49 protein-coding genes, 4 tRNA genes and 1 pseudogene (1 of these 54 cut by a window edge) are annotated in these 50157 nt (G+C 73.1%); 22 read left to right on the top strand and 32 right to left on the bottom strand.

All coding sequences use genetic code 11. The features are described from left to right. Positions 1-398 (bottom strand): annotated as a pseudogene (locus AWH51_RS14620) (ribonuclease E/G); the annotation flags it as partial. Between the two features lie 306 nt (positions 399-704). On the opposite strand from AWH51_RS14620, the gene AWH51_RS14615 reads away from it, so the two are divergent. Continuing rightward, positions 705-1313, top strand: a complete 609-nt coding sequence (locus AWH51_RS14615; RefSeq protein WP_063072778.1) for a vitamin K epoxide reductase family protein — start codon at positions 705-707, stop codon at positions 1311-1313. 63 nt (positions 1314-1376) lie between these two features. On the opposite strand, the gene ndk is transcribed toward AWH51_RS14615, so the two are convergent. The 7 genes from ndk to AWH51_RS14580 form a co-directional block, all read right to left on the bottom strand. Continuing rightward, positions 1377-1796, bottom strand: a complete 420-nt coding sequence (gene ndk / locus AWH51_RS14610) for a nucleoside-diphosphate kinase (protein ID WP_063072777.1) — start codon at positions 1794-1796, stop codon at positions 1377-1379. Between the two features lie 9 nt (positions 1797-1805). Next, a complete protein-coding gene (locus AWH51_RS14605) occupies positions 1806-2306 on the bottom strand; it encodes a DUF4233 domain-containing protein (RefSeq protein WP_063072776.1) in 501 nt (166 codons plus the stop codon). Then, on the bottom strand, positions 2303-3877 hold the full coding sequence (locus AWH51_RS14600) for a bifunctional folylpolyglutamate synthase/dihydrofolate synthase (RefSeq protein WP_063072775.1): 1575 nt from the start codon (positions 3875-3877) through the stop codon (positions 2303-2305). The genes AWH51_RS14605 and AWH51_RS14600 overlap by 4 nt, the downstream gene beginning before the upstream one ends. Beyond that, positions 3874-7194, bottom strand: a complete 3321-nt coding sequence (ileS, locus tag AWH51_RS14595; RefSeq protein ID WP_063072774.1) for an isoleucine--tRNA ligase — start codon at positions 7192-7194, stop codon at positions 3874-3876. The genes AWH51_RS14600 and ileS overlap by 4 nt, the downstream gene beginning before the upstream one ends. Before the next feature lie 249 nt (positions 7195-7443). Then, entirely contained in the window at positions 7444-8205 is a 762-nt protein-coding gene (locus AWH51_RS14590; RefSeq protein WP_063072773.1) for a class I SAM-dependent methyltransferase, read from the bottom strand. A gap of 68 nt (positions 8206-8273) precedes the next feature. Next, positions 8274-9035: an expansin EXLX1 family cellulose-binding protein gene (locus AWH51_RS14585; protein ID WP_063072772.1), complete on the bottom strand. Its 762-nt coding sequence runs from the start codon at positions 9033-9035 to the stop codon at positions 8274-8276. 127 nt (positions 9036-9162) lie between these two features. After that, positions 9163-9828 carry a TetR/AcrR family transcriptional regulator gene (locus tag AWH51_RS14580; RefSeq protein ID WP_063072771.1) on the bottom strand — a complete coding sequence of 222 codons (666 nt, stop codon included), beginning with the start codon at positions 9826-9828 and terminating at the stop codon, positions 9163-9165. A gap of 103 nt (positions 9829-9931) precedes the next feature. Here AWH51_RS14580 and AWH51_RS14575 point away from each other — a divergent pair, with 103 nt between their 5' ends. The 4 genes from AWH51_RS14575 (at position 9932) to AWH51_RS14560 (ending at position 15232) form a co-directional block, all read left to right on the top strand. Continuing rightward, positions 9932-11578 (top strand): ABC transporter substrate-binding protein, encoded by a 1647-nt coding sequence (locus tag AWH51_RS14575; RefSeq protein WP_063072770.1) that lies wholly within the window; start codon positions 9932-9934, stop codon positions 11576-11578. Continuing rightward, positions 11575-12639 carry an ABC transporter permease gene (locus AWH51_RS14570; protein WP_063072769.1) on the top strand — a complete coding sequence of 355 codons (1065 nt, stop codon included), beginning with the start codon at positions 11575-11577 and terminating at the stop codon, positions 12637-12639. Before AWH51_RS14575 ends, AWH51_RS14570 begins: the two co-directional genes overlap by 4 nt. Continuing rightward, positions 12636-13496 carry an ABC transporter permease gene (locus AWH51_RS14565; RefSeq protein ID WP_063072768.1) on the top strand — a complete coding sequence of 287 codons (861 nt, stop codon included), beginning with the start codon at positions 12636-12638 and terminating at the stop codon, positions 13494-13496. The genes AWH51_RS14570 and AWH51_RS14565 overlap by 4 nt, the downstream gene beginning before the upstream one ends. A 113-nt stretch (positions 13497-13609) precedes the next feature. Then, positions 13610-15232: a dipeptide ABC transporter ATP-binding protein gene (locus AWH51_RS14560; RefSeq protein ID WP_414146363.1), complete on the top strand. Its 1623-nt coding sequence runs from the start codon at positions 13610-13612 to the stop codon at positions 15230-15232. A 43-nt stretch (positions 15233-15275) separates the two neighbouring features. Here the strand turns inward: AWH51_RS14560 and AWH51_RS14555 are convergent, their stop codons facing one another. Further along, the gene (locus tag AWH51_RS14555) at positions 15276-16703 is read right to left on the bottom strand and encodes a helix-turn-helix domain-containing protein (RefSeq protein ID WP_063072767.1); all 1428 of its coding nucleotides are present in this window, start codon (positions 16701-16703) and stop codon (positions 15276-15278) included. A 111-nt stretch (positions 16704-16814) separates the two neighbouring features. Between AWH51_RS14555 and AWH51_RS14550 the strand changes: the two genes are divergently transcribed. The 4 genes from AWH51_RS14550 to AWH51_RS14535 all read left to right on the top strand — a co-directional run bounded on the left by AWH51_RS14550 (position 16815) and on the right by AWH51_RS14535 (position 22275). Further along, the gene (locus AWH51_RS14550; RefSeq protein WP_175345534.1) at positions 16815-18782 is read left to right on the top strand and encodes a phosphoenolpyruvate carboxykinase (GTP); all 1968 of its coding nucleotides are present in this window, start codon (positions 16815-16817) and stop codon (positions 18780-18782) included. Between the two features lie 135 nt (positions 18783-18917). Further along, positions 18918-21563 (top strand): valine--tRNA ligase, encoded by a 2646-nt coding sequence (valS, locus tag AWH51_RS14545; RefSeq protein WP_063072766.1) that lies wholly within the window; start codon positions 18918-18920, stop codon positions 21561-21563. Next, positions 21560-22012, top strand: a complete 453-nt coding sequence (locus AWH51_RS14540) for a GNAT family N-acetyltransferase (protein WP_063072765.1) — start codon at positions 21560-21562, stop codon at positions 22010-22012. Before valS ends, AWH51_RS14540 begins: the two co-directional genes overlap by 4 nt. Then, complete coding sequence (locus AWH51_RS14535) at positions 22012-22275, top strand: hypothetical protein (protein ID WP_063072764.1); 264 nt, start codon at positions 22012-22014, stop codon at positions 22273-22275. The genes AWH51_RS14540 and AWH51_RS14535 overlap by 1 nt, the downstream gene beginning before the upstream one ends. Positions 22276-22435: 160 nt before the next feature. Here the strand turns inward: AWH51_RS14535 and AWH51_RS14530 are convergent, their stop codons facing one another. Further along, the gene (locus tag AWH51_RS14530; protein WP_063072763.1) at positions 22436-23239 is read right to left on the bottom strand and encodes a methyltransferase domain-containing protein; all 804 of its coding nucleotides are present in this window, start codon (positions 23237-23239) and stop codon (positions 22436-22438) included. Positions 23240-23278: 39 nt separating this feature from the next. On the opposite strand from AWH51_RS14530, the gene AWH51_RS14525 reads away from it, so the two are divergent. Further along, on the top strand, positions 23279-25342 hold the full coding sequence (locus AWH51_RS14525) for a M3 family metallopeptidase (RefSeq protein ID WP_063072762.1): 2064 nt from the start codon (positions 23279-23281) through the stop codon (positions 25340-25342). 82 nt (positions 25343-25424) lie between these two features. On the opposite strand, the gene clpX is transcribed toward AWH51_RS14525, so the two are convergent. After that, positions 25425-26705: an ATP-dependent Clp protease ATP-binding subunit ClpX gene (gene clpX, locus AWH51_RS14520; RefSeq protein WP_063072761.1), complete on the bottom strand. Its 1281-nt coding sequence runs from the start codon at positions 26703-26705 to the stop codon at positions 25425-25427. 156 nt (positions 26706-26861) lie between these two features. On the opposite strand from clpX, the gene sfnG reads away from it, so the two are divergent. Next, positions 26862-28004: a dimethylsulfone monooxygenase SfnG gene (gene sfnG, locus AWH51_RS14515; protein ID WP_063072760.1), complete on the top strand. Its 1143-nt coding sequence runs from the start codon at positions 26862-26864 to the stop codon at positions 28002-28004. Positions 28005-28070: 66 nt separating this feature from the next. On the opposite strand, the gene AWH51_RS14510 is transcribed toward sfnG, so the two are convergent. The 4 genes from AWH51_RS14510 to AWH51_RS14495 form a co-directional block, all read right to left on the bottom strand. Then, the gene (locus AWH51_RS14510) at positions 28071-28751 is read right to left on the bottom strand and encodes an ATP-dependent Clp protease proteolytic subunit (RefSeq protein ID WP_012038151.1); all 681 of its coding nucleotides are present in this window, start codon (positions 28749-28751) and stop codon (positions 28071-28073) included. 36 nt (positions 28752-28787) lie between these two features. Continuing rightward, on the bottom strand, positions 28788-29375 hold the full coding sequence (locus AWH51_RS14505) for an ATP-dependent Clp protease proteolytic subunit (protein WP_012038150.1): 588 nt from the start codon (positions 29373-29375) through the stop codon (positions 28788-28790). A gap of 307 nt (positions 29376-29682) precedes the next feature. Next, a complete protein-coding gene (gene tig / locus AWH51_RS14500) occupies positions 29683-31137 on the bottom strand; it encodes a trigger factor (protein ID WP_063072759.1) in 1455 nt (484 codons plus the stop codon). A gap of 65 nt (positions 31138-31202) precedes the next feature. Continuing rightward, positions 31203-31278: transfer RNA gene (locus AWH51_RS14495), tRNA-Pro, on the bottom strand. A 191-nt stretch (positions 31279-31469) separates the two neighbouring features. Between AWH51_RS14495 and AWH51_RS14490 the strand changes: the two genes are divergently transcribed. Both AWH51_RS14490 and AWH51_RS14485 read left to right on the top strand, forming a co-directional pair. Beyond that, a tRNA-Gly gene (locus AWH51_RS14490) sits at positions 31470-31543 on the top strand. Between the two features lie 250 nt (positions 31544-31793). After that, a complete protein-coding gene (locus AWH51_RS14485; RefSeq protein ID WP_063072758.1) occupies positions 31794-32279 on the top strand; it encodes a Dps family protein in 486 nt (161 codons plus the stop codon). Positions 32280-32379: 100 nt separating this feature from the next. On the opposite strand, the gene AWH51_RS14480 is transcribed toward AWH51_RS14485, so the two are convergent. The 3 genes from AWH51_RS14480 to AWH51_RS14470 form a co-directional block, all read right to left on the bottom strand. After that, positions 32380-33369: an Fpg/Nei family DNA glycosylase gene (locus AWH51_RS14480; protein WP_063072757.1), complete on the bottom strand. Its 990-nt coding sequence runs from the start codon at positions 33367-33369 to the stop codon at positions 32380-32382. Between the two features lie 6 nt (positions 33370-33375). Beyond that, positions 33376-33864: a ribose-5-phosphate isomerase gene (locus AWH51_RS14475; protein WP_063072756.1), complete on the bottom strand. Its 489-nt coding sequence runs from the start codon at positions 33862-33864 to the stop codon at positions 33376-33378. Between the two features lie 115 nt (positions 33865-33979). After that, a complete protein-coding gene (locus tag AWH51_RS14470) occupies positions 33980-34606 on the bottom strand; it encodes a DsbA family protein (protein WP_063072755.1) in 627 nt (208 codons plus the stop codon). 154 nt (positions 34607-34760) lie between these two features. Between AWH51_RS14470 and pepN the strand changes: the two genes are divergently transcribed. From pepN to AWH51_RS14455, 3 genes are all read left to right on the top strand, one after another. Further along, positions 34761-37304 (top strand): aminopeptidase N, encoded by a 2544-nt coding sequence (gene pepN, locus AWH51_RS14465; protein ID WP_063072754.1) that lies wholly within the window; start codon positions 34761-34763, stop codon positions 37302-37304. Positions 37305-37472: 168 nt separating this feature from the next. Continuing rightward, positions 37473-38780: a mechanosensitive ion channel family protein gene (locus AWH51_RS14460; protein ID WP_063072753.1), complete on the top strand. Its 1308-nt coding sequence runs from the start codon at positions 37473-37475 to the stop codon at positions 38778-38780. Next, complete coding sequence (locus tag AWH51_RS14455; protein WP_063072752.1) at positions 38780-39175, top strand: globin; 396 nt, start codon at positions 38780-38782, stop codon at positions 39173-39175. The genes AWH51_RS14460 and AWH51_RS14455 overlap by 1 nt, the downstream gene beginning before the upstream one ends. A 46-nt stretch (positions 39176-39221) precedes the next feature. Here AWH51_RS14455 and AWH51_RS14450 read toward each other — a convergent pair whose 3' ends face one another. Further along, positions 39222-39917, bottom strand: coding sequence for a hypothetical protein (locus tag AWH51_RS14450; protein WP_063072751.1), 696 nt, complete (start codon positions 39915-39917; stop codon positions 39222-39224). 83 nt (positions 39918-40000) lie between these two features. Here AWH51_RS14450 and AWH51_RS14445 point away from each other — a divergent pair, with 83 nt between their 5' ends. Beyond that, the gene (locus tag AWH51_RS14445) at positions 40001-40915 is read left to right on the top strand and encodes an acyl-CoA thioesterase (RefSeq protein ID WP_063072750.1); all 915 of its coding nucleotides are present in this window, start codon (positions 40001-40003) and stop codon (positions 40913-40915) included. A 43-nt stretch (positions 40916-40958) separates the two neighbouring features. Here the strand turns inward: AWH51_RS14445 and AWH51_RS14440 are convergent, their stop codons facing one another. The 7 genes from AWH51_RS14440 to msrA all read right to left on the bottom strand — a co-directional run bounded on the left by AWH51_RS14440 (position 40959) and on the right by msrA (position 45595). Continuing rightward, positions 40959-41438 (bottom strand): acyl-CoA thioesterase, encoded by a 480-nt coding sequence (locus tag AWH51_RS14440; RefSeq protein ID WP_063072749.1) that lies wholly within the window; start codon positions 41436-41438, stop codon positions 40959-40961. Positions 41439-41442: 4 nt separating this feature from the next. Beyond that, a complete protein-coding gene (gene ettA / locus AWH51_RS14435) occupies positions 41443-43125 on the bottom strand; it encodes an energy-dependent translational throttle protein EttA (protein ID WP_063072748.1) in 1683 nt (560 codons plus the stop codon). 60 nt (positions 43126-43185) lie between these two features. Next, positions 43186-43668: a DUF6993 domain-containing protein gene (locus AWH51_RS14430; protein WP_063072747.1), complete on the bottom strand. Its 483-nt coding sequence runs from the start codon at positions 43666-43668 to the stop codon at positions 43186-43188. After that, positions 43665-44234, bottom strand: coding sequence for a MarR family winged helix-turn-helix transcriptional regulator (locus AWH51_RS14425; protein WP_063072746.1), 570 nt, complete (start codon positions 44232-44234; stop codon positions 43665-43667). The genes AWH51_RS14430 and AWH51_RS14425 overlap by 4 nt, the downstream gene beginning before the upstream one ends. Next, positions 44231-44593, bottom strand: a complete 363-nt coding sequence (locus AWH51_RS14420) for a hypothetical protein (protein WP_063072745.1) — start codon at positions 44591-44593, stop codon at positions 44231-44233. Before AWH51_RS14420 ends, AWH51_RS14425 begins: the two co-directional genes overlap by 4 nt. 126 nt (positions 44594-44719) lie before the next feature. Next, positions 44720-44962 (bottom strand): hypothetical protein, encoded by a 243-nt coding sequence (locus AWH51_RS14415; protein WP_063072790.1) that lies wholly within the window; start codon positions 44960-44962, stop codon positions 44720-44722. A gap of 105 nt (positions 44963-45067) precedes the next feature. Continuing rightward, positions 45068-45595, bottom strand: coding sequence for a peptide-methionine (S)-S-oxide reductase MsrA (gene msrA / locus AWH51_RS14410; RefSeq protein WP_043587182.1), 528 nt, complete (start codon positions 45593-45595; stop codon positions 45068-45070). 170 nt (positions 45596-45765) lie between these two features. Here msrA and AWH51_RS14405 point away from each other — a divergent pair, with 170 nt between their 5' ends. Together AWH51_RS14405 and AWH51_RS14400 are read left to right on the top strand one after the other, a co-directional pair. Further along, on the top strand, positions 45766-46002 hold the full coding sequence (locus tag AWH51_RS14405) for a hypothetical protein (RefSeq protein WP_063072744.1): 237 nt from the start codon (positions 45766-45768) through the stop codon (positions 46000-46002). Between the two features lie 87 nt (positions 46003-46089). Beyond that, positions 46090-46788 carry a hypothetical protein gene (locus AWH51_RS14400; RefSeq protein WP_063072743.1) on the top strand — a complete coding sequence of 233 codons (699 nt, stop codon included), beginning with the start codon at positions 46090-46092 and terminating at the stop codon, positions 46786-46788. Positions 46789-46861: 73 nt separating this feature from the next. Here the strand turns inward: AWH51_RS14400 and nadE are convergent, their stop codons facing one another. The 4 genes from nadE to AWH51_RS14380 form a co-directional block, all read right to left on the bottom strand. Further along, positions 46862-47683 carry an ammonia-dependent NAD(+) synthetase gene (gene nadE / locus AWH51_RS14395; protein ID WP_063072742.1) on the bottom strand — a complete coding sequence of 274 codons (822 nt, stop codon included), beginning with the start codon at positions 47681-47683 and terminating at the stop codon, positions 46862-46864. A gap of 40 nt (positions 47684-47723) precedes the next feature. After that, positions 47724-47799: transfer RNA gene (locus tag AWH51_RS14390), tRNA-Arg, on the bottom strand. Between the two features lie 14 nt (positions 47800-47813). Further along, positions 47814-48113, bottom strand: a complete 300-nt coding sequence (locus AWH51_RS14385; RefSeq protein WP_063072741.1) for a thioredoxin family protein — start codon at positions 48111-48113, stop codon at positions 47814-47816. 41 nt (positions 48114-48154) lie between these two features. Then, positions 48155-48370 carry an SCO4848 family membrane protein gene (locus tag AWH51_RS14380; RefSeq protein ID WP_063072740.1) on the bottom strand — a complete coding sequence of 72 codons (216 nt, stop codon included), beginning with the start codon at positions 48368-48370 and terminating at the stop codon, positions 48155-48157. A gap of 56 nt (positions 48371-48426) precedes the next feature. Here AWH51_RS14380 and orn point away from each other — a divergent pair, with 56 nt between their 5' ends. The 3 genes from orn to AWH51_RS14365 all read left to right on the top strand — a co-directional run bounded on the left by orn (position 48427) and on the right by AWH51_RS14365 (position 49674). Beyond that, a complete protein-coding gene (gene orn / locus AWH51_RS14375) occupies positions 48427-49047 on the top strand; it encodes an oligoribonuclease (protein WP_063072739.1) in 621 nt (206 codons plus the stop codon). 44 nt (positions 49048-49091) lie between these two features. Beyond that, positions 49092-49167, top strand: a tRNA-His gene (locus AWH51_RS14370). 156 nt (positions 49168-49323) lie between these two features. Further along, a complete protein-coding gene (locus AWH51_RS14365; RefSeq protein WP_063072738.1) occupies positions 49324-49674 on the top strand; it encodes a metallopeptidase family protein in 351 nt (116 codons plus the stop codon). 89 nt (positions 49675-49763) lie between these two features. Here the strand turns inward: AWH51_RS14365 and AWH51_RS14360 are convergent, their stop codons facing one another. Beyond that, positions 49764-50036 carry a hypothetical protein gene (locus AWH51_RS14360; protein ID WP_063072737.1) on the bottom strand — a complete coding sequence of 91 codons (273 nt, stop codon included), beginning with the start codon at positions 50034-50036 and terminating at the stop codon, positions 49764-49766. Between the two features lie 9 nt (positions 50037-50045). Then, positions 50046-50157, bottom strand: the 3' portion of a protein-coding gene (locus tag AWH51_RS14355) for an AAA family ATPase (RefSeq protein WP_063072736.1). It continues 437 nt past the right edge of the window; only the last 112 of its 549 coding nucleotides appear in the window; its start codon lies beyond the right edge, outside the window; the stop codon is at positions 50046-50048.

Below are 50157 nucleotides of genomic sequence, written 5' to 3'. Positions count from 1 at the left end.
GGGGCACGCGCGCGGCTCGCCCGCACGGGCGGCTGCCCCTCGGCCGCATCCGGGGCGGACCCCTCGGACGGCGCGGCGACGGCGGCGGACGCGTCGACGCTGGCGTCGTCCGTCGGGGCGCCCGCGGGTGCGGAGGCGGCGGCGCTCGCGCGGCGGGAGCGTCGGACGACCGGCGCCTCCGTCTCGTCGGGCGTGGACGGGGTGGTCTCGTTCTCGTTCAGGGTTCGGCCCTTCGCTTCGGAGGCGGCGGACGCACCGCTCGCCTCGGGGGTCGCGGCACCGGGGAGGACGGACGCGCCGTCGGTCCCCTCGGTCGCGGTCGGCTCGGCACGGCGGCCCGTGAGCCGCTCGAAGAGGCGCGGGCGCCTCCTGCCGGTGTTCTCGTCTCTCTCCACCATCTCTGGTGCACTCCTCAGCCGGGCGGTACGGCCGCGCCGTACCCCGGTAGCTCTCCGAGTGGATCCCCGCGTTCGCGGTTCTCCGTCGATCCTTGGTCTGCGACGACCGGCCCGAGGCTTCGGTCGTGCGCACTGGTACGGAACTGGCTATCCGCCGCCGGACGTGCCTGGCGGCCCGGGTCTGCCCCGGGAAAGACTCTTCATGGCGGTCGACCCGCGCGGCGGGACGACCTGCCTGCCAGTATCGCACGCCGACGTCCACCCGGCCGTCAGGGTCGGGGCCCGCCGGTCTGCCATGATCACCGCATGACCGCGACCCGGGCCCCCGTGCACACCCGCTCCCTGGCCCTCCTGCTGGTCGTGACGGGAGTCGTCGGGTGGATCGGGGCGTTCGTCCTCGTGCTCGACCGCCTCCACCTGTTGGAGAACCCGGGCGCGTCGCTGTCCTGCGACGTCAACCCGTTCATCTCCTGCGCCACGGTCATCCAGTCGCCGCAGGGGTCGCTGTTCGGCTTCCCGAACCCGCTCATCGGCGTGGCCGCGTTCGTCGTGCCCGTGGTGATCGGCATGGCCCTGCTGGCGGGTGCGCGGTTCGCGAGGTGGTTCTGGACCCTGTTCGCGATGGGCACGTTCGCGGGCTGGGTGTTCGTCACCTGGCTCTTCACGCAGAGCGTCTTCGTCATCGGCGCGCTCTGCCCCTACTGCCTGCTGGTGTGGAGCGCCATGATCCCGCTGTGGTGGGGCACGCTGTCGGCCACCGCCCGCGCCGGGCTGCTGCCGCTGCCCGCGGGGATCCGCCGAGCCGCCGACGCGGTGGCGCCGTACACGTGGGCGATCGTCGTGCTCAACTACGCGATCATCGTCGTCGCGATCATCGCGACGTTCCCCGCGCTGATCCCCACGCTCCTCGGCTGAGGCGCCGGGACGACGAGAGGGGCCGACCGGATCGCCCGTCGGCCCCTCTCGTCGTGTCGGGAGCTAGAACCAGAGGGCGAGCTCGCGCTCGGCCGACTCGGGCGCGTCGCTGCCGTGCACGAGGTTCTGCGCGACGGCGAGGCCCCAGTCGCGGCCGAGGTCGCCGCGGATCGTGCCGGGCGCGGCGCCCGTCGGGTCGGTCGTGCCGGCGAGCGACCGGAAGCCCTCGATGACGCGGTTCCCGGCGACGCGCACGGCGACCACCGGGCCCGACTCCATGAACGCGACGAGCGGCTCGTAGAACGGCTTGCCCTGGTGCTCCTCGTAGTGCTGCTCGAGCAGCGCGCGGTCGGCCCGCACCATGCGCAGGTCGACGATCCGGTAGCCCTTGGCCTCGATGCGGCGGAGGATCTCGCCGGTGAGGCCGCGGGCGACGCCGTCGGGCTTGACGAGGACGAGGGTCTCCTGGTCGGGAGCGGTCATGGGTTCCTCCTACGGGGTGGGAGCCGGCGGCTCGGTGGTGGGTCGGTGGTCGGTGGGGCGGTCGTCGGCATCCGGTACGTCGGCGGATCGCGCGGCCCGCTGCTCGTCGAGCATGGCCTGCTCCCATGCGCCGCGGGCGGCGGCCTTCTCGCGGTCGATGCGGGCGCCCTGCACCATCGCGTAGACCCACAGGAGCAGGAAGAAGCCGCCGACCGCGAACATGGCGGGCAGCACGAAGCCGGTGAGCACGACGAGGACCTGCACGACCCAGCCCGCCCGCACGCCGAGCGCCGTGCGGAGCGAGCCGACCACCGCGAGCATCGCGAGGACGAGCAGCGCGCCGCCGCCGAGCGCGGGCAGCGCGGGCACCGCCTGGAGCCCGAAGGCGACGAGGCTGGCGAGGAAGACGACGATGACCTGGAAGCCCATGACGATGGACCCGAGGATCTCGACCGTCGTCCGGGGCGGGCGGGGTCGCCGGGTGCGGGCCGGTCGGCCGTCGGTGCTCACGCGGTCTTCCAGCCCTCGCCGCGCGCGTGCTCGATGGTCTCGCCCACGAGGAGGATGGAGCCGGTGACGAGCGCCGCGCCCTTCTCGGTCTCGCCCGCGGAGTCGCGCGCGTCGTCGAGGGCGGTCCGGAGGTCGGGCTCGACCGTGACGCGGTCGCGGCCGACGACGCCCACCACGATCCGGGCGAGCTCGTCGGGATCCACCGACCGCTCCGACGCGGAGCGCGTGACGATGAAGTGGTCCACGACGGGCGCGAGCTCCCGCACGATGCCCTCCGCGTCCTTGTCGGCGAGCACGCCGATCACCGCGGTCACGCGGTCGAACGTGAAGTAGACGGGCAGCGCGGCCGCGAGCGACGCGGCGCCCGCCGGGTTGTGCGCGGCGTCGACGAGCACGGTCGGCTCGGTGCCGACGACCTGCAGGCGGCCCGGGCTCGTCACGGTGGCGAGGCCCTCGGCGAGCACGTCCTCGTGGATGGCGTGGTCGCCGCCGCCCAGGAACGACTCGACCGCGGCGATCGCGACCGCGGCGTTCTGCGCCTGGTGCGCGCCGAAGAGCGGCAGGAAGACGTCCCGGTAGGTGCCCGCGAGCCCCTGCACGCTGATGACCTGGCCGCCGACCGCGAGCGTCGTGTCGAGGAGGCGGAACCGCTCCCCCTCCATGGACCAGGTGGACTCGGTGAGCTCGGCCGCGCGCGTGAGCTCGGCGACCACCTCGGGCGCCTGGGCGCTCGAGACGACGTCCGACGCCGGCTTCACGATGCCGGACTTGGTGCGCGCGATCTCCGCGACGGTGGATCCCAGACGCTGCGTGTGGTCGAGCGACACGGGCGTGAAGACCGCGACCTCGCCGTCGGCGACGTTGGTGGAATCCCACTCGCCGCCCATGCCGACCTCGACCACGGCGACGTCCACGGGGGCGTCCGCGAAGGACGCGAACGCGAGCACGGTGAGCGCCTCGAAGAACGTGACGGGCTGCTCCCCCGCGGCCACGAGCTCCCGGTCGACGAGGTCGATGAACGGCTCGACGTCGGCCCAGTTGCGGCTGAGGGCCTCGTCGGTGATCGGCTCGCCGTCTATCACGATGCGCTCGTTGACCCGCACCAGGTGCGGGCTCGTGAACAGGCCCGTGCGGAGGCCGGCGGCGCGCAGGATGCTCTCGGCCATCCGGCTCGTGGACGTCTTCCCGTTGGTGCCCGTGACGTGGACGATCTTGTAGGCGCGGTGCACGTCGCCGAGCAGCTCGACGACGCGGCGGGTGGCGGTGAGGCGCGGCTGCGGCGCCTGTTCGCCGACGCGGGCGAGGAGCGCCTGGTAGACCTGCTCCCCCTCGCGCTCGAAGTAGTTCTCGTCGTCGACCTCGCGGCCGGCGACGATCGAGCGCTCGGCCTCGCGGCGGAGCTCGGCCGCGTCGTCGGCGAAGAGCTGGTCGTCGCTCAGGCCGTCGACGTCGGGGTCGAGGGCGCGCGCGGCCGCGTCGACGCCCTCGTCCGTCTCGGGCTCGAAGTCGTCGTCGCGGCGGACGTCGTCTGCGTCGTCGTCGAAGGGCGTCCCGCCCCGCTGGTCGCTCATGCTCGCTCCACCTCGATGTCCAGGGGCGATCCGCCGCCGACGACGATGCCGGACGCCGTCGCCTCGGCGTCCGCGTCGATCCGCAGCGCCACCGCCAGGGTCTCACGCGCGATGAGGTCGCGGAACCGCTCGGCGGCCTCGGCGCCCGCCGCATCGAGCCGGATCACGAGGGCGATGCGGTCGCTCACGTCGAGCCCCGCGCCCTTCCGCGCGTCCTGCACGTTCCGCACCACGTCGCGCGCGAGACCCTCGGCCTCGAGCTCGGGGGTGAGCGCGGTGTCGAGCAGCAGGAAGCCGCCGCCCGGCAGGAGCGCGAGCGCCTGGTCGGCGCGGTCTCCGGCCACCTCCAGCACGAGCTCGTACTCGCCGGCGACGAGCGGCACGCCGCCCGCGACGACCTCGCCGTCCGCCTCGGTCCAGTCGCCGGAGCGGGCCGCCTGGATCACCTGCTGCACGCCCTTGCCGAGGCGGGGCCCCGCGACGCGCGCGTTCACGGTGAGGCGGCGCGTGATGCCGGCGTCGGCCGCGCTCGTGGGGGTCAGCTCCTCGACGGCGACGGCCTTGACGTTGAGCTCGTCGCGGAGGATGTCCTCGAAGCGGGCGAGCCCGTCCGCGTCGTCGCTCACGACCGTGAGGCGCGCGAGCGGCTGCCGGACGCGGAGGCCCGACTGCTTGCGGAGCGACAGCGCGGTCGACGCGACCTGGCGCACCCGGTCCATCACCTCCACGAGGCGGTCGTCGGCGGGCAGGTCGTCGGGCTCCGGCCAGTCCTCGAGGTGCACGCTGCGGCCGCCCGTGAGGTCCTTCCAGATGCGCTCGGAGACGAGCGGCAGGAGCGGCGCCGCCACGCGCGTCACGGTCTCGAGGACCGTGTGGAGCGTGTCGAACGCCTGCGTGCCGGTGACGGTGCCGTCCGACTGCGACTCGACGCCCGCCCAGAACCGGTCGCGACTGCGGCGCACGTACCAGTTGGTGAGCACGTCGGCGAAGTCGCGGAGGGACGCGGCGGCGAGGGTCGAGTCGAGCGCGGTCATGTGCTCGGTGACCTCGGTGACGAGGCGGCGCGTGCGGGCGAGGATGTAGCGGTCCAGGACGTCGTCGCTCGTCGTGTCGCGCCTGGCCTCGTAGCCGCCGGGCTGCGCGGAGTTCGCGTAGAGCGAGAAGAAGTACCACGTGCTCCAGAGCGGGAGCAGCACCTGGCGGACGCCCTCGCGGATGCCCTCCTCGGTGACCACGAGGTTGCCGCCGCGGAGCACGGGGCTCGCGAGGAGGAACCAGCGCATGGCGTCGGATCCGTCGCGGTCGAACACCTCGTTGACGTCCGGGTAGTTGCGGAGCGACTTCGACATCTTCTGCCCGTCGTTGCCGAGGACGATGCCGTGGCTGACGACGCTGGAGAACGCCGGCCGCTCGAACAGCGCGGTCGACAGCGCGTGCAGGGTGTAGAACCACCCGCGGGTCTGGCCGATGTACTCGACGATGAAGTCCGCCGGACTGTGCTCGTCGAACCACTCGCGGTTCTCGAACGGGTAGTGCACCTGCGCGAAGGGCATGGATCCGGAGTCGAACCAGACGTCGAGCACGTCCTCGATGCGGCGCATGGTGCTCCTCCCCGTCGGGTCGTCGGGGTTCGGGCGGGTGAGCTCGTCGATGAACGGGCGGTGCAGGTCGGTCGGGCGCACGCCGAAGTCGGCCTCGAGCTCGTCGAGGCTGCCGTACACGTCGACGCGCGGGTACGCGGGGTCGTCGCTCTTCCACACCGGGATGGGGCTTCCCCAGAACCGGTTGCGGCTGATCGACCAGTCGCGCGCGTTGCCGATCCACTTGCCGAACTGGCCGTCCTTGACGTTCTCGGGCGTCCACGTGATGTCCTGGTTGAGGCGCACCATGTCGTCGCGGAAGTCGGTGACGCGCACGAACCAGCTGGAGACCGCCTTGTAGATGAGCGGGTTCTTGCAGCGCCAGCAGTGCGGGTAGGAGTGCTCGTAGCTGGCCTGGCGGATGAGGCGGCCCTGCGCCTTGAGCATGCGCGTGAGCGTCTTGCCCGCATCCGACCACAGCTCGCCGGCGACCTCGGGCACGGTGTCGACGAAGCGGCCGCCCTCGTCGAGCGACAGGATCACGGGGATGCCGGCCGCGGCGCAGACCTGCTGGTCCTCCTCGCCGTAGGCCGGGGCCTGGTGGACGATGCCGGTGCCGTCGGTGGTCGTGACGTAGTCGGCGACGAGCACCTGCCAGGCGTTCTCCGTGCCGAAGCGCTCCGTGTCGGCGTAGAAGTCCCAGAGGCGGTCGTAGGCGACGCCCTCGAGCTGGCGGCCGAGCACGGTGCGGGAGACGGCGGCGCGGGCCTCGTCGGCGGATGCGTAGCCGAGGTCCTTGGCGTAGTTCCCCACCAGGTCCTGGGCGATGAGGTACTCGGATCCGAGCACCTCGGCGGCGAGCTGCACCGACGACTCCCGGGGCAGCGCGTCCGGCGCCTCGGCGTCGGGCGTCCCCGCGGGCCCGGCGGGCACGACGGCGTAGGCGATGTCCGGCCCGACCGCGAGCGCCATGTTGGTGGGCAGGGTCCAGGGCGTGGTCGTCCAGGCGAGCGCGCGCACGGCCGTGAGGCCGAGCGACTCCGCCTTGGCGCCCACGAGCGGGAACGTGACGGTGACCGACTGGTCCTGGCGCATGCGGTAGACGTCGTCGTCCATCCGCAGCTCGTGGTTGCTCAGCGGCGTCTGGTCGTGCCAGCAGTACGGCAGCACGCGGAACCCCTCGTAGGCGAGGCCCTTCTCGTGCAGCTGCTTGAAGGCCCAGATGACCGACTCCATGAAGTCGACGTCGAGCGTCTTGTAGTCGTCCTCGAAGTCGACCCAGCGCGCGGAGCGGGTGACGTACTCCTCCCACTCGCCCGTGTACTCGAGCACCGAGCGGCGGGCGACGGCGTTGAACTCCTCGACGCCCATCTGCTCGATCTCGCTCTTCTCGGTGATGCCGAGCTGGCGCATCGCCTCGAGCTCGGCGGGGAGGCCGTGCGTGTCCCAGCCGAAGCGGCGGTGGACCTGCTTGCCGCGCATGGTCTGGAAGCGCGGGAAGGCGTCCTTGGCGTAGCCGGTGAGGAGGTGCCCGTAGTGCGGCAGCCCGTTGGCGAAGGGCGGACCGTCGTAGAAGACCCACTCGTCGCATCCCTCGCGCCGCTCGACGGAGGCGCGGAAGGTGTCGTCGCGCTTCCAGAACGCGAGGATCCCCTTCTCGACGTCGGGGAAGCGCGGACTGGCGGCCACCTGGTCGGGCGCGGTCGGGTCGTCGGGGACGGGACGGGGGTAGGTCATGGCATCTCCTGCGGCGATGGGGATCTCCGCGAGGACGCCCGGATGCCGTGTGCGGATCCCGAGCGCGGTACCACCCCGCTTGCCGCGCATGGCGCGACCGCTCTCCAGAGGCGATGACGGACCCGACCCGTTCGGTTCTACCTTCCCCGCCGACGTGCCCGCGGGGCTCTCTTCCGAAGGCTCCCCGGTGATGGCCGGATCGATGCCTGTGCCCCCATGCTAGCGCGCCCGGGCGGCGGATCCGGCGGCTCAGCCGCCGAGCTGGGACCGGTACGCGTCGGCGCGCCACGGGAGCTCGAGCACGTCGCGCCCCGCCGTGTCCGGGTGGCCGGCCAGGAGCGTCCGGATGTCGTCGAGGAGGCGGGCGCGCGCGTCCTCGGGCAGCGTGCTGACGACGCTGATGGACCCGGCGAACGCCACCGCGTCCTCCGGCGACAGGCGCTGGACGTGCGGGAAGGACGCGTGCTCGACCGGGCCGAAGCCGGGGAACGGGCCGGGCTCGGGGGCGGTGTTGGAGGAACGCGACCCCGCCGGGTGCAGCAGGGCGTCGAACTCGCGGACCCAGTCGACCTCCGTGTCCAGGTTGTTCCACACGATGCCGAGGCGCCCGCCGGGTCGGAGGACGCGGGCGCACTCGCGCGCCGCCTCGCCCGCGTCCATCCAGTGCCACGCCTGCGCGACGAGGACCGCGTCCTCCTCGCCGTCGCCCAGGGGGATCGCCTCGCCGCTGCCCGCGCGGACGTCGACGTCGGGGGCGGATGCGGCGAGCACCCGGCGCATCCCGGCGTCGGGCTCCACCGCGGTGACGGCGAGGCCGCGGGCGGCGAGGAGCCGGGTGAGCTTGCCGGTGCCGGCGCCCAGGTCGACGACGCGGCGGGAGCCCGCGGGGAGCATCCAGTCGACGGCCTCGTCGGGGTACCCGGGCCGCACGCGGTCGTACTGGTCGGCGACCGCGCCGAACGAGGAGGCGAGGTCGGAGCGGGCGGGCGTGCCGGGGGCGTCGGAGGTCATGCGGACATCCTGGCCTCGGCACGGGCACGCGGCGCGGCGGTTCCCACCGCCGCGCCGCGGCGCACGCGTCAGCCGAGCCGCGCCGTGGTGCGCTGGAGCCGCATCGGGTCGAGGGCGATGCCCGGGACCGTCGCCGTGCGCCCGGTGACGTCCGTGACGCGCACCGTGTACGGCCCGGCGCCGAGACCCGACGAGGCGAGCCAGTAGCCGTAGGTCGTCCGCGACAGCGGGACCCAGTTCGTGCCGACCCGGACCTCGACCGAGCGGAGCTCCGTCCCCGCGTCGACGACCTGGATCGCCGCCCAGTACGCCGACGACCCCTCCTTCAGGCGGAACGCGAGCGGCGGGACCGTCGGCGCCGCGACGGGCGCGTAGGAGATGGGGATGATGCCGGCGTCGTAGTCGCCGATGGCGCGGAACGCCTCCTCGCTCAGGTCGAGGTGCCCGTGCTCGCACTCGGGGCACTGGTCCGCGACCTCGACGCGCACCGTCCCCTTCGGGCCGGTGACGTCGAGGTAGGTGCCGCACGCGGCGCTGCCGGCGTAGTCGTCCGGGCCGACCGCGACGTAGAGGCGGTTCGCGGGGATGGCGGGGAGCGAGCAGTTGCCGTTCGTCGGGTTGCCGTCCGGGCCGAGCGAGTAGTGCGTGGCGCGGCCGGATGCGGCGACGACGGCTTCCGCGGATCCCGCGGGCGCGACCGCCGAGAGCCCGGCGATCGCGACGAGCAGGGCGAGCAGGGCGGGGAGGGCCCGGAGGCGGCGGGCACGGCCGGGATGCCACCGGGTGCCCTCCCGTCGCGGGCGGTCGGCGAGGGCGTGGATGAGGTGCATGGCGTCTCTTCTCATCTCGAGGGAGCGGCGCGGTCGCGCCGCGCGGCCAGGGTAGGACCGCACCCTCCCGTCGCGGAAGGGCCGCGGCCGACGCCGTCTGCTCGTTCGCCGGCAGGACGCGCGGCGTTCAGCTGGCGGCGACGGCGACGGAGGCCGCGAGAGCCGGGCGGAGCGGGTCCAGCGCGCGGCGCACCGCGTCCTCCAGCGGACCCCGGCCGACCCCGTCGGCGGCCCAGGCCATGACGGCGGCGGCCGTGGCCGCGGCGACGACGGACGCCGCCACGCGCACGGGGCCGTCCGACGCGCGTCGGCCGGTCGCCCGGGCGAGGGCCTGGGCGACCGGATCCACGAGCGGCGCGGCCCGCGCGACGCCCTCCCCCGCGACGTCGGCGCCGAGCCCCATGACCTCGTGCTGCGTGAGCGCGAGCGGCAGCCACCCCTCGCCCCGGCTCCGGGCGGCCGTGGCGATCGCCTCGACCACCGCGTCGACAGGGGCCCCGCCAGCACCCGTCGCGATCGCCTCGACCACCGCGTCGACAGGGGCCCCGCCAGCACCGACGCCGGCGACCGCCGCGCCCGCCTCGCGCAGGGTGTCATCGAGGCCCGCCCAGAGCAGGTCGGCCTTGGAGGCGAAGTAGTTGAAGAAGGTCGCGCGGCTGACCCCGGCACGCTGGGCGATCTGCTCCACGGTGGTCGCCGCGTACGTGTGCTCGAGGAAGAGCTCGGCGGCCGCCTCCTCCAGGGTCGCGCGCGACGAGCGGCGCGGGCGGCCGGCGGGACGGGCGGAGGTCATGCGCCCATCCTCGCGCACCGGCGTCGGCGGCCTCGCGTATTGTTGGACGCGGTACAGAAACCACCCGCACCAGCGCCCGTCGGCGCGCACATCGGAAGCACCCATGATCCCCACCCCGCGCGCCCGCGCCCTCGCGGGTCTCGGCGCCCTCGCCGCGACCGCCCTCGTCCTCACCGGCTGCACGACCGGCACCCCCGAAGCGTCCACGACCCCGGTCTCCGGCGGCACCCTCGTCTACGCCTCCGGCGACGCGGAGCCCGACTGCCTCGATCCGCACGTCGGCGGCAACTACCCGCAGGCGCTCGTGTCCTCGCAGTTCCTCGAGCCGCTCGTGTCCCTCGACGGGAAGGGCGGGATCACGCCGTGGCTCGCCGACAGCTGGACCTGGAGCGACGACGGCCTCGGCCTCACGCTCGAGCTCCGGCAGGGCGTGTCCTTCACCGACGGCACGCCGTTCGACGCGGACGCCGTGGTCGCGAACATCCGGCACGTGCAGGATCCCGCCACGCTCTCCTCCACCGGGTACCTCGCGCTGCAGGCCGTGACGGACGCGACCGCGGTCGACGCCGACACGGTGCAGCTCACGCTCCAGGCGCCCGACAGCGCGCTGCTCGAGTCGCTCTCGCAACCGTGGCTCGCCATGGAGTCGCCCGCCGGCATCTCCCGCGGCACGGACGCGAACTGCGCGCAGCCCATCGGAACGGGACCGTTCAGCGTCGAGCGCTGGGACCGACAGCAGTCCATCTCCCTCGTGCGGAACGACGCCTACTCCTCGCCGCCCGCGGACGCCGCCCACACCGGCGCCGCCTACCTCGAGCGCATCGACTGGCGCTTCCTGCCCGACGCCGCCTCGCGCTACGCGGCCCTGCAGAGCGGCGAGGTCGACGTGATCGACAACGCCCAGCCCGACGCCATCGCCTCCGCGACCTCCGGCGGCACGCTCGGCGAGCTCGACGCGCCGCGACCGGGCGCGTCCAACCGCATCGAGCTGAACTCCGGCCGGGCCCCCTTCGACGACGAGCGCGTGCGCGAGGCGTTCATCCGCTCGGCCGACGTCGACGCGGGCATCACGGCGCTGTTCCAGGGCACCGCGGAGCGCTCGTACTCGCCGCTCGCGAGCACGGAGCCCGCGGCCGTCTCCGACCCCGACCTCTTCGGCATCGACGCCGACCGCGCCGCCGCGCTCCTCGACGAGGCGGGCTGGTCCACGAAGGACGCCGACGGGATCCGCACGAAGGACGGGAAGCGGCTCACGCTGCGCTTCCCCGTGAGCACCAACCAGTCGATCCCCGCCGAGCAGTCGCTGTTCGAGCAGATCCAGGCCACCACCAAGCAGGTCGGGTTCGACGTGCAGCTCGAGCCGATGGACCTCGGCCGCTGGTACGAGGCGCTGGGCGACGACGCGTACGAGCTCGTGAGCGCGCCGTACACGAAGGCGGGGCCGGACGTGCTGCGGATCCTCTACGACACCTCGGGCATCACGCCCGCGCCCAGCGGCTACTTCGCGAACCACGCCAAGGTCTCCGTGCCCGAGATCGACCGGGCGCTCGCCGAGGCCCGCTCCACCACCGACCTCGACCGCCGCAACGCGCTCTACGCCGACGTGCAGCGGCGTGTGATGGCCGGGCACTGGATCCTGCCGCTCTACGACCAGCAGAACCACTTCCTGCACGGGACGGCCGTGCAGGGCCTCCGCGCGCTGCCGTCGGTGGCGACGCCCACGCTGTACGACACCTGGCTCGCCCGGTGACGCGGGGCCGCAGCCGGCCCGTGTCCGCCGCCCGCGCGCCCGCGCTCCTGCGGGCCGCGGGCGCGCGGATCGGCGGCGCGGTTCTCGTGCTGTGGGCGGTCGCGACCGTGACGTTCCTCGCGGTGCGCCTGATCCCGGGCGACCCGGCGCAGGCGATCCTCGGCGGCCCCGGCTCGCAGGCCCCGCCCGAGGCCGTCGCCGCCGTGCGCGCCGAGTACGGGCTCGACCAGCCGCTGCTCGTGCAGTACCTCGCGCAGCTCGGCCGCCTCGCGCAGGGCGACCTCGGCCGGTCCTACGCGCTCCGCGAGGACGTGGTCGCGGTGCTCGCGCGGCAGCTGCCGGGCACGCTGCTGCTCGCGGTGCTGGCGCTCGCCGTGGCGTGGATCCTCGCGCTCGCCCTGGCGTTCGTCTCCACCGGGGCCGGGCGGGTCGCCGCGGCGCTCGGCGCGGGGATCGAGATCGTCGCGGCGTCGCTCCCGCACTTCTGGATCGGGGTGGTGCTCATCCTCGTCTTCTCCACCGGCCTCGGCTGGCTGCCGGCGGTGAGCGGATCCTCTCCGGCGGGCCTCGTGCTCCCCGTGCTGACGCTCGCGATCCCGCTGGCCGGGTTCCTCGGGCAGATCATGCGCGAGGCGCTCCTCGAGGCGCTCGACTCGCCGTTCGCGCTCGCGGCCCGGGCGCGCGGGGAGTCCGAGTCGGGCGTGCGGCTGCGGCACGCGCTCCGGCACGCCGCGGCCCCGGGCATCGCCCTCTCCGGCTGGGCGTTCGGGTTCCTCATCTCGGGCGCGGTGGTGGTCGAGCAGATCTTCGCCCGCCCGGGCCTCGGCCGCACGGCGCTGTCGGCCGTCACGAGCCGGGACGTCCCGGTGATCGTCGGCGTCGTGCTGGTGGTGGCGGTCGTCTACATCGTGCTCACCGCGGTCACCGACCTGCTGGCGCGCCTCGTGGACCCGCGCCTCGTCGACGCGCGCACCGGGCCCGTGCCATCCGCGGCCCCTGCACCCCCGCTCGACTCGTCGACTCCCGCCGGCGCGCCCGCCCCGCAGGCGGCTGCGCGATGAGCGACCCCCGCGCCGAGACGCTGCTCACCGCGGCGCCGTCGCGCCCTCCCGTCCGGATCCTCGCGATCGCCGGCACCGCAGGCGCCGCGCTCGTGGTCGCGCTCCTCGTGGCCGCCGCCCTCGCGCCCGGTCTCCTCGCGCCCGGCGACCCGCTCGCCATCGCCCCCGCGGAGGCCTTCCGCGCGCCGGGGCCCGGCCACCTCCTCGGCACCGACGAGTCCGGCCGCGACGTGCTCACGCGCGTCGTGCACGGCGCCGGCCCGAGCCTCGTGATCGGGGTGAGCGCGACCGCGATCGGCCTCGGCCTCGGCGCGGTCCTCGGCCTCGCCGCCGCGCTCCTCGGCCGTGTCGCCGACTTCGCCGTCAACCGCGTCATCGAGGTCGTCTTCGCGTTCCCCGGGCTCCTCCTCGCGCTCTTCCTCATCGTGATCCTCGGGCCCGGCATCGGCAGCGCCACCCTCGCCGTGGGCGTCTCGGCCGCGCCCGGATACGCGCGCATCATCCGCGGCCGCGTGATGTCGGTGCGGCGGTCGCCGTACGTGGAGGCCGCGACCGTGCTCGGCCGTCCTCCGCTCGTGGTGCTCGCGCGGCACATCCTGCCGAACACCGCGGCGCCGCTCTTCGTGCTCGGGACCCTGGGCGTCGGCCAGGCCATCGTGTGGGCGTCGTCGCTCAGCTACCTCGGGCTCGGCACGGTGCCGCCGGATCCCGAGTGGGGCGCCATGCTCGCCGCGGGCCGCACCTACATCGGCTCCGCGCCGTGGCTGACCGTGGTGCCGGGCCTGATGATCGTGCTCACGGCGACGGCCTCCACCGTGCTCGGCCGCGCGCTCGAGCGACGGGTGCGCGAGTCGTGAGCGGCGGCCCCCACCCATCGGCGGACTCGGCGCCCGGCGCGCGCGACGCCTCCGAGGCGCCCGTCGCGTCCCTCGCGCTCCGCGTCGAGGACCTGCGCGTCTCCTTCGGCGGCGTGCCCGTCGTGCACGGCGTCTCGCTCCGCATCGCGCCGGGCGAGTGCCTCGCGCTCGTGGGCACCTCGGGATCCGGCAAGAGCGTCACCGCCCGGAGCCTCCTCGGCCTCGCCGGCGCGGGCGCCCACGTGGAGGCGGACGCCCTCGAGATCGGCGGCCGCGACCTCCGCGCCGCCACGCCCCGCGAGTGGCGGCGCGTCCGCGGATCCGGCGTGGGCCTCGTCCTGCAGGACCCGCTCTCGTCGCTCGACCCGCTCCGCCCCGTCGGCCGCGAGATCGGCGACGCCCTGCGCCTGCACGGCATGCGGGACGCCCGCGCGCGGCAGGCGCGCGTCATGGAGCTGCTCGAGCGCGTCGGCATGCCGGATCCCGGGACGCGCGTCCGCCAGCGCGCCGGCGCGCTCTCCGGCGGCCTCCGCCAGCGCGCCCTGCTCGCGGCCGCCATCGCCCTCGACCCGCCGCTGCTCGTGGCCGACGAGCCGACGACGGCGCTCGACGCGACGGTGCAGGCGCGGATCCTCGACCTCCTCGGCGAGCTGCGCGGCGCCGGCCAGGCGACGCTGCTGGTGAGCCACGACCTCGCCGTGGTCGCCCGGCTCGCGGACCGCGTCGCGGTCATGCACGACGGCCGCGTCGTCGAGGAGGGCCCCACCGCGGACGTCCTCCGCGCGCCCGCGCACAGGCGGACGCGCGCGCTGGTCGCCGCCGTGCCGACGGGCGTGCCGCGCGGGGTGCCGCTCTCGGAGGAGCGGATCGCGGCGGCGGCCCCCGGCGCCCCGGCATCCGCCGACCCGGGCCGCGACGACCGCCGCCCCGCGTCCACCTCGCCGGAGGACCGCGGCGTCGCCCTCCGCGCCGCCGGCCTCACCCGCTCCTACCGCGACCCCGGCGGATCCGTCCGCACGGCCGTCGACGACGTCTCCCTCGAGGTCCGCCGCGGGCGCACGCTCGGGCTGGTGGGCGGATCCGGCTCCGGCAAGACGACCGTCGCGCGCCTCCTGCTCGCGCTCGAGGAGCCCGACGCCGGCACCGTGACCCTCGACGGCGCGCCGTGGAGCGGCATCCCGGAGCGGGAGCGCCGCGCCCGCCGCCCCCGCGTCGGCGCCGTGTACCAGGATCCGCTGGCCTCGTTCGACCCGCGCTGGACGGTCGACCGCATCCTGCGCGACGCCCTCGCCGTCGCCGACCCGCGCGGGCCGGACGACCGCGACTCCCCCGCCACGCTGCTCGCACAGGTGGGGCTCGAGCCCGCGCTGCTGCGCCGCCGCCCCGCGCGTCTCTCCGGCGGGCAGCGCCAGCGCGTCGCCATCGCGCGGGCCCTGGCCGCGCGGCCGGACGTGCTCATCTGCGACGAGCCCGTCTCCGCGCTCGACATCGCCGTGCAGGCGCAGGTGCTCGACCTGCTCGACGAGCTGCAGCGCCGCCTCGGCCTCGGGCTGCTGCTCATCTCGCACGACCTGGGCGTCGTCGCGCACATGAGCGACGAGGTCGCCGTGATGAGCGAGGGCCGCGTCGTCGAGCGCGGATATGCCGAAGACGTGCTCCAGCGTCCGGCGCATCCGGTGACGCGGGCGCTCCTCGACGCCGTGCCGAAGCTGGATCCGGGCGCCGCGCCGCGCTGACGGCCACCCGCCCGGACCCGCGGACGACCGTCGCGCGCCGGCGTCAGACGCCCGCGTGCCGGTCGAGGAACGCGTACAGCTCCCGGTCGTCGACCCCGGGGAACGAGCCGCGCGGCAGGGGCGCGAGGATGTGCGCGTGCAGCCGCGCGCTCGGCCACGCGCGGTCGCGCCACCGGCCCGCGTCCTCCGGATCCGCCCGCCGGCAGCACGACTCGTCCGGGCACCGCGACACGCTCCGCGCCGTCGTCTCCCGCCCGCGGAACCACTTCGCGTGCGCGAACGGCACCCCGAAGGAGATCGAGTACTCGCCCTCGGCCGTCGACCCGGTCTGCGTCGAGCACCAGAAGGTGCCCGCGGGCGTGTCCGTGTACTGGTGGAACTCGGTCGTGCGGTTCGTGCGGTCGAAGGCCCCGCGCGCCGCCCACTCCCGGCACACCGGCTGCCCCTCCACCGCGCCCGTGACGTCGACCGGCAGCGGCAGCCCGTCGTTCTCGTACGCCTTGTAGACCGCGCCGTCGCCGCCGACCCGGAGGAAGTGCACGCGGAGGTCGAGATGCGTGGTGCTGATGTTCGTGAGCCGGAGCGCCGCCGCCTCGTGCGTCACGCCGAACGCGTCGCGGAAGTCCTCCACGGCGAGGTCGCGCCTGGCCTTGGCGTCGCCGAGGAACTCGACCGACTGCGTGAGCGGCATGAGGCAGGCCGCCGCGAAGTAGTTGATCTCCAGCCGCTGCCGCAGGAAGTCGGCGTAGCTCGCGGGCTCCTCGTGCCCGAGCACGCGGTGCGCCATCGCCTGCAGCGCCATCGAGCGGAGTCCGTGTCCGCCGGGGATGGACGCCGGCGGCAGGTAGATGCGCCCCTCCCCGAGGTCGGTGACCGAGCGCGTCGAGCGCGGCAGGTCGTCCACGTAGATGAGCTCGAAGCCGAGGCCCTCGGCCATCCGGCTGACGCTCCGGTGCGAGAGCGCCCCGGCACGGTGGCCGACGTCGGCGAGCATCCGCTCGGCCAGCTCCTCGATCTCGGGGATGTGGTTGTCGCGCCCGCGCATCATCAGCCGCTGCTCGGTGTTCGCGCGCCGGGCCTCCTCGGGCGTCGCGATCGACTCGCGGGCACGGCGCGCGAGCTCGCGGTGCAGGCCGACGAGCGCCTCGAGCGTCTCCTGCGGCAGCGCACGGCTCGCGGGCACGGCCGGCAGCCCGAGCGAGCCGTAGAGGGAGGAGCGCTGGGCCCGGTCGAGCTCGATCTCGAGGGCCGAGCGGGCGTCCGGCGCGTCGGCCGCGAGCAGGTGCGTGACGTCCACCCCGAGCGCCCCCGCGATGCGCCCGAGCGTCGAGAGGCGGGTCTCGCGCCGGCCGTTCTCGATCATGCTCAGCTGGCTCGGCAGGATCCCCGCCCGCTCCCCCAGCGCCTGGAGCGTGAGCCCGGCTCCCTTCCGCGCGTGCCGGATGCGGCGGCCGATGACGAGCTGGTCCATTCCTTCACCTCTCCGTGAACATCGGCGCTTCTTCACGCCGACGGATCCTGGAACCCCATCCTGACCGGTCGCAGGCTGGAACAACAGACCGATCGACGAGGACGGACCGACATGACCACCATCCAGGACGCACGCCCGCTCACCGCCGCCGGACCGCGCGCGGCCGATCCCGCCGCCGCGGACGCCGCGGCAGCGCCCGCCGCGGCAGCGCCCGCCGCGACACCCGATGCCGCTCCCCTGCCGCCCGGCACGGCCGCCCCCGCGCTCTGCCGCGATCCCCGGATCGCCGCCTGGGTCGCCGAGGTCGCCGCGCTCACGCTGCCGGACCGGGTCGTCTGGTGCACGGGCAGCGTCGCCGAGTACGACCGCATCACCCGGCAGATGGTCGACGCCGGCACGCTCATCCGGCTGAACCCGGAATGGCGCCCGCACAGCTTCCTCGCCCGCAGCGACCCGGCCGACGTCGCGCGCGTCGAGGACCGCACCTTCATCTGCTCCGCGCAGGAGTCGGACGCCGGCCCCACGAACAACTGGCGCGACCCGGCGGAGACGCGCGCCGAGCTCCGGGAGCTGTTCGCCGGATCCATGCGCGGTCGCACCCTCTACGTCGTCCCGTTCTCGATGGGCCCGCTCGGCGGCGCGATCTCGCAGCTCGGCGTGCAGATCACCGACAGCCCCTACGTCGTCGCGAGCATGGCCCTCATGACCCGGATGGGCGACGACGCGCTCCGCCTCATCGGCCCGGACACCGCGTGGGTCCGCGCGCTGCACGGCCTCGGCGCGCCGCTCGTGGACGACGCCGGCCGCCGTACCGCCGACGTCCCGTGGCCGCACAACGCCGACAAGCGCATCTGCCACTTCCCCGAGGAGCGCGAGATCATCTCGTTCGGCTCGGGCTACGGCGGCAACGCCCTGCTCGGGAAGAAGTGCTTCTCGCTCCGCATCGCCTCGGCCATGGCGCGCGACGAGGGCTGGCTCGCCGAGCACATGCTCCTGATCCGCATCACGAGCCCCGAGGGCCGTCGCTTCCACGTCGCCGCGGCGTTCCCGTCGGCGTGCGGCAAGACGAACCTCGCGATGCTCACCCCCACCATCCCCGGCTGGACGGTCGAGACGCTCGGCGACGACATCGCCTGGCTCCGGCCGGACGTGCAGGGCCGCCTCCGCGCGGTCAACCCCGAGCGCGGGCTCTTCGGCGTCGCGCCCGGCACCGGCGAGGCCACGAACCCCGTCGCCATGTCGACGATCTGGGGCAACGCGATCTACACGAACGTCGCCCTCCGCCCCGACGGCGACGTGTGGTGGGAGGGCATGACCCCCACGCCGCCCGCCGGGCTCGTCGACTGGCAGGGGCAGCCGTGGTCACCCGCCTCCGGCACGCCCGCCGCGCACCCGAACGCCCGCTTCACCGTGGGGATCGAGCAGTGCCCGACCCTCGCCGACGACTGGGACGACCCCGACGGCGTGGTGGTGGACGCGATCCTCTTCGGCGGGCGCCGGGCGACCAACGTCCCGCTCGTGGCCGAGGCCGACGACTGGGAGCACGGCGTCTTCGTCGGCGCGACCATGGCCTCGGAGCGCACCGCCGCGGCGGAGGGCCGGGTGGGCGAGCTCCGCCACGACCCCTTCGCGATGCAGCCCTTCGTCGGCTACGACATGGCCGACCACTGGCGGCACTGGCTCGAGGTCGGCGCGGGACTCGGCGCCGGCGCCCCGCGGGTCTTCCAGGTGAACTGGTTCCGCAGGGGCGACGACGGCTCCTTCCTCTGGCCGGGCTTCGGCGAGAACGCGCGCGTGCTCGAGTGGATCGTCCGCCGCGTCGAGTGCCGCGTGGACGTCCGGCCGAGCCCGGTCGGCGGCCTGCCCCTCCCGGACGACCTCGACGTCGCCGGGCTCGACCTGGCGGAGGGCGCGCTCGACGAGCTGCTGGCGCTGGATCCGGGCTCCTGGCTGGAGGAGCTCGACGCCGTGGATGCGCACTTCGCGCGCTTCGGCGGTCGCGTCCCGGCCGAGCTCACCGCCCGCGTCGACGCGATGCGCCGGGCGTTCCGCGCCGCCCGGGAGGACGCCGACGCCTGATGCCCGCGCCGGATGCGGGGCCCGCGACGGTCCCCGCATCCGGCCGTCGCGCCCCCATCCGGTAGCCTGATCCCCGCACAGAAGGCACCTCACCATCGACACGGTGCCGTCCACATCGAGGGAACCGGAGCACGCATGGCTGACGAACGACGTCCGGACACCGCGCAGGAGGCGACCGGCCAGGTCGCCCGGGTCCCCGACAAGCCGGCCCTCGAGGGCCTCGAGGCCAAGTGGGGCGACCGCTGGCAGGCCGACGGCACGTACGACTTCCGCCGCGACGAGGCCGCCGCGGGTACCGTCTTCTCCATCGACACCCCGCCGCCCACGGCGAGCGGCTCCCTCCACATCGGCCACGTCTTCAGCTACACGCACACCGACGTGATCGCCCGGTACCGCCGGATGCGCGGCGAGAGCGTCTTCTACCCGCTCGGCTGGGACGACAACGGCCTCCCCACCGAGCGCCGCGTGCAGAACTTCTACGGCGTCCGCTGCGACCCCACGCTCCCCTACGACCCGTCCTTCCAGCCCGCGGAGACCGGCGGCACGTCCAAGCCGGGCGACCAGCGGCCGATCTCCCGCCGCAACTTCATCGAGCTGTGCGAGCGCCTCACCGAGGAGGACGAGAAGCAGTTCGAGGACCTCTTCCGCACGCTCGGCCTCAGCGTCGACTGGCGCCAGAGCTACCGCACCATCGGCCAGGAGGCGCAGGTCGCGTCGCAGCGCGCCTTCCTCCGCAACCTCGCCCGCGGCGAGGCGTACCAGGCCGACGCCCCCACGCTCTGGGACGTCACCTTCCGCACCGCGGTCGCGCAGGCCGAGCTGGAGGACCGCGAGCAGCCGAGCGCGTACCACCGCCTCGCGTTCCACCGGTCCGGCGGCGACGACGTGATCATCGACACCACGCGCCCCGAGCTCCTCGCGGCCTGCGTCGCCCTCGTCGCGCACCCCGACGACGAGCGCTACCAGGGCCTGTTCGGCACGAACGTCACGACACCCGTCTTCGGCGTCGAGGTGCCCGTGCTCGCGCACCACCTCGCGCAGCCCGACAAGGGATCCGGCATCGCCATGGTCTGCACCTTCGGCGACCTCAACGACGTCGTCTGGTGGCGCGAGCTGCAGCTCGAGAACCGCGCGATCGTGGGCTTCGACGGCCGCATCGTCTCCGAGGCGCCCGCCGCCATCACGTCCGAGGCGGGCCGCGAGGCGTACGCCGCCCTCGCCGGCAAGACCGTCTTCTCCGCGAAGGCCGCGATGGTCGAGCTCCTCACCGAGTCCGGCGAGCTCCTCGGCGAGCCGCGCAAGATCACACACCCCGTCAAGTTCTACGAGAAGGGCGACAAGCCCCTCGAGATCGTCTCGACCCGCCAGTGGTACATCCGCAACGGCGGCCGCGACGAGGAGCTGCGCGAGCGCCTCCTCGGCCGCGGCCGCGAGATCGGGTTCGTGCCCGACTTCATGCGCGTCCGGTACGAGAACTGGGTCGGCGGCCTCAACGGCGACTGGCTCGTCTCGCGCCAGCGCTTCTTCGGCGTGCCGCTGCCCGTGTGGTACCCGCTCGACGCCGACGGCAACCCGGAGTTCGCGAAGGCGATCACCCCGACGGAGGACCAGCTCCCCGTCGACCCGTCGTCGGATCCCGCTCCCGGATACACCGAGGACCAGCGCGGCGTCCCCGGCGGCTTCCAGGGCGAGCTCGACGTCATGGACACCTGGGCCACCTCGTCCCTCACCCCGCAGCTCGCGGGCGGCTGGGAGCGCGACCCGGAGCTGTTCGACCTCGTCTTCCCGTTCTCGATGCGCCCGCAGGGCCAGGACATCATCCGCACGTGGCTCTTCTCCACCGTCCTCCGTGCCGAGCTGGAGCACGGCCAGGCGCCGTGGAGGACGGCCGCGATCTCCGGCTGGATCCTCGACCCCGACCGCAAGAAGATGTCGAAGTCGAAGGGCAACGTCGTGACCCCCGCGGCCACGCTCGAGCAGTTCGGCTCCGATGCCGTGCGCTACTGGGCCGCGTCCGCGCGCCTCGGCGTCGACGCCGCGATGGACCCGCAGAACCCGACGCAGATCAAGATCGGCCGTCGGCTCGCGATCAAGGTCCTCAACGCCGCGAAGTTCATCCTCTCCTTCGAGGCGCCGGAGGGCGCCCGGGCCACGCACGCCATCGACGTGGGGATGCTCGCCGCCCTCGCCGAGGTCGTCGAGACCGCCACCACGGCGCTCGAGGAGTACGACCACGCCCGCGCGCTCGAGGTCACGGAGAGCTTCTTCTGGACCTTCTGCGACGACTACCTCGAGCTCGTCAAGGACCGCGCGTACTCGGCCGACGCCGACCCGGCCGACCGGGGATCCGCCGTCGCGGCGCTCCGCGAGGCCCTCGACGTGCTGCTGCGACTGTTCGCGCCCTTCGTGCCGTTCGCGGCCGAGGAGGCGTGGAGCTGGTCGCACGACGGCTCGATCCACACCGCCGCCTGGCCGACCGCGCCGACCCCGGATGCGCCGGCGACCGGCGGCACGGCCGACCCGCGCCTGCTCGCCCTCGCCGGCCGGGCGCTCGTGGGCATCCGCCGCGCCAAGACCGACGCCAAGGCGTCGCAGAAGACCCCGGTCGCCGAGGCCGTGGTCTCCGCTTCGCCGGAGGACATCCGCTCGCTCGAGCTCGTGGCCGAGGACCTCCGCGCCGTGGGCCGCATCACCAACCTGACCTTCACCGAGGGGGACGGCCCCGCCGTCACCCGCATCACGCTCGCGACCGCCGAGCAGCACGAGGAGACCGACGCATGACCATCTCGATCCGCCCCGTCCGCGACGGCGACTTCTTCCCCTGGTTCGACCTGTTCGCCGGCTACGCCGAGTCCTACGGCACCGAGCTGACGGACGAGGCGGCCGTGCTCGCCTGGAGCCGCCTCATCGACGACGCGCACGCGAGCACCGCGCTCGTCGCCGTCGACGACGCGCACGAGGGCGCCCTCGTCGGCCTCGCGCACTTCCACCGCTTCGCGAGGCTCGCGCGCGGCACCGACGGCCTGCTGGTCGACGACCTCTACGTGCGCGAGATCTCGCGCCGCCAGGGCGTCGGCGAGCAGCTCATCGGCGCGGTCGCCGAGGTCGCGCGCCGCGACGGCGCGAGCATGCTCCGCTGGATCACCGCCGAGGACAACGCCGACGCGCAGCGCCTCTACGACCGGGTCGCCCGCCGCACCACGTGGGTCACCTACGAGCAGGACGTCTGATGCAGCTCGGCACGCGCTGGCCCGTCGGCGGCACCGCCCCGGCGGAGCTCCCCGAGGTCGTGCTCCTCGCCGTGAAGACCGTCGAGTCCGACGTCGTCGCGCTCGACGCGGACACGTCCCAGTGGCGCTGGACCCTCACCTGGCTCGAGAGGAAGCCCGTGGTCGAGCTCGACGACGGCACCGTGATCCGCTATGACCCGATCGAGGACGCGGCCACCATCACGATCCCCGGCGAGAGCACCGACGACCCGTTCGACGACTGACGCGTCGCCGCGACGCGGAGACGCCGCACGAGGAGGCCCGCCCGACCACGCGTCCGGCGGGCCTCCTCGCGTCCGGCGGGCCTCCTCGCGTCCGGCGGGCCTCCTCGCGTCCGGAGACGGGGACGGGGACGGGGACGGGGGCGGCGGCGGCGGCGCCGGGTCAGCGGCGCGCGAGGATCTCCCCGTGCGGCATCGCCAGGAACCCGTCGGCGTCCGCCGCCCACTCCTGCCAGCCGGCCCGGATGGCCTGCAGGTCGTCGTCGGAGGCGAAGCCGCCCTCGAGCGCCTGACCGGCGAAGGAGGAGGCGACGGCGCGGTCGGCCCACGCGCCTCCCCACCACGCGCGCTCGTCGTCGGAGGAGAAGCACCACACGGACGCGCTGGACGCGACGTCGGTGAAGCCGGCCCGGTGCGCCCAGGCCTTGAGCCGGGATCCGGCGTCGGGCTCGCCGCCGTTGGCCCGGTGCACCGGGAGGTAGACGTCGGCCCAGAGCCGCAGCCCGTCCGTCTCGGGGAAGAGCGCGACCTTCGAGTAGACGACGTCGCGGGCGGCCACGAGCCCGCCGGGACGCGTGACGCGCCGCATCTCGGCCAGCGCCCGCACGGGGTCGCCGACGTGCTGGAGGACCTGGTGCGCGTGCACGACGTCGAACGACGCGTCGGCGTAGGGCAGCTCGTACACGGATCCGGAGACGAACTCGACGTTCGCCGTGCCCTGCTGCTCCGCGAGGGCGACGGCCTGCCGCACGACCTCCTCGGACATGTCGATCCCCACCACGCGCCCGGGAGCGACGATGCGCGCGAGCTCCACCGTGATGGTCCCGGGCCCGCTGCCCACGTCCAGCACGTCGAGCCCGGCCCGCAGATGCGGTTCGAGGTAGGCGGCGGAGTTCCGGACGGTGCGTGCGCTGTGCACGCGGAGGACGCTCTCGTGGTGGCCGTGGGTGTATCGCTCGCTGTTCACCCTCCGAGCCTAGGTCGGCGCCCGGCCTAGGCTCGCTGTATGACGACGCCCCCGAACCCCTTCCTCGAGCCGAGCCCCCTGCCCTCCGGGATGCCCCCCTTCGACGATATCCGGGAGGAGCACTTCCGCCCCGCGTTCGAGGCCGGGATCGCCGCGCACCTGGCGGAGGTGCGCGCCGTCGCCGACTCCCCCGAGGCGCCGACGTTCGAGAACACGCTCGTCGCCCTCGAGCGCGCGGGGAGGATCCTCGACCGCGTCTCCCACGTCTTCTTCACGCTCACCTCGTCCGACAGCTCCCCGTTCACCCGGGAGCTCGAGGCGGAGATCGCCCCCGAGCTCACGGCCCACGAGGACGCGATCCGCCTCGACGCCGCGCTCTACGCCCGCATCCGCGCCGTGCACGAGGGGCGTCACGACGCTGGCCTCGACGCCGAGTCCGTGTACCTGGTCGAGCGGTACCTCGCCGAGTTCACGATCGCCGGCGCCGGCCTCGACGACGACGCCAAGGGGCGCCTGCGCGACCTCAACCGCCGACTGTCGGTGCTCACGACGCGCTTCGAGTCGAACCTCCTCGAGGACACCAATGACCTCGCGGTCGTCGTCGACGACCCGGCCGAGCTCGACGGACTTAGTGAGGGCGCGATCGCCGCCGCCGCGCAGGCCGCCGCCGACCGCGGGCTGGAAGGGAAGCACCTCATCACGCTCGTGCTGCCCACGGGCCACCCCTACCTCGCCCAGCTCACGGACCGGGGGCTGCGGCAGCGCATCATGGAGGCGTCGCTCGCACGCGGCGCCCGCGGGAACGCGCACGACAACCGTCCGCTCGTGCTCGAGATCACGCGCCTCCGCGCCGAGCGTGCCGCCCTCCTCGGCTTCCCGAGCCACGCCGCCGCCGTCACGGCCGATCAGACGGCCGGGACCCCGGAGGCCGTCGCCGAGATGCTCGGCCGCCTCGCCCCGGCCGCGGCCCGCAACGCCCGCGCCGAGGCCGTCGAGCTGCAGCGCGTGATCGACCGCACGCAGGAGGAGCGCGGCGAGCCGACCTTCGAGCTCGCCGCATGGGACTGGGCGTTCTACAGCGAGAGGGTCCGCACGGAGCGCTACGCCGTCGACACCGCGCGCATGCGCCCCTACCTCGAGTCCGAGCGCGTGCTGCACGACGGCGTCTTCCGCGCGGCCACGGAGCTCTACGGCGTGACGTTCGCCGAGCGGGACGACATCACCTCCTACCACCCGGACGCGCGCGTCTTCGAGGTGCGGGACGAGGACGGCTCCCCCGTCGGCCTCTACGTGCTCGACCTGCACACGCGCGACTCGAAGCGCGGCGGCGCGTGGATGAACCCGCTCATCTCGCAGAGCGACCTCCTCGGCACGCCCGCCGTGGTGCTCAACAACCTCAACGTGCCGAAGCCGCCCGCCGGCCAGCCGACCCTCCTCAGCTACGACGAGGCGAACACGCTGTTCCACGAGTTCGGCCACGCCCTGCACGGTCTCTTCGCGCGCGTCACGTACCCGCGCTTCGCCGGCACCAACGTCTTCCGCGACTTCGTCGAGTTCCCGAGCCAGGTGAACGAGATGTGGATGCTGTGGCCGGAGATCCTCGCGTCCTACGCCGTGCACCACGAGACGGGTGAGCGCATGCCCGAGGAGCTCGTCGCCGCGGTGCGGGCCTCCTCCGCCTTCAACGAGGGCTTCCTCACGAGCGAGTACCTGGGCGCCGCGCTCCTCGACCAGGCATGGCACCGTCTCGGCGTCGACGACGTCATCGAGGACGTGGACGCGTTCCAGGCTGATGCCCTCGCGGCGGTCGGCCTCGACGTGCCCGCGGTCCTCCCCCGCTACGCGTCGAGCTACTTCCAGCACACGTTCGCGGGCGGCTACGACGCGGGGTACTACTCCTACATCTGGAGCGAGGTGCTGGACGCGGACACCGTCGAGTGGTTCCACGAGAACGGCGGACTCACACGCGCCAACGGCGACCGCTTCCGATCCCGGCTCCTCGGCGTGGGCGGATCCCGGGACCCGCTCGAGGCCTACCGGGACTTCCGCGGCCGCGACGCCGTGATCGAGCCGCTCCTCGAGCGCCGCGGCCTCGCCGACTGATCCGCGTCCCCGGACGACGAGAGCGCCGCACCCCTGAGGGTGCAGCGCTCTCGTGTCGCGGTGCCGCGTGCCGCGGCACGGATCAGGCGGACTTCTCCGCGCGGAGCATGGACGCGCGCGGCACGATGGTGGGCGCCGCGTTCTGCACGACCGACTCGCGCGTGATGACCACGCGCCCCACCTCGTCGTCCGAGGGGATGTCGAACATGATCGGCCCGAGCACCTCCTCGAGGATGGCGCGGAGCCCGCGGGCTCCCGTCTGGCGGAGCACCGCGAGGTCGGCGATGGACTCCAGCGCGCCCTGCTCGAACTCCAGCTCCACGCCGTCGAGCTCGAACATCTTCTGGTACTGGCGCACGAGGGCGTTGCGCGGCTTGGTGAGGATCTCCATGAGCGCCCGCTGGTCGAGCTGCGTGACGGTCGTGACGACGGGCAGCCGGCCGATGAACTCGGGGATGAGGCCGAACTTGTGCAGGTCCTCCGGGAGCACCTCGCCGAACACGTCGGCGTTCACGTCCTTGCGGTGCAGCGGGGCGCCGAAGCCGATGCCCTTCTTGCCGGCGCGCTGGCTGATGATGTCCTCGAGGCCCGCGAAGGCGCCCGCCACGATGAAGAGCACGTTCGTGGTGTCGACCTGGATGAACTCCTGGTGCGGGTGCTTCCGTCCGCCCTGCGGCGGCACCGAGGCGACCGTGCCCTCGAGGATCTTCAGCAGCGCCTGCTGCACGCCCTCGCCCGACACGTCCCGCGTGATGCTCGGGTTCTCGGCCTTGCGCGCGATCTTGTCGACCTCGTCGATGTAGATGATGCCGGTCTCGGCGCGCTTCACGTCGTAGTCGGCGGCCTGGATGAGCTTCAGGAGGATGTTCTCCACGTCCTCGCCGACGTAGCCGGCCTCGGTGAGCGCCGTGGCGTCGGCGACCGCGAAGGGGACGTTGAGCCGCTTCGCCAGCGTCTGCGCGAGGTAGGTCTTGCCGCAGCCCGTGGGCCCGATGAGCAGGATGTTGCTCTTGGCGATCTCGATCTCCTCGCCCACGGCCTCCGCCGGGCCGATGGTGCCCACCGCGCGCACGCGCTTGTAGTGGTTGTAGACCGCGACGGACAGGGCGCGCTTGGCGGCCTCCTGCCCGATGACGTACTCGTCGAGGAAGCCGAAGATCTCCTTCGGCTTGGGGAGGTCGAACTCGCCCGTGGTCTCCTCGCTGGCCTCGGCCAGGCGCTCCTCGATGATCTCGTTGCAGAGCTCCACGCACTCGTCGCAGATGTAGACGCCCGGTCCCGCGATCAGCTGCTGGACCTGCTTCTGGCTCTTCCCGCAGAAGGAGCACTTGAGCAGATCCGCGCTCTCGCCGATGCGTGCCATGAATGCCTCCCCGGAAGTCGTGCGGTGTGCCACGAGCCTAACCCGTGCATGGGACATCGCCCGGACCCCTGGGAGGACGGCCCGTCGCGTGGTAGCGCGGCGTCACACGGCGCAACACGCGGGTGCGCCCCAGCCTCGGTCGCCCAGCATGTCCGCATGACCGAGAACTCCGCCACCGCATCCCCCGACGCGCTGTCCTTCGCCTACTGGGTCCCGAACGTCTCGGGCGGCCTCGTGACGAGCGACATCGAGCAGCGCACGCACTTCGACTTCGACTTCAACGTCCGGGTCGCCCAGCTCGCCGAGCGGAACGGCTTCGACTACGCCCTCAGCCAGGTCCGGTACGCCGCGTCCTACGGCGCCGACCAGCAGCACGAGTCCACGTCGTTCTCCCTCGGCCTCCTCCTCGCCACCGAGCGCCTCAAGGTGATCGCCGCCGTGCACCCGGGGCTCTGGCACCCGGGAGTGCTGGCCAAGTGGATCATCACGGCCGACCACATGTCGCACGGCCGCGCCGCGGTCAACGTCGTCTCCGGCTGGCTGAAGGACGAGTTCGTCGGATTCGGCGAGCCGTGGCTCGAGCACGGGGAGCGCTACCGCCGCACGGAGGAGTTCATCCGCGTGCTCCGCGGCCTCTGGACGGAGAAGGACTTCACGCACCTGGGCGACTTCTACCGGATCCACGACTTCACGCTCAAGCCGCCGCCCGTCGCCGTGCCCGGCCGCGCGCACCCGGAGATCTTCATGGGCGGCAACAGCACGGACGCGCGGGAGATGGGCGGCCGGGTCACCGACTGGTACTTCTCCAACGGCAAGGACTTCGCCGGCTTCGAGGAGCAGCGCGACGACGTGCTCGCCTCGGCCCGCGCCGCCGGACGGGCTGAGCGCGTCAGGTTCGGCCTCAACGGCTTCGTCATCGCGCGCGACACGGAGCAGGAGGCGCAGGACGTGCTCGAGGAGATCATCGCCAAGGCGAACCCGGATGCCGTGGAGGGCTTCCGGCAGGCGGTGAAGCAGGCGGGATCCTCCACGGGCGACGGGAAGGGCATGTGGTCGGACTCCACGTTCCGCGACCTCGTGCAGTACAACGACGGCTTCCGGACGGGCCTCATCGGCACGCCCGAGCAGATCGCGCGCCGCATGGTGGAGTACCGCAAGCGCGGGGTGGACCTGCTCCTGCTCGGCTTCCTGCACTACCTCGAGGACATCGAGGTGTTCGGCACGCAGGTGCTGCCTATCGTGCGGGAGCTGGAGCGCGAGGCCATCGAGCGCGGCGAGATCGCGGAGCCCGCGGCCTGACGCGTCCGGGCGAAAGGGAGAGGGGCGGTCGGCTGATGCCGACCGCCCCTCTCCCGCTGTGCGGGCCTAGCGGGCGGGGATCGCCGCCGTCAGGTTCTTGCGCGAGGTGAGGACCTGGTCGATCAGGCCGTACTCCAGCGCCTCGTCCGCGCCGAGGATCTTGTCGCGCTCGATGTCGCGATTGATCTGGTCGCGGTCGCGGTTGGTGTGCTTCGCGAGCGTGTCCTCGAGCCAGGAGCGCATGCGCATGATCTCCGCCGCCTGGATCTCGATGTCGGAGGCCTGGCCGCCGCTCGACTCGCCCGTGGCGGGCTGGTGGATGAGCACCCGCGCGTTGGGCAGCGCGAGGCGCTTGCCGGGTGCACCGCCCGCGAGCAGCACGGCCGCGGCGGACGCCGCCTGGCCGAGGCAGACCGTCTGGATCTGCGGCGACACGTACTGCATCGTGTCGTAGATGGCCGTCATGGCCGTGAAGGAGCCGCCGGGCGAGTTGATGTACATCACGATGTCGCGGTCCGGGTCCATCGACTCGAGCACGAGCAGCTGGGCCATGACGTCATCCGCCGACGCGTCGTCCACCTGGACGCCGAGGAAGATGATGCGGTCCTCGAAGAGCTTCGCGTACGGGTCCTGGCGCTTGTAGCCGTAGGCCGTGCGCTCCTCGAAGCTGGGGAGGATGTACCGCGACGACGGGCTCGTGGCGGTGGAGCCGGCGCCGCGGGCGCCGCCGAAGGTGGGGAGTTCCATGTTCTCTTCTCTTACCTGTCTCGAAAGTCGCGGGCTCTAGGAGGTCTCGGTGCCGCCGCCGCCGACGACGTCGGTCGCGGACTCGCGGATGTGGTCGACGAAGCCGTACTCGAGCGCCTCCTGGGCCGTGAACCAGCGGTCGCGGTCGCCGTCCTCGTTGATCTGCTCGGCCGTCTTGCCGGTCTGACCGGCGGTGATCTCGGCGAGGCGCTGCTTCATCGAGAGGATGAGCTGGGCCTGCGTCTGGATGTCGCTCGACGTGCCGCCGAAGCCGCCGTGGGGCTGGTGCAGCAGCACGCGCGCGTTCGGCGTGATGTAGCGCTTGCCCTTCGTGCCGCTCGTGAGGAGCAGCTGGCCCATGGAGGCGGCCATGCCGATCCCGACGGTGACGATGTCGTTGGGGACGAACTGCATGGTGTCGTAGATGGCCATTCCCGCGGTGATGGAACCGCCGGGCGAGTTGATGTACAGGAAGATGTCCTTCTCGGAATCCTCCGCCGCCAGCAGCAGGATCTTCGCGCAGATCTCGTTCGCGTTGTCGTCGCGGACCTCGGATCCGAGCCAGATGATGCGGTCCTTCAGCAGTCGGTCAAAAACACCGGGTACCAGTGTCGGTTCGGCCATTGTTCGAGCTCCCATTCATTCGTCGCTTCGAGTGATGAATCTATCGGAGCGCATCCGCCGCTACGGCCGTGTTCGCCGCGGGCGGAGAGCGCAGCCGCCGCGGGCGGAGAGCACAGCCGCCGCGGGCGGAGAGCACACCCGCCGCGGGCGGAGAGCACACCCGCCGCGGGCGGAGAGCACACCCGCCGCGGGCGGAGAGCACAGCCGCCGCGGGCGGAGAGCACAACCGCCGGACGCACGAGGGCCCGGGGAGCATCTGCTCCCCGGGCCCTGATGATGCCGGCCGCGCGAGCGGCGGCGGATGCGGCTACTCGGAGTCCGCGGCCTTCGCGGCGGCCTTCTTCTTGGGCGCCGCCTTCTTCTTCGGCTTCTCGGCCGGCGCCTCCTCGGCGGCGGGGGCCGAGGTCTCCTCCTCCGCGGGGGCGTCGGCGACGACGGCCTCGGCGTCCGCGTCCCCGGGCTCCTCGGTCACCGCGTCCGCGTCGCGCACGACGGGCTGCGTGAACTCGGTCACGTCGACGACCTTGCCGTCGGCGTCCACGACCTTCGCCTTGTCGAGCACGACCGCGAGGGCCTTGTTGCGCGCGACCTCGCCGACCATGGCGGGGATCTGGTTGTTCTGCTGCAGCACCTGGACGAACTCGTTCGGCTCCATGTTGTACTGCTGCGCACCCTGGATGAGGTACTGGGTCAGCTCGTCCTGGCTGACCTGCAGCTCCTCCTTCTCGGCGATGACGTCGAGGAGCAGCTGCTGGCGGAACGCCTTCTCGCTGGACTCCTTGACCTCGGCGCGGTGCACGTCGTCCTCGAGGCGGTTCTCGTTCTCGAGGTGGCGCTGCACCTCGTCCTCGACGAGCTTCTCGGGGACGGGGATCTCGACGGTCTCGAGGAGCTTGTCGACGATCTGGTCGCGCGCCTGGGTGACCTGGCCGAAGACCTTGGACTTGCCCAGCTGCACCTTGAGGTCGGCGCGCAGCTCGTCGATGGTGTCGAACTCGCTGGCGATCTGCGCGAAGTCGTCGTCGGCGTCGGGCAGCTCGCGCTCCTTGACGGACTGGACGGTCACGGCGATCTCGGCCGTCTCGCCCTCGTTGTCGCCGCCGAGCAGCTTCGACTCGAACGTGGTGCTCTCGCCGGCGGTGAGGGACTCGAGCGCCTCGTCGATGCCGTCGATGAGGTCGCCGGAGCCGAGCTCGTAGGAGATGCCGCTCGCGGTGTCGACGGCGTTGCCGGCGATCGTCGCGGTGAGGTCGATCTGGACGAAGTCGCCCGTCTTCGCGGGGCGGTCGACCGTGATCAGCGTGCCGAAGCGGCTGCGCAGTCCGTCGAGCTCGGTGCCGACCTCGTCGTCGGTGACCTCGACGGCGTCGACCGTGAGCTCGAGGCCCTCGTAGGAGGGGAGGTCGAACTCGGGGCGCACGTCGACCTCGATCTCGAGGAGCAGGTCGCCGGTGAGGTCCTTGCCGGGCCACTCCTTGACGTCCGCCTCGGGGCGGCCGAGGGGACGGATGTCCGTCTCCTTCACCGCGGCCTGGTAGAAGCCGTCCATGCCGTCGTTCACGGCGTGCTCCAGCACGGCCTCGCGGCCGACGCGCTGGTCGATGATGGCGGGCGGCACCTTGCCCTTGCGGAAGCCGGGGATGGCGACCTGCTCGGCGATGTGGCCGTAGGCGTGGTCGATGTGCGGCTTCAGGTCTTCGGGGGTGGCAGAGATCGCGAGCTTGACGCGCGTGGGGCTCAGCTTTTCGACCGTGGTCTTCACGTGTGGAGTTCTCCTGTAATCGCGGTACACGCCTCGGCTGAGACGGCATTTCGTCGTCGGGGATGTGGTCGGGGCGACAGGACTCGAACCTGCGGTCTTCCGCTCCCAAAGCGGACGCGCTAGCCACTACGCTACGCCCCGGCTGCCACGCATTCCCGTGCGGTCGAGGCGATGACCGCTCCCCTGACGTGCAGGCGCGCGGAAGCCGGATCGACCGTGGCACAGCCTATCCGACTCGTGCCTGGCGCTGGTCACCGCCGGGCGGGGGCTGCGCTACGCTGGATCCCGCGCATCCGGCTCGCGGCCCTTCGGGGCGGCGGTGCCGACGTCGCGGGGATGTAGCTCAATGGTAGAGCCTCAGTCTTCCAAACTGATCACGCGGGTTCGATTCCCGTCATCCCCTCCATCCGCGTCCACCGCTCCTCTCCCAGGGCAGGTGGGTCCGCCCCCCTCCCCGCACCCCGCTGCCCCGTGCCGCACCCGTCGGCCCGGCGCATCCGGGTCGCCACGGCGTGCCGGCACGCCTGCCGCGCGGCGCTGACCCCCTCGGAAGCCGGTAAGCCATGCCTCAGCTTGCTTGCGGGCGCCGCGGCGATGCGCGAGATTGACGGCATCGTCCGCAGCTCGCTGACCGCATCCACGCACGAGGAGACCCCATGACCGACACCGTCCACGTCCCCACCAGCTCCGCCTCCGCCGACGTCGCCGCCGGCGTCGCGCAGTTCCTCAGCCCCGTCGTCGTCAACCTCCAGGCGCTCGCCCTCAACGGCAAGCAGGCGCACTGGCACGTCCGCGGCGCCAACTTCATCGGCGTGCACGAGTTCCTCGACGTGCTCGTCTCCCACGCGCAGGTCTGGGCCGACACCGCGGCCGAGCGCGTCGTCGCCCTCGGGCTCCCGATCGACGCCCGCATCGAGACGGTGGCCGCCTCCACCACGACCGCGGCGCTGACGCCCGGCTTCCGCCCGTCCAGCGCGACCATCGCCGAGGTCATCGCCCAGATCGACGCGACGATGGAGCTCGTGAACCGCGCCGTGCAGGAGCTCGGGGAGATCGACGTGAACAGCCAGGACGTCGCCATCGAGATCGCCCGCGGTCTCGAGAAGGACCGCTGGTTCCTGTTCTCCCACATCAGCGAGTAGCCCGCCGCACGGCATCAGCCGCCGACGGTCGAGGGGCCCGGATCCGCCGAGGATCCGGGCCCCTCCGTCGTCTCGGCGCCGGATCAGCCCCGGCCCGGCATCAGGCCTGGCAGTACGGGCACCAGTAGAGCTTCCGTCCGGCGGCCTCCTCCATCACGATGTTCGTGCCGCACACCCGGCACGGCAGCCCCTCGCGGTGGTAGACCCAGTGGCGGTCGGCGCGGTTGCGCAGCGCCGCCTCGAGCTTCCTGCCGCGCAGGCCGTCCATGGTCATCATCTGGCCGACCTCGACGCCCTTGCGGAGGAGCTTCGACCAGTCCTTCCAGAGCCCGCGGACCACGTCCTCGGGCACGTCGCGCCCCGGGGTGTGCGGGTTCTGCCGCGCGCGGAAGAGCAGCTCCGCGCGGTAGACGTTGCCGATCCCGCTGACGACCGACTGGTCCATGAGCAGCAGCCCGATGGCGGTGGGCTTCTTCCGCACGGTGGCCGTGAAGCGGTCCTCGGAGCGCTTGCCGCCGTCGACGAGGGGATCGGGCCCGAGCTTGTCGATGGCCTCCCGCACCTCCCCGGGGTCGGCGACGACGCACGCGGTGGGCCCGCGGAGGTCCGCGACCGCGCGCTCGGTGAGGAGCCGCACGCGCACCTGGCCCACGGGCTCGGGCGGCCACGCATCGGCCGAGAACGGGTCGTGCACCTTCTCCTGCTCCGCCATCCGGAGCCGCGCCCGGCGGGGCGCGCCGATGCTCGCGAGCGAGTCCTCGGCATCCGCGTCGACCGGCGCGTCGTCGACGCGATCGTCCACAGGCACGTCGCCCCGCATGCCGTTCTGGCCCATGCGGTTGAGCGTCGACACGTCGCCCGCGAAGTCCCACGCGCCGTAGAGGCCGAGGTGCACGCGCAGCCAGACGTCGCCGTCGAACTCGAGGAACATCTGCTTGCCGACGGCCTTCGCGGCGAGGAGCCGGCGGCCGTCGAGCACGGCGGCGCCCTCGGCGAAGCGGCCCTGGGGCGAGGACGCCTGCACCACGTCGCCCACGAAGTGCGCCTCGAACTGCTTCGCGATCCGGTGGATCGAATGCCCCTCGGGCACGGCGGCCTAGTCGGTGACGGGGTGACCGGCGATGGCCCCCGTCGTCTCGTACTCGGCGAGCTGCGCGATGCGGCGCGCGTGCCGCTCCTCCTCGGAGAACGGCTCGGCGATGAACGCGTCGATGAACGACACGGCCTCGTCGACGGTGTGCTGACGCGCGCCGATCGAGATCACGTTGGCGTCGTTGTGCTGGCGGGCGAGCACCGCGGTCGAGAGGTTCCAGACGAGCGCCGCGCGCACGCCCTCGACCTTGTTGGCGGCGATCTGCTCGCCGTTGCCGGATCCGCCGAAGACCACGCCGAGCGCGGTCGTGCCGCGGCGCTGGTCGGCGACGACCGCGCGGGCGGCACGGATGCAGAACGACGGGTAGTCGTCGAGCGCGTCGTACGCCGTCGGGCCGTGGTCGACGACCTCGTGCCCGGCGCCCGTCAGGTGCTCGGCGAGGTGCCTCGAGAAGTCGAGGCCCGCGTGGTCGGTCGCGATGTGGATGCGCATCGGGTGCACTCCTCCTGCCGCGCGTCGCGGCGTCGTGCCCGCACGGCGGGCGTACCGCGCGCGAGGCGGCCGGCACCCGCGGGCGCCGGCCGCCGCACGCGCGACGGGAACGGGGTCAGTCGAAGATCGGGCCGACGGTGCGCGAGCGCTTGATCTCGAAGAAGCCGGGGTACCCGGCCACCGCGACGACGCCGTCCCACAGCTTGACGGCCTCCTCGCCCTTCGGCGCGGGCGAGATGACGGGGCCGAAGAAGGCCACGCCGTCGACCGCGATGACGGGCGTGCCGACGTCCTGGCCGACGCGCTCGATGCCGTCGAAGTGGCTCGCGCGCATCGGCTCGTCGTACCGGTCGGTGCGGCTGGTCTCGGCGAGCCCCGCCGGGAGGCCGAGCTCCGCGAGGACCTCGGGGATGACGACGTCGGCGTCCTTCTGGTCGCGGAGGTGGATCCGCGTGCCCAGCGCGTCGTACAGCGGCTTGACGTGCTCGGCGCCGTGCTCGGCCTCGACGGCGGCGACGAGGCGCGTGAAGCGGAGCGCGCGCGGGAGGAACTCCGCGAACTTCGGGTCGTCGGCCTTGTCCTCGTTGAGGACGGCGAGGCTCATGACGCGCCAGGTGATGTCGAGGTCGCGGTGGCGGGCGACCTCGTCGACCCAGCGGGAGGTCATCCACGCCCACGGGCAGGAGGGGTCGAACCAGAACTCGACGGCGGTCGTGCGGGGGCTGCTCTGTACGTCGGACATGCCGCCAGCCTAGGTCAGCCGACGGAATAGGATCGGCGCTGAAGCGGCGCCGCTCCCGCCCCGGCATCCCCGGTCCCCGACCGCCCGATGGCCCGTCACGCGAGGCGCGGTCCGCATGCACGGCCCACCCACCTCACGGACGAGCAGGAGCACCATGCCAGGAGAGAACCTCACCCGCGTCGAGGCCGAGGAGCGCGCGGCGCTCCTCGACGTGACGGAGTACGACGTGACGCTCGACCTCACCCGGGGAGCGGAGGTGTTCGGATCCACCACGACCGTGCGCTTCACGGCCACGGCGGGCGCGTCCACGTTCATCGACGCGATCACGCGCACGGTGCACGCCGTGACCCTGAACGGCCGCGAGCTCGACCCGGCCGACGTCAACGACGGCGTGCGCATCCGACTCGACGACCTCGCGCAGGAGAACGAGCTGACGGTCGTCGCCGACGCCATGTACACGAACACGGGCGAGGGCCTGCACCGCTTCGTGGATCCCGTCGACGACGAGGTCTACCTCTACTCGCAGTTCGAGGTGCCGGACTCCCGCCGCATGTTCGCGGTGTTCGAGCAGCCCGACCTGAAGGCCGTCTTCCGCTTCACGGTCACGGCGCCGTCGCACTGGGAGGTCGTGTCCAACTCCCCCACGCCCGAGCCCACGGCCGCCGCCGACGGCGCGTCCACCTGGACCTTCGAGCCCACGCTCCGCATGTCGAGCTACATCACCGCGCTCATCGCGGGCCCCTACGGCGTCGTCCGCAGCGAGCTGACCTCGAGCGACGGCCGCACGATCCCGCTCGGCGTCTTCGCGCGCAAGTCGCTCATGGAGCACCTCGACGCCGACTACGTCTTCGAGAAGACCCGCGAGGGCTTCGCGTTCTACGAGGAGCGCTTCGCGTACCCCTACCCGTTCCCCAAGTACGACCAGCTCTTCGTCCCCGAGTTCAACGCGGGAGCGATGGAGAACGCGGGCGCCGTCACGTTCGTGGAGAGCTACGTCTTCCGCTCCAAGGTCACGGACGCCGTGAAGGAGCGCCGGGTCACGACGATCCTGCACGAGCTCGCGCACATGTGGTTCGGCGACCTCGTCACCATGAAGTGGTGGGACGACCTGTGGCTCAACGAGTCGTTCGCGACCTACATCTCGACCCTGGCGACCGCCGAGGCCACCGAGTGGACGGGCGCCTGGACCACGTTCAACGCCGGCGAGAAGTCCTGGGCCTACAACCAGGACCAGCTGCCGAGCACGCACCCCGTCTACGCGACCATCAACGACCTGGAGGACGTGCAGGTCAACTTCGACGGCATCACGTATGCCAAGGGCGCCTCGGTCCTCCGCCAGCTCGTGGCCTACGTCGGCCAGGACGAGTTCCTCGCGGGCGTCGCCGCCTACTTCCAGCGCCACGCCTTCGGCAACTCGACGCTCCGCGACTTCACCTCGGAGCTCGAGGGCACGAGCGGCCGCGACCTCGAGCGCTGGACCGACCTGTGGCTGAAGACCTCGGGCGTGAACACGCTGCGTCCCGAGATCGAGACCGACGAGGACGGCGTCATCACGTCGTTCGCCGTGCTGCAGGAGGCGGCGGCGGACTACCCGACGCTCCGCCCGCACCGCCTCGCGATCGGCTTCTACGAGCTGCGCGACGCGCACCTGGTGCGCACCGAGCGCTTCGAGCTCGACGTGGACGGCGACCGCACCGAGGTCGCCGAGCTCGTCGGCCGCCAGCGCCCGGCGCTCGTGCTGCTCAACGACGACGACCTCACGTACGCGAAGATCCGGCTGGATCCCGCGTCGCTCGAGGTCGCGATGCGCCACCTCGCCGCGTTCGAGGACTCGCTCGCCCGCTCGCTCGTCTTCGCCTCCGTGTGGGACGCGACGCGCGACGGCGAGATCCGGGCCCGCGACTACGCGCGCCTCGTGCTCGACAACGTCGCCACCGAGGACGAGTCCACGGCCCTCCGCTACGCGCTCGCGCAGCTCACGGTCGCGGCGTCCACGTACTCGGCGCCCGACCACCGGGACGAGCTGCTCGCGACGGTCGCGACCGAGCTGTGGGCGCTCACCGCGCAGGCGGCGCCCGGATCCGACAACCAGTTCCAGTTCCTGCGCACCTTCGCGCAGGTCGCGGCCGAGCCCGCGCAGCTGGACCACGTGCAGGCGCTCCTCGACGGCACCGAGACGCTCGAGGGCGTCGAGATCGACGCCGACCTCCGCTGGGAGCTGCTGACCGCGCTCGTCGCGGGCGGGCGCGCCGGCACCGCCGAGATCGACGCCGCGCTCGCGGCCGACCGCACGGCGACGGGCGCGCAGTCCGCCGCCCAGGCCCGCGCGGCGCTGCCCACGGCGGAGGGCAAGCAGGCGGCGTGGGCATCCGTGTGGGAGGCCGACACCGAGCCGAACACCATCGTGCGCACCACGGGCCTCGGCTTCCGCCGCGCAGCCGACACGGAGCTCCTGCGTCCGTTCGTCGCCGCCTACTTCGACGCGCTGCAGGGCGTGTGGGAGTCGCGGAGCTACGCCATCGCGGCGGCGCTCATCGGCGGCTTCTACCCGTCGCCGCTCGCGGACGCCGAACTGCGCGACGCGACCGTCGCCTGGCTCGACGCGAACCCCGAGCCGCCGGCGCTCCGCCGCCTCGTCAGCGAGCTGCTGTCGGGCGTCGAGCGGGCGCTGCGGGCGCAGGCGAAGGACGCCGAGTAGCGGCACCTGCACGACGGGAGGGGGCGGTCGCGCAGGAGGCCGCCCCCTCCCGCGTCCCGCCCGATCGCCCTCCGCGACCCGTGCGCACCCAGGACCGGCCCGGCACCCCGCCGGTACACTCGGGCGGATGACCACCCCTCTCCTCCTCCCCCTCGGAAGCGCGTCGCGATGGACCTGAGCATGGTGTGCTGCGGCGACGGCTCGTTCTTCTCCACCTGGGGCGTGCTGATCCAGGTCGTCTCGATCGTCATCGGCGCTTTCATCGCCCGGTGGATCCTCCTCGTCGTGATCCGCAACACGGTCGACCAGATCGTGTCCGGCGTCAAGAAGCGCCAGAACGTCGACGACACGCAGTCGATCCAGGCGTCACCCCTCACCGCCGTCCGCGTCGTGCAGCGCACGCGCACGCTCGGCAGCGTCCTCAGCAACATCACCACGGTCGTGATCGTCGTGATCGCGATGTCGCTCGCCGTCACCGCAGTCAACCCCGACATCCTCAGCTCCCTCGCCCTCCTCACCGCCGCCCTCGGCGCGGGCCTCGGCTTCGGCGCGCAGAACATCGTCAAGGACATCCTCAACGGCCTGTTCATGGTGGTCGAGGACCAGCTCGGCGTCGGCGACGTGGTCGACGTGGGGCCGGCCACGGGCGTCGTCGAGACGGTCGGCATCCGCATCACCACGCTCCGCGACGTCAACGGCACGCTCTGGTTCGTGCGCAACGGCGAGATCCTCCGCGTCGGCAACATGTCGCAGGGCTGGGCCCGCGTCGTCATCGACCTCGCCGTCCCGTACGACACGGACGTGCAGGCCGTGCAGGAGCGCATGCTCGCCACCGCCACCGAGCTCGCGACCACGCCCAAGTGGCGCTCGCGCATCGTCGAGAAGCCGGAGCTCTGGGGCATCGAGTCGATCGCGGAGTCGGCCGTGGTCATCCGCATCGTCGTGAAGACCCGGAGCAACGCCCGCGACGACGTCTCCCGGGAGCTCCGCGGTCGCCTCAAGGCCGCGCTCGACCGGATGGACGTCACCCTGCCGTCGCTGTCCGCCGTCGTCCTCACGGGCTTCGACAGCGCCGCCAGCGTGGGCGGCGCGCACCCGCCGCGCACCGTCCCGACCCCCGTGCAGCAGCCCGAGGCGCCGGCGCCCAAGAAGCGCGCCGCGCGCAAGGCAGCCCAGCGACCGCCGGCCGCGCGGATCTCCGCACCGGAGGGCCCCGCGTCCCCGGTCGTCCGCGGCGCCGCCGGCCCCCCGCAGGATCCGCGCGCCACGCGCGTGATCCCGACGCAGGATCCCGCGCCCGCCGCGCGCCCCGTCGGCGAGGATGAGGTCACGGCCACCTGGACGGTGCTGCCCGAGGATCCGGAGCCCGCCGCCGACCCGTCGGCCGACGATGCGTCCGCCGACGCCGCTCCCCCGAGGCCGCCGCGCTCCCCTCGCGCCCCGCGGAAGCCCGCGACGCCGCCCGAGGGATCCTGATGGCCGACCTGCTCGGGAGCTCCTTCTACGGCGACGTCGGCGGCCGCCCCACCTTCGAGAGGCTCGTCCGCGAGTTCTACCGCGGCGTCGCCGACGATCCGGTGCTGGTCGCCATGTACCCGGAGGAGGACCTCGAGGGCGCCATCCAGCGCCTCACCGGGTTCCTCGAGCAGTACTGGGGCGGGCCGACGACCTACAGCGAGGAGCGCGGCCACCCGCGGCTCCGGATGCGGCACATGCCGTTCCGCGTGAACCCGGACGCCCGCGACCGGTGGCTCGCGCACATGCGGGTCGCGGTCGACTCCCTCGACCTGCCGCCGATGCACGAGGCGCAGCTCTGGGACTACCTCGAGCGCGCCGCCCACGCGATGGTCAACACCTTCGACGAGTCCTGAACCACCAGCGCCGCCCCCGTCCCGGAGGACGGGGGGCGGCGATCGCCTAGAGGCGGCGGATCAGCACGTGCCCGCGGGACGTCGTGAGTCGCATCCACGGCCCCGCGCGGAACACGGCCACCGGCGGCTCGTCGTCGTCCGCCTCCGCGTCCGGGGCGGGATCCGGCCCGAGGAACCCCAGGCTGTAGGCCGCGAACGCCCCGCCCGCGACCACGTCCGGCGCGCCGTCCACGGGGCGTCCCCAGACCTCTCCGCGCACGCGGGAGACGATCTGCTCGCCGATGCCGGAGGGCACGGCGGCCGCGACCTCGTCGATTCCGGCCCGTGCGGCCGCGCGCAGGGCGGCGGCGGCCACGTCGTCGACCCGCTCCCATCCGGCCCGCGGCGGGGAGATGCCCGCCCACGCGGCCGTCGCGGTGTCCGGCGGCACGAGCACGCCGACGGGCTCGCCGGGAGATCCGGTGGCGGGCCCCTCGAGCCGCGCGAGCCGGTCGAGCAGCGCGCGGATCGGCACGACGCTGTCGACGGGCGCCCGCGTGTCCGCGGCGAAGGTCCGCAGGCCGAGGACGGTGGGCGCCCGGTCGAGGAGGCCCGCCGGCTGCAGCACCGAGGTGTACACGGCGAGCACGCCCCCGGATCCGATGAGCCGCACGGCTCCGTCGTCGACGCGGGCCGAGCGCCCGAGGAAGGTCTGCAGGTCGCCGAGGGCGAGGGCGTCCCGGAGGGCGAAGGAGGGCGTCATGGCCTGTCTAAGCTACTGGATGCGCCCGGGCGACCCGCCCGGCAGCCCGGCCGCCCGAGGTCGGCCCGTACGCCGGAGGACCCATGACCGACCACGCATCCGACACCCCCGACGACACCGCGGGCGGCCCGCTCGCCGGGCTCCTCACCGCGCTCGACCTCACGGACACCGGCGCCCGCACGAGCGAGGACATCTCCACCGGCCCGTCGCAGTGGATGCCCATGGGCCGCGTCTTCGGCGGCCAGGTGCTCGCGCAGTCGCTCGTCGCGGCGATGCGCACGACCGAGGCCGACCGCCGCGTGCACAGCATGCACGGCTACTTCCTCCGCCCCGGCGACGTCACGAAGCCCATCACGTTCTCGGTGGACCGCATCCACGACGGGCGCTCCTTCTCCACGCGGCGCACGCAGGCCTACCAGGACGGCCGCCCGATCCTGTCGATGATCGCGTCGTTCCAGGACGGCGACGAGGGCCTCGAGCACCAGGCGCCCATGCCGGAGGGCATCCCCGAGCCGGAGTCCCTGCCGAGCGCGCACGACGTGCTGTCGCGCATCGAGCACCCCGTCGCGAAGCACTGGGCCAACGACCGTCCGTTCGACATGCGCCACGTCGAGCAGCCCGTGTACTTCGGCGCGGCCGAGGAGCGCGTCGCCCACCAGGCCGTCTGGATCCGCGCGATCGGCCGCCTGCCCGACGACCCGGCCGTGCACCTCGCGTCCCTCGCCTACGCGAGCGACTACTCGATCCTCGAGTCGATCTACCGGCGCCACGGCCTCAGCTGGGCCACCCCCGGCATCAAGACCGCGAGCCTCGACCACGCCATGTGGTTCCACCGCTTCGGCCGCGCCGACGAGTGGATGCTCTACGTGCAGGAGTCCACGAGCGCGCAGGGCGGGCGCGGCCTCTCGCTCGGCCGCATCTACTCGCGCGACGGCGTGCTGCTGGCGAGCGTCGCGCAGGAGGGCATGGTGCGCGTCCCCGCCGACGCGCGCGGCTGACCCCGGCCCGGCACGGCGGCCGGCGCCCCGTGCGCCGCGCCGCTCACCCCCGTCGACTGAACGCCACGGGCTCCTCGAGGTACGCGCTCCACCCGGCTCGCTCGGCGTCGGTGATGCGGCGCGGACGGCCGGTGGCGGCGTCCACCAGCACGATGGTGGTCGAGGCGCGCGCGTACAGCGCCGCCGGCTCGACGCCCGCGGGCGTCCGCACCTCGTAGCAGGCCTCGAGGCTGGAGCCGCCGAGGCGCCCCAGCCACACCTGCACGTCGAGCGGCCTCCGCCCGTACGAGATGGGCAGCAGGTACTCGACCTCCTGCCGGGCGATCATCGTCATGGTGCTCGCACCCGCGGACGCGTGGATGAGCGCCATCCCCGGATCCACGCCCTCGCCGTCGTCGTCGCCCCGCCAGAAGGCGCGGACGCGCGCCTCCTCCAGCAGCCGGAGCACCTCCACGTTGTTCACGTGGTCGTAGGCGTCGAGGTCGGCCCACCGGAGGTGGACGGGGACGTGGACCCGGGTCACGGGATCAGTCGCGCGTCAGCTTGCGGTACGCCGAGCGGTGGGGCTTCGCGGCGTCCGCGCCGAGGCGCTCGATCTTGTTCTGCTCGTACGACTCGAAGTTGCCCTCGAACCAGTACCAGTTCGCCGGGTCATCCTCCGTGCCCTCGTACGACAGGATGTGCGTCGCGATCCGGTCGAGGAACCACCGGTCGTGGGTGATGACCACGGCGCAGCCGGGGAACTCGAGGAGCGCGTTCTCGAGGCTGCCGAGCGTCTCGACGTCCAGGTCGTTGGTGGGCTCGTCGAGCAGCAGGAGGTTGCCGCCCTGCTTGAGCGTGAGCGCGAGGTTCAGGCGGTTGCGCTCGCCACCGGAGAGGATGCCGGCCTTCTTCTGCTGGTCCGGCCCCTTGAACCCGAAGGTGGAGACGTAGGCGCGCGCCGGCACCTCCTGCTTGCCGACCTGGATGTAGTCCTGCCCGTCCGAGACGACCTCGAAGAGCGACTTCTCGGGGTCGATGCCGCCGCGGCTCTGGTCGACGTAGGAGATGTCGACCGTGTCGCCGACCTTGAGCTCACCGGAGTCGAGTGGCTCGAATCCCACGATCGTCTTGAACAGCGTGGTCTTGCCGACGCCGTTCGGGCCGATGACGCCGACGATGCCGTTGCGCGGCAGCGTGAACGAGAGGTCGTCGATGAGGACGCGCTCCCCGAACTGCTTGTGCAGCTTGTTCGCGTCGATGACCTGCGAGCCGAGGCGCGGGCCGACGGGGATCTGGATCTCCTCGAAGTCCAGCTTCCTCGTGCGCTCCGCCTCCGTCACCATCTCCTCGTAGCGGGCGAGGCGCGCCTTGGACTTCGCCTGGCGGCCCTTCGCGTTGCTGCGGACCCAGTCGAGCTCCTCGGCGAGGCGCTTGGAGAGCTTCGCGTCCTTCTTGCCCTGGACGCTGAGGCGCTCCTGCTTCTTCTCGAGGTACGTCGAGTAGTTGCCCTCGTAGGGGTAGAGGCGGCCGCGGTCGACCTCGGCGATCCACTCGGCCACGTGGTCGAGGAAGTACCGGTCGTGGGTCACGGCGAGGACGGCGCCCGGGTACTTGGAGAGGTGCTGCTCGAGCCAGAGCACGCTCTCGGCGTCGAGGTGGTTGGTGGGCTCGTCGAGGAGCAGGAGGTCGGGCTTCTGGAGCAGCAGCTTGCAGAGCGCCACGCGGCGCTTCTCGCCACCGGAGAGGTTCGCGACAGAGGCATCGCCCGGCGGGGTGCGGAGCGCGTCCATCGCCTGCTCGAGCTGCGAGTCGAGCTCCCAGCCGTCGGCGGCGTCGATGGCCTCCTGCAGCGTGCCCATCTCGGCGAGGAGCGTGTCGAAGTCGGCGTCGGGCTCGGCCATGGCCGCGGCGATCTCGTTGTAGCGGTCGACCTGCGCCTTGAGCGGGCCGACGCCCTCCTGGACGTTCTCGAGGACGGTCTTCGACTCGTCGAGCTCGGGCTCCTGCATGAGGATGCCGACCGAGTAGCCGGGCGACAGCTTGGCCTCGCCGTTGCTCGGGGTGTCGAGGCCCGCCATGATCTTGAGGATCGTGGACTTGCCCGCGCCGTTCGGTCCGACGACGCCGATCTTGGCACCCGGGATGAACGACATCGTGACGTCGTCGAGGATCAGCTTGTCGCCGACCGACTTCCGGGCGCGGACCATCGAGTAGATGTATTCAGCCATGGGGCGAGTCTATTCAGTGCCGCGGGCGGCCGGACGCCGCCGCCGCGTGCCGACCGTCGGTCACCAGTCGATCGCGCGGGTCTGCCCCACGAGGCAGCGGCCGGAGGACAGGGCGGGCTCGACGTGCGCGGAGAAGCCGTCCTGCGCGCGCTGGCCGATGAGGCAGCCGTCGCCCATCCGCACGGCCACGAGGATCGAGTCGACGGAGTTGCCCAGCGGCGTGGCGTCCGCCGTGACCTCCATCTTGTCCTTCGGGAACCCGACACCGACGAGCGCGTCGACCATGGCGCGGCCCTTGGCGTTCGGATCCGCGGAGACGACCGCGCCCGCCGTGGCCTCGAACACGGGCAGGTTGGCGTCGGCCGTCCCCGCCAGGTCGACGGTCGCCGCGGTGGGGGCGGCGGACGCCGCGTCGTCGGGCGTCGCGGGCGGGGCGGACGCCGGCACCGTCGGCTGCGTCGGAGTCGGCGTCTGCGTGCAGCCGCCCAGGACGAGCGCGGCGAGGAGCGCGGGAGCGGCCACGGCGGCGAAGCGGCCCCTCATGCGGCGGGCTCGTCCGCGCGGGCGGTGGCACCCGAGTCGCGTGCGCCGGGGGCCGGCGGGATGGCCAGGTCGTCGCCGCCGGCGCTCCCCCGGTCGTCGAAGGGGGAGGAAGCGGTCATGCTCGTGAGGATATCGCGGGCGATCGCCTCGAGCTGCGCGGTCTGCTCGGCGCTCAGCGGATCGAACACCGTGCGGAGCACCTCCTCGGCGTGCCCGGGAGCGGCGGACGCCAGCGTGCTGCGCCCCTCGTCCGTGAGCTCGGCGAGGAGGCTCCGGCCATCGCGCGGCGAGGGGACGCGGCGCACCCAGCCGAGCTGCTCGAGGCGCGTCACGGCATGCGAGGTGCGGCTCGCCGAGGCCTGCAGGGCGCGCGCGAGGACGCTCATCGGCAGCGCGTTGCCCTCGACCTCGGACAGCCGCACGAGGATCATGAAGTAGGCGTGGGGCATCGCGGCATCCCGGACCAGCTGCCGTTCGATGCGCTCGCTGACGTGGTTCAGCGCGACGATGACGGTCCGCCAGGCGCGCTGCTGATCCGGCTCGAGCCACCGGGGGGATCCGCTCATGATGCGATCCTAGGCCGCCGCGGCCGGGGCGCCATCGGGTGCGTCCCGACCCGCCTCCGCACGGCGAGGAGCGTCGCCTCCATCTCGACGGCATCGTCGCCCGGGCGTCCCCCGCGGCGGGCGCGCAGGACCCCGCGCACGACGACCTCGTCGCCCGCGTGGAGCGACCGGACGGCATCCGCCGCCCCCGCGCCCGCGCACGTGACGATCACGCCGCCCACGTCGAGGGCGGCGAGCTCCCAGCCCTCCGCCGTGCGGATGCCGCGGGCGGCATCGCCGAGCCGCCCGCGCAACAGGGCATGCAGCCGCCCACCGCCGTCGCCGATCGTCGTCCCGTCCGCCGTGCCCGTCCCGCGCATGCCGCCTCCCCCGGCGGCACCGTGCCGCGGTCGCATCGTGCACGACCCCGGGCATGCCGACGGGATCGGGTCCCGGGGACGGCGGATGCGGACGTCCCCGCCCGCTGGGGAGGAGCCGCGGGCGGCTCAGTGCGCGGAGAACTCCACGTCGCCGCCCTGCCCCGCCCGGAGCGCCGACTTCGCGATCTCCAGCGACGGGTACGTGCCGGCGACGACGCCGCGGTGCAGCGGGCGCACCTCGTACCCGTCGTCGTGCGAGTGGATGGAGGCGAGCGCACCCGTGGCTCCGAAGGCCACCCAGGTCTTGCCCGCGGTGCGCGGCAGGCCGGTCGTGCTCGTGTTCGTGCTCGTGCTCGTGTTCGTAGTCATCGACATCGTCGTCGCCTCTCCTCGCCGGGCTCCGTCGCCCGGACGTGCCGATGGTACGCCCACGCCCCGCGGCCGTACAGGCCGCGGGGCGTCGGGGAGGGTGGGTCAGGCCGCGCGCACGTACTGCGCGAACGACTTGCGCACCTTGTTGACCTTGGGCACGGCGACCGCGTTGCAGTAGCCCTGGCCCGGGTTCTTCGCGAAGAAGTCCTGGTGGTAGTCCTCCGCGTCATACCAGGTGCCGACAGGCTCGATCGTGGTGACGGCGGTGCCGTCCCACAGCTCGCCGGCGCGGGAGATGGCGTCGCGGAACAGCTGCTCCTGCTCGGCGTCCGCGGGGAACATGGCCGAGCGGTACTGGGTGCCGACGTCGGCGCCCTGGCGGTTGAGCTGGCGCGGGTCGTGCAGCGTGAAGAACACGTCGAGGATGACGTCGGCGGGGATGACCTCCTCGTCGAAGACCACCTTCACCGCCTCGGCGTGCCCGGTCGCGCCCGTGCACACGGCGTCGTAGGAGGGGTGGGCGGTGTGTCCGCCGATGTAGCCGGAGATGACGTCCTGGACGCCGTCGAGCGTGCGGTAGACCGCATCGAGGCACCAGAAGCAGCCGCCGGCGAGGATGAATGTCTGCATGAGAGATGAACCTACTTCCCGTCGCCGCGCGCGAGGTCCGCACGGGTCGACATGGGAGGGAACCGTCATCGGACGCCGCCCATTCCTGCCGGTCGCGATGTCGGTGGTCCCCCGTAGCTTCGGGGACATCGAGACACCGCCGGGCCGGCGGCACGCGGACGGAGGACACCATGCCCAGCATCACCTACACCCCCCTGGCGCGCTCGGCGGCCCAGGTGCGCGAGCTGCACGACGGGCTGCTGCGCGTCACCCGGCCGGACGGCGCCGTGCTCGGCTACGTCGAGCGCATGCACGAGCCGCAGGGCGAGCGCTTCCGCGCCAAGCGCCTCCGACGGGACGCGCAGGGGTTCGTCCCCCTCGGCGACTTCTGGGCTCTGCAGGACGCGGTCGACTGCCTCCGGTTCTGAGTCGCGTCGCGGACGGCGCCCCGCGACGCGGCGACGCGCCCGCCCCGCCTCCCCGGTCGCAGCCGGAGCCCGGGGTACGGTCACCGCATGCAGTGGTGGAATGATCTCCTCGATGCCCTCGCGTCCGAGCGGGGCACTCAGCTCCTCTCCGGCGTCGTCGTCCCCTTCGTGGCCATCGTGGTGGCCGGCGTCCTCGCCGCGGTCATCGCGCGCGGGGCCACGCAGCGGATCCTCACGCGCCACGACCGCGAGGTGAAGGCGGCCGCCATCGGCGCGCTCGTCGACGCGGCGCGCCAGGCCTCCGTCTGGGACGGCCTCACCCCGCAGGAGCGCGTGCTCGCCGATCGCGCCGCCGGCGAGGCCGACATCCGCATCCGCCTCATGCCGGTCAAGGGCGCCGCGACGGCGGCCACGTGGGCGGCGCACGAGATCACCGAGTTCAAGCGCGGCAGCGGCAGCTTCGGGTTCCAGTTCGACACGCAGCTCGCCGAGTTCCGCGACCGCATCGTCGAGTGGCAGCACCACCCGGGTCGGGCCCGCAAGATCTTCCAGGGCGACATCGCGCGCTGGCAGTTCGAGGACGACTCCCCCGCCACGAAGGCGCCCGCCGCCCGCGCGCCGGAGGCCGCCCCGGCCGCCGCCCCCGTTCCGGAACCGTGGCGCCCCGGAGTCGACGACCGGACCGTCGCGGAGCGTCGCGTCGAGTCCCCGGACGAGCAGTACAGCCCTCCGGTGCCGTCGTCGGCCGCCGCCAACTCCCGCGCCGCGGAGGCCGAGCGCCGCTGACCCGGCCCCGCGCGACGACGCCCCGCATCCCCTCGAGGTGCGGGGCGTCGTCATGTCCGGGATGGCGCGGCGATCACCTCCACCAGTCGTCGAACATGGTCGAAGGGACGCGGCGCTTGTGCTCCGTGCTCACGTACCGCGCCTCGATCGCGTCGGCGACCTCGACGTCGACATCGCGGCCCTCGAGGAAGTCGTCGATGTCGGCGTAGGTGAGGCCCAGGTTCGCCTCGTCCGTCTGCCCGGGCGTGTCGTCGAGGAGATCCGCGGTGGGGGCCTTCAGATAGAGCCGCTCGGGCGCGCCCAGGTGCTCGAGCAGGGCGCGGCCCTGGCGCTTGGTCAGGCCGGTGAGGGGCAGGACGTCGGCACCGCCGTCGCCGTACTTGGTGAAGAAGCCCGTGACCGCCTCGGCCGCGTGGTCCGTGCCGACGACGAGGAGGCGCGCCTGCCCGGCGAGGGCGTACTGGGCGACCATGCGCGAGCGCGCCTTGACGTTGCCCTTGGTGAAGTCGAGCATCCGGTGGCCCGCCGCGTCGGCGTACTCCGCCTCGAAGCCGTCCACCGCGCGCTTGATGTCGAAGACGACGCTCGCCTTCGGCTGGATGAACCGCAGCGCGAGCTGCGCGTCCTCCTCGTCGGCCTGGACGCCGTAGGGCAGCCGCACGGCGACGAAGTCGGCGCGCACGCCCTCGGCCGCCAGCTCCTCGACGGCCAGCTGGGCGAGCCGACCCGCGAGGGAGGAGTCCTGGCCGCCGCTGACGCCGAGGACGAAGCCCTCCGCGCCGGTCGACCGCAGGTAGGCCTTGAGGAAGTCGACGCGCTTCCGGACCTCGTCGGCGGGATCGATGGTGGGACGCACCTCGAGGGCGTCGATGATCTGTGACTGGATGTCGCGCATGCGCCCAAATCTACGGTGATCCGGCGGGCCGCGACAGCGCTGGTCCCCCCGGCGCGACTCGAACGCGCAACCGTCGGATTAGAAGGCCGATGCTCTATCCATTGAGCTACAGGGGGTCGTGACGAGGGTACTACGCGGGTCCCGCCGCTCCGGGGCCGCTGCCCGGCGTCGAGGCGGCTCCGTCGTCCAGCGCCCGCGCCACCGCCTGCAGCACCTGCGGCGCGGTCGGCACGCCCTCGGCGCGCAGGACCTGCCGGGCGCCGGCGAAGACGAGGATGGTCGGGGTCGAGCGGATCCGCTCCTCCTCCGCGCGGTCGGGGTGCGCCGCGACGTCGAGCTCCTCGACCGGGAGCCAGGGCAGCAGCCGATGCACCTCGGTGAGGACGCGGCGGGTGGCCTGGCACGGCACGCAGAACAGCGAGGAGTACATCACGACGCGGACGACGGACGCGCCCGTGTCCTCGGCGGAGGTCAGGACAGGAACGCGACGACGGCGGCCGCGATCGAGAGGGCCGCGAGGAGGAGCGACACCGACACCAGCACGAGGTGCACCGTGTAGAAGGGCGTGCGCGACCCGTCGGCGGCGCGAGCGCGCGGGTCCTTGGCGACGCGCTTCAGGAACTGCGGCCAGACGACGACGTTCCAGATGCCGTTGACGAGGAGGAGGACGGCGAGGAGGGTGATCACTCCCCCATGGTAGGCGGCGACGATGGTCCGTCCGGGGCCGCCGATAGGATCGGGGGATGGGCAACAACGCGGACCGGCTGGTGTGGATCGACTGCGAGATGACGGGGCTCGACCTCGCGATCGACGAGCTGGTGGAGGTCGCGGTCGTCGTCACCGACTTCGACCTCGTCCCCGTCGACGCGGGCTTCAGCATCGTCATCAACCCGGATCCCGCAGCCCTGGCGAACATGGGCGAGTTCGTCACCGACATGCACCGCTCCTCGGGGCTCCTCGAGGAGATTCCTGCGGGAGTCAGCCTCGCCGACGCCGAGTTCGCGGTGCTCGAGTACCTCCTGCAGCACGTCCCCAACGGCGGCAAGGCGCCCATCGCGGGCAACACGATCGGCACCGACCGCGCGTTCCTCGCCAAGTACATGCCGCGCGTGGACGCGCACCTGCACTACCGCAGCGTCGACGTCTCCTCCATCAAGGTGCTCGCCAAGGAGTGGTTCCCCCGGATCTACTTCAACTCCCCCGCCAAGAACGGCGGGCACCGCGCCCTCGCGGACATCCTCGAGTCCATCCGCGAGCTCGAGTACTACCGCCGCGCCGCCTTCGTGCCGGCGCCGGGACCGGCGACCGAGGACGTGCAGGCCATCTCCGCGGACGTGACGTCCGCGTGGGCTCCGCGGCTGTAGTATCCTCATTCATGGCCGTCCGCGAGAGGGGGATCGGCCGCATGGTGGGCGTAGCTCAGTTGGCAGAGCGCTGGCTTGTGGAGCCGGAAGTCGCGGGTTCGAGCCCCGTCGTCCACCCCACCGGGAAGGGCCGGGATCCGAGAGGGTCCCGGCCCTTTCGTCGTCTGGGCCCTTCCCTCGTCTGGGCCCTTCCGCCGTCCCGGCCGTCCTCGTCCTCGGCCCTTCCGCCGTCCCCGTGCGGTCCAGCCGCGGCCCGCGGCGTGCGAGGCTGGCACCGTGCTGCACTGCGACCCCGAGGACTTCGAGCGACTGGTGGTCGACGAGCTCGACGCCCTGCCGGACGAGATGGTCGACGGCCTCGACAACGTCGTGTTCGTGGTGGAAGACCGGCCCGAGGACGGGTCCCTCGGCCTGCTCGGGCTCTACGACGGCGTCGCGATGACCGAGCGCGGGCAGTACGGGTTCGGCGAGATGCCGGATCGGATCGTCGTGTACCGGGAGCCCCACCTGCACGAGGTGGACGATCTCGAGGACCTCCGCGACCTGGTGCACGTGACGCTCGTGCACGAGATCGCCCACTTCCACGGCATCGACGACGACCGCCTGCACGAGCTGGGCTGGGCCTGACGCCGGACGCCGGACGCGCGACGGCCCCGGCCGCATCGCGCGGGCCGGGGCCGTCGGGATCGGCGCTCAGGCGCCGGCCGAGGTCCGGATCAGAGCTCGAGGGACTCGTCGTCGCCCTCGCCGAGGACGTCGTCGCTGCCGTCGGCCACGAACGAGTACGTCACGCGCTTCTCACCCGCGACCTCGGTCACCTCACCGGCGCGGTACTGGAAGAGGGCCTCCTTGCCCTCGACGGCGGACAGGGTGCTGATGGTCTCGTCGTGCCCGCCGTCCACGAGCACGCGCGTCTCGGTGGTGCCTTCGAGGGGGCCGTCGGCGAAGACGGCGAGGTAGCGGACGTCGGTGGGTGCGGAATCGGTCATGGCCTCAGGCTACCCGGGCGTCACGGCGGCGTCCGTCCGGACGACGACGTCGGCCAGGGCGCGCGGACCCTCCCGGGCGATGTGGTCGCGCCACTGGGCGTCCCAGCGCTCCCACTCGGCG

Origin of the sequence: Clavibacter tessellarius, from assembly GCF_001618005.1 — a bacterium.
In the GTDB taxonomy this organism is placed as follows: domain Bacteria; phylum Actinomycetota; class Actinomycetes; order Actinomycetales; family Microbacteriaceae; genus Clavibacter; species Clavibacter tessellarius_A.
This window is presented reverse-complemented; position numbering and strand designations above follow the sequence as displayed.

Bases quoted from the DNA above. Each gene is read 5' to 3' on its own strand.
- AWH51_RS14615 (WP_063072778.1), top strand. From the start codon at position 705: ATGACCGCGACCCGGGCCCCCGTGCACACCCGCTCCCTGGCCCTCCTG.
- ndk (WP_063072777.1), bottom strand. From the start codon at position 1,796: ATGACCGCTCCCGACCAGGAGACCCTCGTCCTCGTCAAGCCCGACGGC.
- AWH51_RS14600 (WP_063072775.1), bottom strand. From the start codon at position 3,877: ATGAGCGACCAGCGGGGCGGGACGCCCTTCGACGACGACGCAGACGAC.
- ileS (WP_063072774.1), bottom strand. From the start codon at position 7,194: ATGACCTACCCCCGTCCCGTCCCCGACGACCCGACCGCGCCCGACCAG.
- AWH51_RS14590 (WP_063072773.1), bottom strand. From the start codon at position 8,205: ATGACCTCCGACGCCCCCGGCACGCCCGCCCGCTCCGACCTCGCCTCC.
- AWH51_RS14585 (WP_063072772.1), bottom strand. From the start codon at position 9,035: ATGCACCTCATCCACGCCCTCGCCGACCGCCCGCGACGGGAGGGCACC.
- AWH51_RS14580 (WP_063072771.1), bottom strand. From the start codon at position 9,828: ATGACCTCCGCCCGTCCCGCCGGCCGCCCGCGCCGCTCGTCGCGCGCG.
- AWH51_RS14575 (WP_063072770.1), top strand. From the start codon at position 9,932: ATGATCCCCACCCCGCGCGCCCGCGCCCTCGCGGGTCTCGGCGCCCTC.
- AWH51_RS14565 (WP_063072768.1), top strand. From the start codon at position 12,636: ATGAGCGACCCCCGCGCCGAGACGCTGCTCACCGCGGCGCCGTCGCGC.
- AWH51_RS14555 (WP_063072767.1), bottom strand. From the start codon at position 16,703: ATGGACCAGCTCGTCATCGGCCGCCGCATCCGGCACGCGCGGAAGGGA.
- AWH51_RS14550 (WP_175345534.1), top strand. From the start codon at position 16,815: ATGACCACCATCCAGGACGCACGCCCGCTCACCGCCGCCGGACCGCGC.
- valS (WP_063072766.1), top strand. From the start codon at position 18,918: ATGGCTGACGAACGACGTCCGGACACCGCGCAGGAGGCGACCGGCCAG.
- AWH51_RS14540 (WP_063072765.1), top strand. From the start codon at position 21,560: ATGACCATCTCGATCCGCCCCGTCCGCGACGGCGACTTCTTCCCCTGG.
- AWH51_RS14535 (WP_063072764.1), top strand. From the start codon at position 22,012: ATGCAGCTCGGCACGCGCTGGCCCGTCGGCGGCACCGCCCCGGCGGAG.
- AWH51_RS14525 (WP_063072762.1), top strand. From the start codon at position 23,279: ATGACGACGCCCCCGAACCCCTTCCTCGAGCCGAGCCCCCTGCCCTCC.
- clpX (WP_063072761.1), bottom strand. From the start codon at position 26,705: ATGGCACGCATCGGCGAGAGCGCGGATCTGCTCAAGTGCTCCTTCTGC.
- sfnG (WP_063072760.1), top strand. From the start codon at position 26,862: ATGACCGAGAACTCCGCCACCGCATCCCCCGACGCGCTGTCCTTCGCC.
- AWH51_RS14510 (WP_012038151.1), bottom strand. From the start codon at position 28,751: ATGGAACTCCCCACCTTCGGCGGCGCCCGCGGCGCCGGCTCCACCGCC.
- AWH51_RS14505 (WP_012038150.1), bottom strand. From the start codon at position 29,375: ATGGCCGAACCGACACTGGTACCCGGTGTTTTTGACCGACTGCTGAAG.
- AWH51_RS14485 (WP_063072758.1), top strand. From the start codon at position 31,794: ATGACCGACACCGTCCACGTCCCCACCAGCTCCGCCTCCGCCGACGTC.
- AWH51_RS14475 (WP_063072756.1), bottom strand. From the start codon at position 33,864: ATGCGCATCCACATCGCGACCGACCACGCGGGCCTCGACTTCTCGAGG.
- AWH51_RS14470 (WP_063072755.1), bottom strand. From the start codon at position 34,606: ATGTCCGACGTACAGAGCAGCCCCCGCACGACCGCCGTCGAGTTCTGG.
- pepN (WP_063072754.1), top strand. From the start codon at position 34,761: ATGCCAGGAGAGAACCTCACCCGCGTCGAGGCCGAGGAGCGCGCGGCG.
- AWH51_RS14460 (WP_063072753.1), top strand. From the start codon at position 37,473: ATGGACCTGAGCATGGTGTGCTGCGGCGACGGCTCGTTCTTCTCCACC.
- AWH51_RS14455 (WP_063072752.1), top strand. From the start codon at position 38,780: ATGGCCGACCTGCTCGGGAGCTCCTTCTACGGCGACGTCGGCGGCCGC.
- AWH51_RS14450 (WP_063072751.1), bottom strand. From the start codon at position 39,917: ATGACGCCCTCCTTCGCCCTCCGGGACGCCCTCGCCCTCGGCGACCTG.
- AWH51_RS14445 (WP_063072750.1), top strand. From the start codon at position 40,001: ATGACCGACCACGCATCCGACACCCCCGACGACACCGCGGGCGGCCCG.
- ettA (WP_063072748.1), bottom strand. From the start codon at position 43,125: ATGGCTGAATACATCTACTCGATGGTCCGCGCCCGGAAGTCGGTCGGC.
- AWH51_RS14430 (WP_063072747.1), bottom strand. From the start codon at position 43,668: ATGAGGGGCCGCTTCGCCGCCGTGGCCGCTCCCGCGCTCCTCGCCGCG.
- AWH51_RS14425 (WP_063072746.1), bottom strand. From the start codon at position 44,234: ATGAGCGGATCCCCCCGGTGGCTCGAGCCGGATCAGCAGCGCGCCTGG.
- AWH51_RS14420 (WP_063072745.1), bottom strand. From the start codon at position 44,593: ATGCGCGGGACGGGCACGGCGGACGGGACGACGATCGGCGACGGCGGT.
- AWH51_RS14415 (WP_063072790.1), bottom strand. From the start codon at position 44,962: ATGACTACGAACACGAGCACGAGCACGAACACGAGCACGACCGGCCTG.
- msrA (WP_043587182.1), bottom strand. From the start codon at position 45,595: ATGCAGACATTCATCCTCGCCGGCGGCTGCTTCTGGTGCCTCGATGCG.
- AWH51_RS14405 (WP_063072744.1), top strand. From the start codon at position 45,766: ATGCCCAGCATCACCTACACCCCCCTGGCGCGCTCGGCGGCCCAGGTG.
- AWH51_RS14400 (WP_063072743.1), top strand. From the start codon at position 46,090: ATGCAGTGGTGGAATGATCTCCTCGATGCCCTCGCGTCCGAGCGGGGC.
- nadE (WP_063072742.1), bottom strand. From the start codon at position 47,683: ATGCGCGACATCCAGTCACAGATCATCGACGCCCTCGAGGTGCGTCCC.
- AWH51_RS14385 (WP_063072741.1), bottom strand. From the start codon at position 48,113: ATGTACTCCTCGCTGTTCTGCGTGCCGTGCCAGGCCACCCGCCGCGTC.
- orn (WP_063072739.1), top strand. From the start codon at position 48,427: ATGGGCAACAACGCGGACCGGCTGGTGTGGATCGACTGCGAGATGACG.
- AWH51_RS14360 (WP_063072737.1), bottom strand. From the start codon at position 50,036: ATGACCGATTCCGCACCCACCGACGTCCGCTACCTCGCCGTCTTCGCC.